General features: G+C 33.1%; 51 protein-coding genes and 2 pseudogenes (1 of these 53 running past the window's edge). 32 read left to right on the top strand and 21 right to left on the bottom strand.

What is annotated here, in order from left to right:
• From EP747_RS18315 to EP747_RS18305, 3 genes are all read left to right on the top strand, one after another.
• Nucleotides 1–856: the 3' portion of a threonine aldolase family protein gene (locus EP747_RS18315; RefSeq protein ID WP_235832933.1), read on the top strand. Its footprint begins 236 nt before the window's first position; 856 of the gene's 1,092 nt are visible here — the last part of the coding sequence; the start codon falls outside the window, past its left edge; its stop codon occupies nt 854–856.
• 58 nt (nt 857–914) lie between these two features.
• Entirely contained in the window at nt 915–1,316 is a 402-nt protein-coding gene (locus tag EP747_RS18310) for a VOC family protein (protein WP_129691524.1), read from the top strand.
• Nucleotides 1,317–1,486: 170 nt separating this feature from the next.
• Complete coding sequence (locus EP747_RS18305) at nt 1,487–3,709, top strand: glycoside hydrolase family 65 protein (protein WP_129691523.1); 2,223 nt, start codon at nt 1,487–1,489, stop codon at nt 3,707–3,709.
• Between the two features lie 75 nt (nt 3,710–3,784).
• On the opposite strand, the gene EP747_RS18300 is transcribed toward EP747_RS18305, so the two are convergent.
• On the bottom strand, nt 3,785–4,171 hold the full coding sequence (locus tag EP747_RS18300) for a VOC family protein (protein ID WP_129691522.1): 387 nt from the start codon (nt 4,169–4,171) through the stop codon (nt 3,785–3,787).
• A gap of 197 nt (nt 4,172–4,368) precedes the next feature.
• Nucleotides 4,369–4,587, bottom strand: a complete 219-nt coding sequence (locus EP747_RS18295) for a hypothetical protein (RefSeq protein WP_088014064.1) — start codon at nt 4,585–4,587, stop codon at nt 4,369–4,371.
• Nucleotides 4,588–4,809: 222 nt separating this feature from the next.
• Between EP747_RS18295 and EP747_RS18290 the strand changes: the two genes are divergently transcribed.
• Nucleotides 4,810–5,844, top strand: a complete 1,035-nt coding sequence (locus tag EP747_RS18290) for a DUF3048 domain-containing protein (protein ID WP_129691521.1) — start codon at nt 4,810–4,812, stop codon at nt 5,842–5,844.
• Between the two features lie 200 nt (nt 5,845–6,044).
• Entirely contained in the window at nt 6,045–6,905 is an 861-nt protein-coding gene (locus EP747_RS18285; RefSeq protein WP_129691520.1) for a pentapeptide repeat-containing protein, read from the top strand.
• A 30-nt stretch (nt 6,906–6,935) separates the two neighbouring features.
• Here EP747_RS18285 and EP747_RS18280 read toward each other — a convergent pair whose 3' ends face one another.
• A complete protein-coding gene (locus EP747_RS18280; protein WP_129691519.1) occupies nt 6,936–7,781 on the bottom strand; it encodes an FtsW/RodA/SpoVE family cell cycle protein in 846 nt (281 codons plus the stop codon).
• Between the two features lie 32 nt (nt 7,782–7,813).
• Nucleotides 7,814–9,247 carry a PLP-dependent aminotransferase family protein gene (locus tag EP747_RS18275; protein ID WP_129691518.1) on the bottom strand — a complete coding sequence of 478 codons (1,434 nt, stop codon included), beginning with the start codon at nt 9,245–9,247 and terminating at the stop codon, nt 7,814–7,816.
• 138 nt (nt 9,248–9,385) lie between these two features.
• Here EP747_RS18275 and EP747_RS18270 point away from each other — a divergent pair, with 138 nt between their 5' ends.
• A complete protein-coding gene (locus tag EP747_RS18270; protein ID WP_129691517.1) occupies nt 9,386–10,315 on the top strand; it encodes a DMT family transporter in 930 nt (309 codons plus the stop codon).
• A gap of 107 nt (nt 10,316–10,422) precedes the next feature.
• Here the strand turns inward: EP747_RS18270 and EP747_RS18265 are convergent, their stop codons facing one another.
• The gene (locus EP747_RS18265) at nt 10,423–10,785 is read right to left on the bottom strand and encodes a VOC family protein (RefSeq protein WP_129691516.1); all 363 of its coding nucleotides are present in this window, start codon (nt 10,783–10,785) and stop codon (nt 10,423–10,425) included.
• A 416-nt stretch (nt 10,786–11,201) separates the two neighbouring features.
• Here EP747_RS18265 and EP747_RS18260 point away from each other — a divergent pair, with 416 nt between their 5' ends.
• From EP747_RS18260 to EP747_RS18225, 8 genes are all read left to right on the top strand, one after another.
• Nucleotides 11,202–12,482 carry a helix-turn-helix domain-containing protein gene (locus tag EP747_RS18260; RefSeq protein ID WP_129691515.1) on the top strand — a complete coding sequence of 427 codons (1,281 nt, stop codon included), beginning with the start codon at nt 11,202–11,204 and terminating at the stop codon, nt 12,480–12,482.
• Between the two features lie 141 nt (nt 12,483–12,623).
• Nucleotides 12,624–16,865: a S8 family serine peptidase gene (locus EP747_RS18255; protein ID WP_129691514.1), complete on the top strand. Its 4,242-nt coding sequence runs from the start codon at nt 12,624–12,626 to the stop codon at nt 16,863–16,865.
• 308 nt (nt 16,866–17,173) lie between these two features.
• The gene (locus EP747_RS18250) at nt 17,174–18,841 is read left to right on the top strand and encodes a DEAD/DEAH box helicase (RefSeq protein ID WP_129691513.1); all 1,668 of its coding nucleotides are present in this window, start codon (nt 17,174–17,176) and stop codon (nt 18,839–18,841) included.
• A 102-nt stretch (nt 18,842–18,943) separates the two neighbouring features.
• On the top strand, nt 18,944–19,900 hold the full coding sequence (glsA, locus tag EP747_RS18245; protein WP_129691512.1) for a glutaminase A: 957 nt from the start codon (nt 18,944–18,946) through the stop codon (nt 19,898–19,900).
• 312 nt (nt 19,901–20,212) lie between these two features.
• The gene (locus EP747_RS18240; RefSeq protein ID WP_129691511.1) at nt 20,213–20,962 is read left to right on the top strand and encodes a sulfite exporter TauE/SafE family protein; all 750 of its coding nucleotides are present in this window, start codon (nt 20,213–20,215) and stop codon (nt 20,960–20,962) included.
• A 111-nt stretch (nt 20,963–21,073) separates the two neighbouring features.
• Nucleotides 21,074–21,565 (top strand): DinB family protein, encoded by a 492-nt coding sequence (locus tag EP747_RS18235; RefSeq protein WP_129691510.1) that lies wholly within the window; start codon nt 21,074–21,076, stop codon nt 21,563–21,565.
• Nucleotides 21,566–21,576: 11 nt separating this feature from the next.
• Complete coding sequence (locus EP747_RS18230; protein WP_129691509.1) at nt 21,577–22,053, top strand: GNAT family N-acetyltransferase; 477 nt, start codon at nt 21,577–21,579, stop codon at nt 22,051–22,053.
• 16 nt (nt 22,054–22,069) lie between these two features.
• Nucleotides 22,070–22,552 carry a methylated-DNA--[protein]-cysteine S-methyltransferase gene (locus EP747_RS18225; RefSeq protein ID WP_129691508.1) on the top strand — a complete coding sequence of 161 codons (483 nt, stop codon included), beginning with the start codon at nt 22,070–22,072 and terminating at the stop codon, nt 22,550–22,552.
• A 70-nt stretch (nt 22,553–22,622) separates the two neighbouring features.
• Here the strand turns inward: EP747_RS18225 and EP747_RS18220 are convergent, their stop codons facing one another.
• From EP747_RS18220 to EP747_RS18205, 4 genes are all read right to left on the bottom strand, one after another.
• Nucleotides 22,623–23,774, bottom strand: coding sequence for an AI-2E family transporter (locus EP747_RS18220; RefSeq protein WP_129691507.1), 1,152 nt, complete (start codon nt 23,772–23,774; stop codon nt 22,623–22,625).
• 144 nt (nt 23,775–23,918) lie between these two features.
• On the bottom strand, nt 23,919–25,841 hold the full coding sequence (locus EP747_RS18215) for an LTA synthase family protein (RefSeq protein WP_129691506.1): 1,923 nt from the start codon (nt 25,839–25,841) through the stop codon (nt 23,919–23,921).
• Nucleotides 25,842–26,073: 232 nt separating this feature from the next.
• The gene (locus tag EP747_RS18210; RefSeq protein ID WP_129691505.1) at nt 26,074–27,951 is read right to left on the bottom strand and encodes a vWA domain-containing protein; all 1,878 of its coding nucleotides are present in this window, start codon (nt 27,949–27,951) and stop codon (nt 26,074–26,076) included.
• 19 nt (nt 27,952–27,970) lie between these two features.
• A complete protein-coding gene (locus EP747_RS18205) occupies nt 27,971–28,864 on the bottom strand; it encodes an ATP-binding protein (protein WP_129691504.1) in 894 nt (297 codons plus the stop codon).
• 384 nt (nt 28,865–29,248) lie between these two features.
• On the opposite strand from EP747_RS18205, the gene pflB reads away from it, so the two are divergent.
• The 3 genes from pflB (at nt 29,249) to EP747_RS18190 (ending at nt 32,679) form a co-directional block, all read left to right on the top strand.
• The gene (pflB, locus tag EP747_RS18200; protein ID WP_419179324.1) at nt 29,249–31,474 is read left to right on the top strand and encodes a formate C-acetyltransferase; all 2,226 of its coding nucleotides are present in this window, start codon (nt 29,249–29,251) and stop codon (nt 31,472–31,474) included.
• Between the two features lie 95 nt (nt 31,475–31,569).
• The gene (gene pflA, locus EP747_RS18195; protein WP_129691502.1) at nt 31,570–32,322 is read left to right on the top strand and encodes a pyruvate formate-lyase-activating protein; all 753 of its coding nucleotides are present in this window, start codon (nt 31,570–31,572) and stop codon (nt 32,320–32,322) included.
• Nucleotides 32,323–32,499: 177 nt separating this feature from the next.
• Complete coding sequence (locus EP747_RS18190) at nt 32,500–32,679, top strand: hypothetical protein (protein WP_091023201.1); 180 nt, start codon at nt 32,500–32,502, stop codon at nt 32,677–32,679.
• A gap of 106 nt (nt 32,680–32,785) precedes the next feature.
• Here EP747_RS18190 and EP747_RS18185 read toward each other — a convergent pair whose 3' ends face one another.
• The 4 genes from EP747_RS18185 to EP747_RS18170 all read right to left on the bottom strand — a co-directional run bounded on the left by EP747_RS18185 (nt 32,786) and on the right by EP747_RS18170 (nt 35,903).
• Complete coding sequence (locus EP747_RS18185) at nt 32,786–32,911, bottom strand: YfhE family protein (RefSeq protein WP_069035250.1); 126 nt, start codon at nt 32,909–32,911, stop codon at nt 32,786–32,788.
• 68 nt (nt 32,912–32,979) lie between these two features.
• Nucleotides 32,980–33,540 carry a GNAT family N-acetyltransferase gene (locus tag EP747_RS18180; protein ID WP_025671591.1) on the bottom strand — a complete coding sequence of 187 codons (561 nt, stop codon included), beginning with the start codon at nt 33,538–33,540 and terminating at the stop codon, nt 32,980–32,982.
• A 317-nt stretch (nt 33,541–33,857) separates the two neighbouring features.
• A complete protein-coding gene (locus tag EP747_RS18175) occupies nt 33,858–34,988 on the bottom strand; it encodes an amidohydrolase (protein ID WP_205753848.1) in 1,131 nt (376 codons plus the stop codon).
• An 18-nt stretch (nt 34,989–35,006) separates the two neighbouring features.
• On the bottom strand, nt 35,007–35,903 hold the full coding sequence (locus EP747_RS18170; protein ID WP_129691501.1) for a TIGR01777 family oxidoreductase: 897 nt from the start codon (nt 35,901–35,903) through the stop codon (nt 35,007–35,009).
• Between the two features lie 79 nt (nt 35,904–35,982).
• Here EP747_RS18170 and recX point away from each other — a divergent pair, with 79 nt between their 5' ends.
• Both recX and EP747_RS18160 read left to right on the top strand, forming a co-directional pair.
• Nucleotides 35,983–36,798 carry a recombination regulator RecX gene (gene recX, locus EP747_RS18165; protein WP_129691500.1) on the top strand — a complete coding sequence of 272 codons (816 nt, stop codon included), beginning with the start codon at nt 35,983–35,985 and terminating at the stop codon, nt 36,796–36,798.
• Nucleotides 36,799–36,893: 95 nt separating this feature from the next.
• Nucleotides 36,894–37,217 (top strand): YfhH family protein, encoded by a 324-nt coding sequence (locus EP747_RS18160; RefSeq protein WP_069035247.1) that lies wholly within the window; start codon nt 36,894–36,896, stop codon nt 37,215–37,217.
• Nucleotides 37,218–37,234: 17 nt separating this feature from the next.
• Here the strand turns inward: EP747_RS18160 and sspK are convergent, their stop codons facing one another.
• Entirely contained in the window at nt 37,235–37,390 is a 156-nt protein-coding gene (gene sspK, locus EP747_RS18155) for a small acid-soluble spore protein K (RefSeq protein WP_082459389.1), read from the bottom strand.
• 118 nt (nt 37,391–37,508) lie between these two features.
• On the opposite strand from sspK, the gene EP747_RS18150 reads away from it, so the two are divergent.
• Nucleotides 37,509–37,787, top strand: a complete 279-nt coding sequence (locus EP747_RS18150) for a YfhJ family protein (protein WP_088014818.1) — start codon at nt 37,509–37,511, stop codon at nt 37,785–37,787.
• A gap of 60 nt (nt 37,788–37,847) precedes the next feature.
• Here the strand turns inward: EP747_RS18150 and EP747_RS18145 are convergent, their stop codons facing one another.
• A complete protein-coding gene (locus tag EP747_RS18145) occupies nt 37,848–38,819 on the bottom strand; it encodes a metal-dependent hydrolase (protein WP_129691499.1) in 972 nt (323 codons plus the stop codon).
• Nucleotides 38,820–38,904: 85 nt separating this feature from the next.
• On the opposite strand from EP747_RS18145, the gene mutY reads away from it, so the two are divergent.
• Complete coding sequence (gene mutY, locus EP747_RS18140; RefSeq protein WP_129691498.1) at nt 38,905–40,002, top strand: A/G-specific adenine glycosylase; 1,098 nt, start codon at nt 38,905–38,907, stop codon at nt 40,000–40,002.
• Between the two features lie 61 nt (nt 40,003–40,063).
• Here mutY and EP747_RS18135 read toward each other — a convergent pair whose 3' ends face one another.
• The gene (locus tag EP747_RS18135) at nt 40,064–40,288 is read right to left on the bottom strand and encodes a hypothetical protein (protein ID WP_129691497.1); all 225 of its coding nucleotides are present in this window, start codon (nt 40,286–40,288) and stop codon (nt 40,064–40,066) included.
• Between the two features lie 131 nt (nt 40,289–40,419).
• On the opposite strand from EP747_RS18135, the gene EP747_RS18130 reads away from it, so the two are divergent.
• From EP747_RS18130 to EP747_RS18115, 4 genes are all read left to right on the top strand, one after another.
• Complete coding sequence (locus EP747_RS18130; protein ID WP_129691496.1) at nt 40,420–40,614, top strand: gamma-type small acid-soluble spore protein; 195 nt, start codon at nt 40,420–40,422, stop codon at nt 40,612–40,614.
• Between the two features lie 309 nt (nt 40,615–40,923).
• A complete protein-coding gene (locus EP747_RS18125; protein WP_025671838.1) occupies nt 40,924–41,181 on the top strand; it encodes a YgaB family protein in 258 nt (85 codons plus the stop codon).
• 130 nt (nt 41,182–41,311) lie between these two features.
• Complete coding sequence (locus EP747_RS18120; RefSeq protein WP_088014823.1) at nt 41,312–41,842, top strand: DUF402 domain-containing protein; 531 nt, start codon at nt 41,312–41,314, stop codon at nt 41,840–41,842.
• A gap of 95 nt (nt 41,843–41,937) precedes the next feature.
• Nucleotides 41,938–43,698 carry an ABC transporter ATP-binding protein gene (locus tag EP747_RS18115; RefSeq protein WP_129691495.1) on the top strand — a complete coding sequence of 587 codons (1,761 nt, stop codon included), beginning with the start codon at nt 41,938–41,940 and terminating at the stop codon, nt 43,696–43,698.
• A 539-nt stretch (nt 43,699–44,237) separates the two neighbouring features.
• Here the strand turns inward: EP747_RS18115 and EP747_RS18110 are convergent.
• The 3 genes from EP747_RS18110 to EP747_RS18100 all read right to left on the bottom strand — a co-directional run bounded on the left by EP747_RS18110 (nt 44,238) and on the right by EP747_RS18100 (nt 51,470).
• The gene (locus tag EP747_RS18110; protein ID WP_097978296.1) at nt 44,238–45,335 is read right to left on the bottom strand and encodes an FUSC family protein; all 1,098 of its coding nucleotides are present in this window, start codon (nt 45,333–45,335) and stop codon (nt 44,238–44,240) included.
• Nucleotides 45,336–45,682: 347 nt separating this feature from the next.
• Nucleotides 45,683–50,074: a glutamate synthase-related protein gene (locus tag EP747_RS18105; protein ID WP_129691494.1), complete on the bottom strand. Its 4,392-nt coding sequence runs from the start codon at nt 50,072–50,074 to the stop codon at nt 45,683–45,685.
• A gap of 94 nt (nt 50,075–50,168) precedes the next feature.
• On the bottom strand, nt 50,169–51,470 hold the full coding sequence (locus EP747_RS18100; protein ID WP_129691493.1) for a glutamate-1-semialdehyde 2,1-aminomutase: 1,302 nt from the start codon (nt 51,468–51,470) through the stop codon (nt 50,169–50,171).
• A gap of 272 nt (nt 51,471–51,742) precedes the next feature.
• On the opposite strand from EP747_RS18100, the pseudogene EP747_RS18095 reads away from it, so the two are divergent.
• The 7 genes and pseudogenes from EP747_RS18095 to EP747_RS18070 all read left to right on the top strand — a co-directional run.
• Nucleotides 51,743–52,532: pseudogene (locus tag EP747_RS18095) on the top strand (ABC transporter ATP-binding protein); the annotation flags it as partial.
• A gap of 86 nt (nt 52,533–52,618) precedes the next feature.
• Nucleotides 52,619–52,756, top strand: a pseudogene (locus tag EP747_RS25430) (daunorubicin ABC transporter ATP-binding protein); the annotation flags it as partial.
• Entirely contained in the window at nt 52,749–53,540 is a 792-nt protein-coding gene (locus EP747_RS18090; RefSeq protein ID WP_056468360.1) for an ABC transporter permease, read from the top strand. The pseudogene EP747_RS25430 and the gene EP747_RS18090, both read left to right, overlap by 8 nt.
• 3 nt (nt 53,541–53,543) lie before the next feature.
• Complete coding sequence (locus tag EP747_RS18085) at nt 53,544–54,329, top strand: ABC transporter permease (RefSeq protein WP_129691491.1); 786 nt, start codon at nt 53,544–53,546, stop codon at nt 54,327–54,329.
• Between the two features lie 52 nt (nt 54,330–54,381).
• Nucleotides 54,382–54,789: a potassium channel family protein gene (locus EP747_RS18080; protein WP_129691490.1), complete on the top strand. Its 408-nt coding sequence runs from the start codon at nt 54,382–54,384 to the stop codon at nt 54,787–54,789.
• Between the two features lie 23 nt (nt 54,790–54,812).
• The gene (bcp, locus tag EP747_RS18075) at nt 54,813–55,277 is read left to right on the top strand and encodes a thioredoxin-dependent thiol peroxidase (protein WP_129691489.1); all 465 of its coding nucleotides are present in this window, start codon (nt 54,813–54,815) and stop codon (nt 55,275–55,277) included.
• Nucleotides 55,278–55,606: 329 nt separating this feature from the next.
• On the top strand, nt 55,607–56,044 hold the full coding sequence (locus EP747_RS18070; RefSeq protein WP_025672070.1) for a Fur family transcriptional regulator: 438 nt from the start codon (nt 55,607–55,609) through the stop codon (nt 56,042–56,044).
• A 41-nt stretch (nt 56,045–56,085) separates the two neighbouring features.
• Here the strand turns inward: EP747_RS18070 and EP747_RS18065 are convergent, their stop codons facing one another.
• Entirely contained in the window at nt 56,086–56,445 is a 360-nt protein-coding gene (locus EP747_RS18065; RefSeq protein WP_091023209.1) for a YgzB family protein, read from the bottom strand.
• Nucleotides 56,446–56,582: 137 nt separating this feature from the next.
• On the bottom strand, nt 56,583–57,047 hold the full coding sequence (locus EP747_RS25425; RefSeq protein ID WP_419179326.1) for a TIGR02206 family membrane protein: 465 nt from the start codon (nt 57,045–57,047) through the stop codon (nt 56,583–56,585).
• Between the last annotated feature and the right edge of the window lie 624 nt (nt 57,048–57,671).

The following is a 57,671-nucleotide window of genomic DNA, read 5'->3' as shown; positions in this document are numbered from 1 at the left end:
CGCTTTAAGAATTTGGTGTGATCAAAAAGGAATCAATAAAGTTGCTTATCATCCTTTATCACATTTAGAAATTCATGAAGAAGATGGTTTAAAAAAACTACATAATATACAGCCTATTTTACTAGCAGATAAAAGTCGTGTTATTGAGATAGAGGATGTTTTAGCAATGGATGAGGAAATCTCTTGTTTATTACTTGAATTACCACAAAGAGAAATTGGTGGGCAACTACCATCATATGAAACACTAGAATCAATTTCTTCATACTGCCGTGAAAAGGGAATTAAATTGCATTTAGATGGTGCTAGATTAATGGAAATTCTCCCATACTATAAGAAGACGGCTTCTGAATTATGTAGCTTATTTGATAGTGTTTATATGTCATTTTATAAAGGTATTGGGGGAGTAGCGGGAGCAATTCTTGCTGGTGACCGTGATTTTATCGACGAATCAAAAGTTTGGAAAAGAAGACATGGAGGAGATTTAATTAGTCTTTATCCTTACATAATAAGTGCAAATTTTTATTTTGATCAACGAGCAAATAAGATGGGGCAATACTATGACGATGCAGTTGAGTTAGCTAAATTCTTTAATAGTTGCCAAGCAATCAATACTGTACCAACTATTCCTGTTTCTAATATGTTTCATGTCCATTTTAATGCTCCGCTCGAAAAGATTAAAAACATACTTCAATCTATTCATGAAGAAACAAAAATTGGTATTACTGGTAATTTAAGGCCAGTTAATGAGGAAGTTTGTTATTGCGAGATTAGTATTGGAGACTTATATTCAACAATCTCTAAAGAGGATCTTCACAGTATTTTTAACAAATTAAACGAGGAAATGAAATCACTATAAAACCAAAATTGTTTATCAATGAATTTTCAATATTAATGAAAAAGGGAGTTGACTAAAAATGCAAAAAATTACAACATTTTTAATGTTTGAAGGACAAGCAGAAGAAGCAATGAATTTTTATATGTCACTATTTAAAGATTCAGAGGTTGTAAATATTACGCATTATGGAGCAGATATGGGGGAGTTTGAAGGGAAAGTAATACATGCTACTTTCACATTAAACGGCCAACAATTTATGTGCATTGATAGTACCGTTAAACATAAATTTACGTTTACACCAGCTGTTTCATTATATGTGACTTGTGAAACAAATGAAGAAATTGAAAATGCATACAAACAATTAAGTGAAGATGGAGAAGTATTAATGCCTTTGCAATCATATCCATTCAGTGAAAAGTTTGTATGGGTGAATGATAAATATGGTGTATCTTGGCAATTAACTCTCGTAAAAAATAAATAAAGAACCGCAAGAAAAAATCGTGTTGGAAAACAGTGACACGATTTTTTTTGTCGTCAATAAACGTGTTTTTAACAAATCAGCCAATATTTTTATAATATCAAGTTTAAAATGAGAAGATTTATTGCAAACTTTTACTATATGAATTTTTATAAAGGTGAGAGTTTAACTATATGAATGAAGTAAATATGATTACTGAAAAAGAATTTGACGAACAATTAATTAATAAATATGCCAGTTTAATGGCAATAGGTAATGGTTACTTAGGTTTGAGATCTTGTCATGAAGAAAGCTATGCAGGACAAACTAGGGGGATGTATATAGCGGGTATCTATAATCAGTTATCCCCAAGTCAAACGACAAAGATTGTGAATCTTCCAGATCTAATTGGAATGGAAATTGAAATAAATGGTGAGATTTTTTCGAATGCAACTGGTCAATTTACATTTTATGATCGAAAATTAAATATGCTGACAGGCGAATTAATAAGAGAGGTAATTTGGCAGAATAAAGATGGAAATCGATTCCACTTTTTGTTTCAGCGTTTTGTTTCAAAGGATGATTTACATTTACTTGCTTCGAAAATTACTGTCACAGCTTTAGATTGTAATGCCAAGATTAAAATAAAAACAGGTATTAATGCGGAGTGTGTCAGTCAACAAAAGAATGAACTTACAGAAGAATTAGTAAGAATAATGGATAATCGAATTATGCATGGTGTTTATCAAACTACTGAGACTAAACATAAAATTGCTATCGCAACATGCTGTGTAACTCCTGATGAGAGTGAAGTTTCATATTTTACGTTAAATAATCAGCTCCTAGCCTCCATTACACAAGAGCTCGTTGTTGAGCGAACTGTTGAGTTTTCAAAAATTAGTTCAGTTTATACTTCTAATGATATGTTACGGGAAGAACCTTCTGCAGCTTGTGTTAATACTGTACAGAAATTTTTATCAGAGGGTTATGATAATTTGAGAAATAGTACGACAATCAAATGGCAGGATTTTTGGAAGCAGAAAAGAGTAGTCATAACTTCAAAGGATCAAGCAGATCAATTAGCTCTAGATTTTTCTTTGTACCACATTGAAGCAATGACTCCTGGGCATGATGATCGATTGAGTATTGGCGCAAGGGGATTAACTGGTGAGGGCAATAATGGTTTAATATTTTGGGATACAGAGATGTTTATTGCACCGTTTCACTTATTTACTGAACCAGAGATTGCTAAAAGATTACTAAGATATCGTTATCATCATATTAAAGAAGCAAAAGTAAATGCATACCAATCAGGTTATGAAGGTACTTTATTTCCTTGGGCAAGTGCTTTTTCTGGAAAAGAAGAAACACAGAAAGGTTCGGAGAATACTACAATACCCGAGATCGTTCATAGTTCAAAATTAGCAAAATCAAGTGAACATATTGTAGCTGACATTGCATTTGCTGTCGTACAATACTATGAAAATACGCTAGATGAAAGCTTTATGGCCAATGATGGACTTGAACTACTGAAAGAAACTGCGCGATTTTGGGTAAGTAGGACAACCGATACAAATGGCGATTTAATCATTAAAAATGTCATCGGTCCAGACGAATATACAGATCAAGTAGATAATAATGCTTATACGAATTACATGGCTTTTTATAATGTGCAGAATGCGTTAAATTTTATGGGAAAATACAATGATCCTGATGCAGAATTAAAGCAAAAGTGTGATGATTTTTTAAAGCGATTATATTTACCAAACCAAAATGATGAAAATATTATTCCGCAAGATGATACATTTTTAACAAAATCCGAGATTGATTTAACAGAATATAGACAATCCATTGCAAGTCGGGAAATTCTATTAGATTATTCTCTACAAGAACTATATGAACTACAAGTATTAAAACAAGCTGATGTTGTAATGTTGCTCTATCTTTTCCCTGAATTGTTCTCAACGGAAATCGTTAAAAAGAATTTAGAATACTACGAAGAGCGTACTGTTCATGATTCGCCAATAAGTAAATCAATTCACGCAATTGTCGCTGCAAGATGTGATTATCAAGAAGAGTCTTACCAATTATTTCAAGAAGGATGTTTAATCGATTTAGGACCGAATCCAAAATCTTCAGATGATGGAATTCATGCTGCATCTATGGGAGCAAATTGGCTAGTAGCAATCTTTGGCTTTGCAAACATCTCCATGGACATAAATCGTTTAAAAATTGATCCAAAATTACCTTCAAATTGGGATAAAATGATTTTTCCTTTCCAATGGCAAGGATCAAGACTTGAAATAACAATTTCCAAAAAAACGATAACAGTTACAAAGGAGTATGGTCCACCAGTATCATTAGAAATTAATGGTGAAACATATAATTTATCAGATAAGATAAAGATTTCTCTTTAAAAAGCGAGAAGAGAAGGATAAAAGGAAAAAGCAAAACCCAATCTTTCATTAAGATTGGATTTTGTTTTTTAAAATCTATTCTTCATACAATTCTAAAGGTAAGCCATCGGGATCCTGGAAAAATGTAAATCTTTTATTTGTTAACTCATCAATGCGAATTGGTTCTACAAAGACAGCATTTTGCTTTAAGTATTGAATGCTTTCTTCTATATCAGTTACAGTAAAGGCTAAATGGCGTAACCCAACTGCTTCTGGATTTGTAAGTCGCTTCGGTGGATTAGGAAAGGAAAATAGCTCAATTTGTCCATTTTCTCCAATACTTAAGTCCAATTTATAAGAGTCTCGCTCCTCTCGATAGGTTTCCTTAATTACCTTACAACCTAATAAATTTATGTAAAAATGCTTAGACAATTCATAATTAGAACAAATAATAGCAACATGGTGGATATTCTTAATTTCCATATTAAAACTCCTTCTTACTTTGATTTACTAAAACTTTTCCTAGTTTAACATGATTAGTACATGTTTGAAAAAAGAATACTTTTCTTTTGGACAGTATAGTTCAGAGTTTTAAATGGAAAAATGAATTGTGAACTGTAAAACTGGGCAAAAACTTCAAAAAAAATAATGGGAATAATCTCCCATTAAGTTTTATAAATTTATCTTCTTCTTTTTTTATCATCTTTTGCTAAAACCTGTACTTTCTTAATAACTTCTAGTTCTACAATTACATGTACATGTTTATCATTTATTTGATTAACACTTAATACTTTACCTTTGCGACCTTTAATGAAAATGGCATCTCCTTCAGAGGGGACATTTTTGAGTAGTTGGTTTAATAGTTCAACGTTTTTCTCAATATAATGAACTACAATCATATAGCTTCAACTCCTCTAATCATTCTTATCTTTATACAATATTTAAGATTAAATAAAATAAGAACAAATTTAAGCTCATTATTTAACAATACAAGTTCATATATTAAGGAATAACTTCAATTAAAAGATGATTGTTTTATTTTTGAAAAATTCTAACAAATACTTTCTATTTTAAAAGTTATTTAATACAATTTAAGAAAATAACAGATTGTGAGGGAGCCAATGCATAAGAAAATTTTATCAATAATTGTGATAAGTATGCTTTTAGTAGGATGTAAGCATGGCGAAAAGTCTGTAAAAACAGTTAAAAATGACGATAAAAATCCTTCGAATGAACATGTAATTGATAAAGGAGAAATTGATACGATTTATTCTCCTCTAAATGGATTACCAATAAGTCAAGCTAGTGAACAAAGACCTGTTGCCGTTATGGTTAATAATTATTATTTAGCTAGACCTCAAAGTGGACTAAGTAATGCTGATGTTGTTTATGAAATGTTAGCAGAAGGAGATATTACAAGATTTCTAGCCATTTTTCAAAGCAATATACCCGAGAAAATTGGACCTGTAAGAAGTGCGAGAGATTATTACATCAATTTGGCAAATGGTTATCATGCGTTATTTATATGCCACGGAAATAGTCCTAAAGCGAAACAAATGATGGACTCAGGAATGATTGATGCATTAAACGGACTGATCTACGACGGTACATTATTTAAACGAGACAAAACGAGAAAAGCACCCCACAATTCTTATATTTTAAAAGAAGGTATTGAAAAAGGAGTTGCTCAAAGACATTACTCTTATTCAGAAAAAGTTACTCCATTAGACTTTACGCAGAAAGACTTAGTATTTGATAACTCTTGGCAAAATGCTGCAGAAGTTTTTATAAAATACTCTCATGATGCAAGAAATAATGTGACTTACAAGTACTCGAATTCAACTAAACAATTCCAGCGAGTTCAAAATGGAATTGTAGCAAAGGATGCCTTGAACGGGAAGGAGCTTCAAATTAAAAATATTATAGTCGTAGAAGCGACCCATAAAATTATTGATAGCTATGGTCGCCGTTCAATTGATATCGAACATGGTGGAAAAGGATATTATATAGTTGATGGAAAGTATATGAATATACAATGGAAGAATGTAGATGGTCGAATCATTCCGTTTACATTAGATGGAACTGAAATAAAACTTTCACCAGGTCAAACTTGGATTAACTTTGTTCCATTTTTAAAAGATGTAACAATTAAATAAAGTACATCAAAGCAGATAATTTTATATATTATCTGTTTTTTTTGCTAAAGAATGAAAACTACAAACAGTTTGTGAACACAGCTTAATTAATGTTGAAAGTCGCACTTAATAAGCTGTAATTCTATGTTTGACCAAAAAAAATTACGATGTTACGATAAAAAATATTATTCGTTTATATATGGTGGGAAGGGGGCTCAAGAGTGACTAGTAAAATTGAAAATATTGGATTAGTAAACGAGCGTTATAAAAATTTAAAAGCGGACTGTGAGAGTTGCTTTGGTCTATGCTGTGTTGCATTACCTTTTGCTGCTTCGGCTGATTTTGCTAATGATAAAATTGCGGGCAAGCCTTGTCATAATTTACAATCGGACTTTCGTTGCGGAGTTCACAAGAATTTAAGAGAGTTAGGTTTCAAAGGCTGTACTGTTTTTGATTGCTTTGGAGCCGGACAAAAAGTATCACAAGTAACCTTTAATGGAAAAGACTGGCGACAAAATCCTGAATTGGCTAATGAGATGTACGAAGTATTTCCAATTATGAAGCAACTGCATGAAATGCTTTGGTATTTAAATGAAAGTTTGATGATTAGTGCTGCAAGTGAGATTCATAATGAAATAAAAGCAATTTTAGAAGAAACAGAAAAATTAACACTTATGGACCCTAAACTAATACTAAACTTAGATATCATAGCCCACCGTGCGAAAGTTAACTCTTTACTTTTACGTGCTAGTGAGCAAGCAAGGACCGTGGCTTTGAAAAAATTTAACAACAATAAGAAGCGTCAAAAAGCTACTGATAGAGCTTTAGACTTTATTGGTGCTAAATTAAAGGATGCGAATTTAATCGGAGCTAACTTAAGAGGGGCCTATCTAATTGCTGCTGATTTAAAGGGAGCCGATTTAAGAGGTTCTGATCTAATCGGAGCAGACTTACGTGATGCAAATTTGAGTGGAGCGGACCTTACAGGAAGTATATTTCTTACTCAAGCTCAAATTAACTCAGCAAAGGGAGATTATCATACCAGAATTCCAGCAACACTTAAAAGACCATCTCATTGGTGAGGAAAATAAAAAATGAACCAATTTAGTGGTTCATTTTTTATTATATACATACCAAGAAATAGCAATTAAGTAACCGATAAAAGGAGATGTTCCATAACCCATTATCGGTACCGGGAAGTTTCCAAAAAAGCTTGAAAGAATACTAATCGAAAAATAGATCCCTAAACTAAACGATAATGGTTTTGCACTGGTTGGCGGAAATAAGAAAAATGGCATTGGTAAAATAAAAAGTGAGATTACCGCTAAGACTAGCCATCCGATTCCCATTTCCTTTACTAAACTTAAAATGTCTTCAACATAAGAAACTGGGGCAAGTTGATCTAAATGAGACCAGCTGAAGACAATTAAAAGTATAAAAACAATTAATAGGAGTATTTGAACGCTTTTACTTTTTTTCAGATTTAGTAATAAAAATGAGATAGAGATCGTAAAAGCAGTTAGTTGAGATGCATCAGGTTGAAAAAGTAACAATACTGTAAAGAATAATGCAAATCCAAAAGTAACCCAAAATGGTTTTGATTTCATTAAATTTGCTAGTTGTATTATTAATAATGGAACTAAAACTAAAGCGATATTAAATCTTAATGGGCCAATTGCTATCCAGCGATGTACACCATGTAATCCTTTGTCCAAAAAGGTAAGTAAAAATAATATGAGTATGCATGTAATGACAATGATATTTGTCTTTTTCTTGGTGGATTTCTGATCTCTAAACAGTACTAAAAAGGAGATTATTCCTCCTACAATAGCAATAAAAATATTTTGACCGTAAATGGACGGAGATACTTGGTTATCGATCATAGCAAGTACTCCGATTATCATTGCTGGCATGGTTATGACGAGTGGTAATAAGTTTATTTTTTTAAAATTAAGCATCTTGTTCTAAATGACCTTCCTATACAATAGTTTTATATTTGTTTAATTATATTGCGTAGTTTCTCTAACCCCTCGGCTAAATCATTTTCGCTAACTAGTGAGTAACTAATCCGAAATGAAGAAAGATCTGTATTGTTGTTAAAACAAGCTACGCCAGGTAAGAATGAGATATTTTCATGATTAGCTTTTCTTAATAAACTAAAAATATCTAGATTGGATTCATGAAATGTAAGCCACAAATTAAAGCCGCCATCAGGTATCCGAAAATTTAATTGATCATTAAGAGATGAAAGTATTTCAACACTTGTATCACGCCGAATTTGTAGAGCGATTCGTAGTTTTTCAACATGACTTCGCATTCGATTAGTTCGTAGAAATGGTAAAATCGCTTTTTGTGTTAGTAAAGGGCTACCCACATCCATTGAAGCTTTAACTGCAAGTAGCCATTCCAGAACCGGTCCATTTGCCAGCATTGCAGCAATTCTAACTCCGGGTGCTAAAGTTTTACTAAATCCTTTAATGTAGATGACGTGATTTGATTGATCATAATACTTAATTGGGTAATATTGAAATGCTTTTTCGAAATAAATATCACTAAATGAATCGTCTTCAAGAATAAAAAAATGATACTGTTGTGCTAGATCAATTAATTCTTTTCTACGACCATTACTCATTGAGATTCCAGTTGGATTTTGAAAGGTCGGGTTAACATAAATTAATTTTGGTGTAAATTTAATACACATATCTTCAATTAAGTCTGATCGAATTCCCTCTTCATCCATCTCGACAGGTATTATATGAATCCCCTTATTTATAAAAATATCAAGTGCACCACCATAGCATGGACTCTCGACTATAATTGAATCCCCTGGTTTTAATAGTACTTGTGCTACTAAGTCAATTCCTTGCTGAACGCCGCTTGTAATAATTAGATTTTCAGCTTTAGATCGTATTTTTTGAAATTCATATAAATGTTTAACAATTTCCGTTCTTAATTCATTATCTCCTTGAACAGGTCCGTAGGTTGTTAATATAGAAGGGTCATCTCTTAATAGTTTTTGCATTTCATCCGCTAAAAATTTATTAGGAAGCAGACGTGGATACACAACTGCCTTTGAAAAATCATATTTTAACTGTTCTCTATTTATTAAATATTGGGATCTTACAATATTGATTCCTAAAGTCTGTTGCCAGTTATTGCTTGAATCGACTTGTGATGTTTTTTTTACTTTCCTACTAATAAATACTCCTTTACCTGGCTCCACTGTGACATAGCCGTTTGTCTCTAACCATTTATAAGCCTTTCTAACAGTTAAAAGGCTTATTGAAAGTTCCTCTGCCAATTTCCGTAAAGATGGTAATTTTTCGTTAGGTAAAAGTAGACCACTTTGAATGCTACCTGCAATTTGATTGCTTACTTGGAGATAAATCGGAACTGTTGATTTTTTATGGATTTGAATTTTCATATATCACCACTAGTGTTTTAGTTATAAATTAATTAAAAAAAGATCAATCGTCAATGGAAACAGAGCTAACTGTTATATGCTCTATTATACTGTTATACTCCGACTTTAATATAATACTTTTATCAAAGGGGTGATGAGATGATTATTATTAATTATATTTTTATTTGCATTATTTTCGGTACAACTTTTCTAGCAATAAAATTCGGAATTGAGTCAGGAGTTTCGCCTTTATTTTCAGCCGGCATTCGATTTACATTAGCGGGACTGATTGTCATTTTATATTTCCTTCTTAAAGGGGTAAATATAAAGAAATTTATTTTTTCAAAACGAATTATGTATATTGGATTTTGCTTAACTTTTATGACATTTTCAACATTATATTGGGCTGAGCAATATATAACATCGGGATTAGCCGCAGTTTTGTCTGCAACTGGTCCAATGATGATATTACTTTTCCAATTAAGGAGAAATAATAAGGGGATTGAGCGTAAACAACTAATTGCGTTATTAATGGCTTTTGCAGGTGTGATTTTTGTCTGTTTACCTGGTATAAGTCAGCATGTCTCTTACCTATGGGTTGTTGCTTGTATCGCAGTATTATTAGGAGAAGCTTTTTACGGATTGGGCTCGATTTCCTCAAAAGAAATATTAACAGAATACAATACTGTATCGCCATTTTTAATTAATGCTTTTCAAATGTTATATGGTGGAATATTTCTACTATTATTTTCGTTTTTATTGGAAAAACCGAAAATTGCAAGTTTAAGTTCTTGGGAGGCCGGGTGGCCAATATTGTATCTTGTATTTATAGGTTCAATAGGGGGACACGGATTATACAGTTGGTTATTATCTAAAACGAACCCGGTCTTCCCCTCAACATGGCTTTATGTATCACCATTAATTGCAACTGTCTTAGGTTATTTCGTAATGGACGAACCGATCAAACCAATTATGGCGATTGGTGGCATACTAATCTTATCTGGAGTATTCATTGCAAATTGGTCAACGTTTTCTATGTATAGAAAGCAAGGGAGGCTTTTAAAAAAAGAAGTGAATATTTCAAAGTAGTGATCATGTGAACGTAAACTTAATAAAAAACAAAGAAAATCCACTAGGAAAATAAATTCCCTTGTGGATTTTCTTCGTTTATTGGAACTGTTTAGAAACCACTTTAATTATGATTTTTGAACAAATGCCCATATGTAACCGTCTGGATCTCTTAAGCAAAATTCCTTATAGCCCCATGGTTGAACAGTAGGTTCTGTGATGACTTTTTCTCCATTTGAGAAATCTAATGGCGTCAATTCTTTTTCCTTTACACTTTCAAATAGTGGATCGACTTCATTTACGACTAATTGAAAGACTGCATCAGTATTGGATTGGGTATCTGTAGGATGGAGCATTAGCTCGCCATTCCCTGCTTTAAACCAATACATACCATCGTGACCTCTTAAATATTCAAATCCAACTTTTTCATACCAGTTTTTAGAAGAGTTTGTGTCTTTACAAAAAATTACAATATCTAAAACTCCATTCATTTAATCAGCTCCTTTATTTACTGTATTAACTATTCTTTGCAGAGCATATGCTTACCTTTTTTATTATTTAACAAGTAGAAAAGGATCATATCTCTAGTATTTCAGTTAAAGAGTTTTTTAATGCTCAGGTTTCTTGCAATAATCTCGTATGTATCTATAACGTCTTAAAGTAGATTCATATTATTTTAACTAATTAATGGGGTTTTCTATAAGTCATTATTTGACGAATAGCCCTTTTCGATACTTAGTACTCAAATGTTATTAACGATTAAATACGAATTGACTAGATTTGTCAGAAATGAAATTATATCAAGTCTCGTTATAATGAAAATGTAATCTTACAGATTGAATAATTATGATTTTTTAATGAAAAGAAAAATCAGAAGCATTATGAAAATAATTAGTAGGTGAGAAGAATGAACGCAGCTCTATTTAAAGAAATTCAATGTATATGCCTAGAGAAAGGCTGGACAAAAACTGATTTGGCTCAGGAGTCAGGTATTCATATTAGTGAAATAAGTCGTATTTTCAATCATAAACGCTCGCTCACACTAAAATATTTGGATGCCATTTCAGAAGCTATTGGGTTGGAGGAAGGCGCACTTTATTCATATTTTTATGAAGAGTGTTTTAATGAAGAACAAATTTTGGATAAGCGTAAAAGTGTACAGTTTTTATTCAAATGCTTTACTAATGGTTACGAGGAACATTGTCAAAATCTGTTACATGTTATGACAACTGAAAAATCAGTTACGATTCAAATCAGTTATTTGAATTACATTTTTTTCGTCGCAGAGGAGCTTTTTAAAGCTGGAAAAGAAGAAAAAGCTTTGTTTTTGTACGAGATTATTATTAAATGTGATTCGAAGGACGTTTTAGAACTGTTGGCAATTAGTTATTATAGGCGCTTTTATATTTTAAGAATGACAGAAGATGGTCATCACGCATTGACATATGTGTTGGAGTATCTTTATTGCATGCCGAAAAAAGTTAGAATGGAAGCTTATCTATGGATTTCAGCTTTCTATTATAGGCGCGAGCAATGGGATGAGGTGCTTTATTACGCTGAGAGATTAAGGAAATTGGTTAAAGATGGAGAGTATTATGGAAGAGCACTTATGTATAAAAGCTTTGCACTTGCACGCCTTGGGGGCTCATTAGAAGAAATAATAGAACTTACAGAACAATATGCGGGGGTAAATGATTATTTTGCTGATTTAGCTATAGGTAATCGACTTGCTTCTTATTTGGATTACGGACAGCTTGAGTATGTAGATCAATATCTTAGTTGGCTAGAAGATAGAGAAGATGTATATGTTGGATTACCAAAGGTACTTGAAGCTTTTATTCGCTTGAATCGATTAGATGATGCTAAAAGAATGCTAGATTTATATCAACATACAATTGAAGAATTGATAATAGATGCCGAACCATGGTTAAAACAGAAGGTGCATTTGGATTTTCGTTATGCATATGCTTTTTATCAGTGTGAAAGCCTACAGCTACCAAATGGCTTAGATGAATTACTGGATGTAGCATATACAGCAAATCAAATAGGCAATATAGAAAGATTCAATAAATGTCTTCTAATTTATTGGAGGTATAAGGATCACGCGACTTCTGACCAAATAGATAAGTATATACAGCTATTAAGTATTAATGGTATTAAGGAGAGCTCCATGCGCAACTTTGCATAGTGCTATTCTATTTTATTTGAAGAAGAGAATTAAAACATAATAAATTTAAAAAAAATATAATTTGACATAATTTTCAAAAAAATAAAACATGTCAAGTTTCATTATAATGAACTTATTAAGAAAAGAAAGTAGGGAAAGTAGTTGAAAAAGAAAATGTTTAGAAATGTTTCAACATTAGCATTAACAACAGGACTTATCAGTACTACAATGACACCAGGTTCCTTTTCACAACAAGTTCATGCACAAGCAACTTCAAAGATTGAGCAAGTACTAGCACAACTTACTCCTCAGCAACGTGAGGCGATCAAGCAATTGAAGCTAAGTGACAAAGAGGGACTTCAATTGTCTCCTGATGTCGATCAAACAAGTGACAAGCTTACTTCTATCATTGTCGAGTTTAAGGACAAGCCTCAGCAGACTGCAGTTTTAGAAGCAGAATCGGATGGAGTAAATCTAACATCAGAAGCTGCAAAAGAAAAAGTGGATGCTTCACACGAAACGTTCCAAAAAGACTTAAAAACAATTTTTAGCAGTGAATTAAAAGCAAAGAAAAATCCATATTCAATTAAAAGATCATATAAAAAAGCATTTAACGGAGTATCTATGACTCTACCAGCTAACAAAGTAAAGTCGCTACTTAAATCTAGTGCAGTAAAAGCTGTTTGGAGTGATATACAGGTTCAAGTAGAGCCACCGTCGATCAGTGAATCATCAACTTCAGAAGCGAAAGCTGCAACTCATACGATGGTTACATTCCCTGGCGTTGAAAAGCTTCATCAAGAGGGCTTTACGGGAAAAGGTGTAAAAGTTGGTATTATTGATACTGGAATTGATTATAACCACCCAGATTTAAAAGGTGCATATAAAGGTGGTTATGATTTCGTCGATAATGACAGTGACCCGATGGAAACGTCATATGCAGATTGGAAGAAGTCTGGTCAACCTGAATTGGCTACAAACGGAGAGGCTTACTACACTGAGCATGGTACACACGTGGCTGGAATTATTGCTGGACAAGCGAAAAACAATGCAGATTTTTCTGTAGAAGGCGTTGCACCTGAAGCTGATATTTATTCTTATCGTGTTTTAGGTCCTTATGGTTCAGGTTCTACTTCAGCTATTTTAGCAGGTATCGATAAAGCAGTATCAGACGGAATGGACATTATTAATATGTCACTTGGAGCAAATTACAATGATCCATTATATCCAACGAGTATTGCCGTAAACAATGCTGTACTTTCAGGAGTAACAGTGATTGTTGCAGCAGGAAACTCTGGAGATAGAATGTACTCACTTGGTGCTCCTGGTAATGCTCCTTTAGCAATTACAGTAGGTGCAAGTGACACATCTGTTACAATTCCAAGTTTTTCAGGTGCATTACATCCTTCAACAGGTGATATACCGGTGGATTTAAAGCTAGCTGCCCAAGGTTTAACTGATAACGTAGCAGATTTTGAAGGACAAACTTTGCAAATGGTGAATGTATCATTTGGTGGTGAGCCTAGTTATTTTAAGCGTGATGGAAATGGAAATTCTGTACCAATCGATGTAAAGGAAAAAGTTGTTCTTGCGCAACGAGGTAGCTATGGAATTACTCAAATCATTGCCACTGCTAAGTCACATGGAGCAAAAGCAGTAGTATTATATGATGCAGATGTTCCTTTAGGTGATGTATACCTTGGAGATGCTTACGGCTTACTTCCAACATTTTTACTGAGTAACGCACAAGGGAGAGCATTAGCTGCTAAATTACCTTTAGGTGCATCAGCTGGTATACCTTTAGACTTTACTTTTAGTAATATGAAACAAACAGTGACTGTGGGCGATAAATTAGCGCCATTCAGCTCACGTGGTCCATCTCGTGTGTTATATGATATTAAACCTGAAGTAACAGCACCTGGTGTATCTGTTTTCTCTACTGTTCCTTCTTATATGCATGGAGCAGATCAAATTGGGAACTATCAATACGCATATGAGCGTTTATCTGGAACATCAATGGCAACTCCTAACGTTGTTGGGGTAGCAGCATTGTTAAAGCAAGCTCACCCAGATATGTCTCCTTCAGATATTAAAGCAACACTTATGAATACAGCAGATCCATTATCTGATAAATACAGTGTATATGAAGTTGGTGCAGGACGTGTAAACCCTTATGATGCTGTTCATGCTCAGACGGAAATTCAAGTAAAAGACAAAACTTCAACTGTAAAAGATAATGCAAGTAATAATGGGGCAACTACTTTAGCAAGTAAGGGAATTAAACAAATTAAAAACATTACTGGTGCATTAAGTTTTGGAGAACAAGCTGTTACTGGTAAGGATCTTACAGATCAACGTTCTATGACTTTATTTAATAAAAGCTCAGTAGATAAAACCTATGATGTAAAGGTTCAATTCCAAAAATTGGATGGTCGTTTCACAAATGACTCTAGAGCAGACCAAGATGCTGCTGCAAATGGAGTTACATTAGATGTTAAATCATCTGTAAAAGTGAAGCGATATGGCATTGCTAATATGGATGCTACGATCAACGTTCCTAAAAATGCGAAGCTAGGAACGTATGAAGGTTATGTAGTCTATACAAACCAAAAGGATCCTAATGAAACATATAAAATTCCATTTGCGATTCATACGGTAAAAGAAGGAATTGACCATGTTGCGGGAAATCCACCTACATTTACGACTGCGGTAGAGGCGGGGTATAACGGAATAAGATGGTCAATCGGTCTTAACTTCCAATTAAATTCTCATATGCGTACGATGGATTTATTCCTTGTCGATCCGAAAACGAACAAAGAAATTGGCTTCCTTGGCACTTTGGACGGCATGGGTGCGGATGAGAATATTGAATATTATTTAAGAGGTGCAATGAACGAAGGTTTTTATTATCCATTAACGGGAAATTCAGATCAACCAATTGCATATGATAAGGAACAAACTGCACCAGGATTATACAAAATCAAGCTCGTAGGAACAAATGATAAAGGAAAAACGTTCAGCGCAGATGCTCCTGTTTACTATAGCGTTACCCAGCCTACACTCAATCTAAGCTCGGAATCTGGTATCTATGAATATAGCCCTGATCAGCAAGTTGTATCGTTAACAGGTTCAGTCTATGATCCTGATGTGGACGAGATGAAAACCGGCGGTATCAATGCTTCTCAGGGAAATAATAAAGTTTTCTATTCAGTTCCTAGTAAACTATTAGGAGGGGGGACTGTTTCGATTCCGGTGAACAGTGACGGCAAGTTTACAGCACAAATCCCGCTGAACAAGACAATCCAACCGTTTAAAGTGGATATGTATGCGGAAAACATGGCAACAGTACAAAACTATTATGGCCATAAATCCCTATACTACGTGAAACAAGGTACACCGTACGGAACAGCTATCGCTGATAAACAAACAGTAAAAGCGGGCGAAACGGTGACAGTTACCCTTTCCATGAACAATATGGCAAATATGAAGCAAGCCGTGTATTCATTTTTCGATCGAAGCTTATCAAATGCTGAGTTGGTAAGTATTAAACCAAATGCAACATTGAAAGGAAAAGTAGATATTCAGACAGTGAATACAGATGTAGAAGTAGACGGAAAAATGGTAAAAAGAACAGATATTGCTGCAACATTAATTGGTGATGCAGCTCAAACAGGGGTTTCTGGAAAAGTTCCAATGGTAGATATAACATACAAAGTGAAAGATGACTCTGACAGTGTAAGCCTAGGTTTAGAACAGTTCAATGTATCGTACACAAATACGGATAGCGAAACGAAATCCTCTTTTGGTATTAGTCCTCCTTATCAAGTGGAACGAACTTACTCTTTTATGAAATCATGGGTTTATGGAGAAGCATTTATGATTCCTCAACTTGATGAGCCATCAACATTGGATTATGTAAAGGCAGGCGCAAAAGTCAAAGTGACAGATGAAGCAGGAAAAGAATATCCAAACACGTTTGGAAGTAATAGTGGTTTCCCTTGGCATTTTACATCTAATCTGCCGTTAACGGATAAACCATTTACACTAGAGGTAGATATGCCTGGACATTTCACTGTTAAGAAAACCTTTACGATCGGGCTGAAAGAAAATGGGAAAGTGAAACCTTACTCGAAAGCACTCTATTATGAAAATGCACCTGCAGGAGATGTGAATAAAGATAATGTCATCGATGTGAAAGATGCTTTATACATCCAAACTTATTGGGGTACAAATAAGCGTGCGGCAGATATTAATTATGATGGTGTTGTTAATGAGAAAGATATGCAATATGTCATCAATAACTATCTAATGCAAAATCCTTGGAATGACAATTCACCAAAAGCAACTACAAAATATAAGAGCCAAACATTGGATGATGTTTTACAAGCTCTTGGATTAGAGTAATAGGATAACAAAAAAATCGGTAACCAATATTTGGTTACCGATTTTTTTAGTGTTGAAACAATACGAAATTGGAAAAGTAGAAATATTTCGTTGATAAAATAGGCAGAGTATTGATTATTTCACCGATTGATTGAGAAAAATAAATTGATGGAGAAGAAATCTAACTGAATTTACTAATTCAGTTAAATAGGATTATTTATAAAAGATTAATAAACGTTGTGATACAATGGATTAGTCATTTTTGAGTAAATATATGAAACAACCATTATTATTTATAATGATAGAAAATAGAAAGTAAGGTAAATATAATGAATAAATTTTCTAGTTTAGGTTTAAGTGAGGAATTAACTGAGTATTTAACTGAATTAGGGATAACAGAGCCTACTCCGATTCAGGAGAAGGCAATTCCAATCGTATTTGAAGGTAAGGATTTAATAGGTCAAGCACAAACAGGGACTGGTAAGACATTTGCATTCTTATTTCCAATCCTTGAAAGAATTAATTTAGAATTGCCACATACTCAAGCATTAGTAGTTGCTCCAACAAGAGAGTTGGCTCTTCAAATAACTGCTGAGGCTAAAAGGATTGTTAGTGAAGATTTCGGCGTACTTGCTGTGTACGGTGGACAAGACGTTGAACAGCAAGCGCGTAAACTAAAAGTTGGTGCACATTTAATTATTGCAACACCCGGTAGACTTTTAGACCATTTAAGACGAGGGACAATAAAATTAGATAAAGTTGATTTTTTAGTGCTCGATGAAGCAGATCAAATGCTACACATTGGTTTTTTACACGAGGTAGAAGATATTATCAATCAAACTCCTGTATCAAGACAAACCTTATTATTTTCTGCTACAATGCCAGATCAAATCCAATCACTTGCAAAGCGTTACATGAAAAAGCCGGAAATTATTAAAGTAAAAGCTAAAAGAATTACACTAGATGAAATTGAACAATTAATTATTGAAACAACCGATCGCGGAAAACTTAATGCCTTATTGAATCAAATCAAAGAAGCAGAGCCGTTTCTAGCAATCATTTTTTGTAGAACAAAAAGAAGAGCAAATAAATTAAATGAACAGCTAAAAGGAAAAGGTCTTTTATCTGAAGAACTACACGGAGACTTAACCCAAGGGAAGCGCGAAAAAGTTATGAAATTGTTCCGCGAAGCTAAAATACAATATCTTGTAGCAACAGATGTAGCAGCTAGAGGAATTGATGTCGAAGGTGTTACTCACGTATTCAACTATGATATACCATTGGATACAGAAAGCTATGTACATCGAATTGGAAGAACAGGACGTGCAGGAGATACTGGTATCGCGATTACATTTGCTACTCCAAAAGATTTTCAAGAAATGAGAGTAATTGAAAAAGAGCTTAATCTTTCAATTAAGAGAATAGAAATGGAAAGAGGAGAAAGTTCAGGCAGAGCGGATAGAACAGAAAATGCAGGTAGACCAGAAAGATCGAGAAATGCAGGTAGAGCAGAAAGATCGAGAAATGCAGGCAGAGCGGAAAGAACGGGAAATGCAGGTAGAGCGGAAAGAACGGGAAATGCAGATAGAGCGGGTAGAACGAGAAATGCAGATAGAGCGGAAAGAACGGGAAATGCAGGTAGAGCGGAAAGAACGGGGAATGCAGGTAGAGCGGAAAGAACAGGAAATACAGGTAGAGCGGAAAGACCGGGGAATGCTGGTAGAGAAGAAAGAACAAGAAATGCAGGTAGAGCAGAAAGAACGGGAAATGCAGGCAGATCGGAAAGAACGGGAAATGCAGGTAGAGCGGAAAGAACAGGAAATACAGGTAGAGCGGAAAGACCGGGGAATGCAGGTAGAGAAGAAAGAACAAGAAATGCAGGTAGAGCGGAAAGAACGGGGAATGCAGGTAGAGCGGAAAGAACAGAAAGTGTTGGAAGATCAAGCAGTACAGGGAGATCAAGAAATGAGGGCAGATCTGGTAGGAGAAGTAGATAAGAAAAACGTGAAGAGTAGGTAGGGAGTTAATTGTTGTAGCATACTCTTATAAAGTGATTTTGGGAATGTCTTTCCCTTAAAAATGAATAAACAGGTGATTTTATGACGCAGAATGGATTTCGAGAGGAAAAAGAAGTTCATCATATGGAAGAATTGAAAGTCCTTATTGAAGATGCAAAAGAGTTTATTCAGTATGGAAAAGTAGCCAATTATATTCCTGCTCTTGCAAAGGCGAATAAAAAGGATTTATCGTTGGCTGTGTTTTTGCCAGATGGACGACATTTTGAAGCAGGTAATACGAGCATTCGTTTTACTTTACAAAGTATTTCAAAGGTAATTTCACTAGCTTTAGTATTAATGGATCGTGGAGAAGATTTTGTATTTGAGCGAGTAGGGATGGAGCCTACAGGTGATCCGTTTAATTCAATTGCAAAATTAGAAGTTAGATCTGCTGGAAAGCCGTTAAATCCAATGATTAATGCAGGGGCCTTGGCAGTTACAAGTATGATTAAAGGTCATAGTATAAAAGATCGCTTTAAACGACTTTTAAACTTTATGAGGGTTTTAACAGATAATAAAGATCTTTCTTATTCGAAAGAGGTTGCTACATCAGAATTTGAAACAGCGCACTTGAACAGATCGCTTTGTTACTTTATGAAAGAGCATGGAATTATTACCGAAGATGTTGAATTGTTATTAGATTTATATACTAAACAATGTTCAATCGAAGTAAACTGTTTAGAATTGGCAAGAATTGGACTTATTTTTGCACTTGATGGTTGGGATCCAATTTCTAAAACGCAGCTTATACCTGAAAAAGTAGCAAAGATTTGTAACACTTTTATGGTTACTTGTGGGATGTATAATGCATCTGGTGAGTTTGCGATTAAAGTTGGAATTCCTGCTAAAAGTGGTGTTTCTGGCGGTGTTCTGGGTGCGGTACCTCGTCGATTTGGAATTGGTGTTTATGGACCATCACTTGATGAAAAAGGAAATAGTATAGCCGGTATAAAATTATTAGAGTTACTGGCTTCACGATATAATTTGAGTATTTTTTAAACATAGAGGGCTGTCCATAAGTCAGGTTAATTGACAGATGGGCAAGCCCTTTTTATGTTGAGGTGGGGTATCTCGTCGGTATTATTCATTTGTGATGGATTTTATGCCACTCTTTATAGGAAACTAGCAAATTTTATCCGTTTTTTATCCGATTAGAGAAAACTTAGATCAATTTTGCCATTATTCCATTTGAAATTAGCTACTTCAGTATTGCTATTCCATAATCAACCACAAATAATGAGGTCTTTAGTTTCCCTTTTTTCGAATATTTTGTGTATAGTAATGATAGACGCAAAAAAGGGAGATAGGAAAATGGACTCACTATTATTACTTTTTATTTTGGGAATCGGTGCAGCAGTAGTTGGAACATTAGCTGGTGGTGGAGGATTAATTACACTCCCGATGATGATTTTTCTTGGCATTCCTATTCAAACGGGTATTGCCACAAATAAGTTTGCCTCAGGTTTGGGGTCGTTTAGTAGTATTCTTTATACAATTAAAAAGAAAGATTTTAAGGCATCAGTCATTTTTCAATTTATATTAGTTTCGATCATTGGTGGAGGAATTGGTGCATTTGTAACAAGTATGTTAGATGAACATGTGATGAATATTGTTGCATTAGTTTTATTAGCTGGTTCATTATGGCTAACATTTGCAAGTAAAAAGTGGAACTATGAAACTACGAATAAAAGTGGTGTTGAAAAGCAAACATTGCTAGATAGGGGCATCTTAACGGGGATTGGTGTTTATGACGGGGGCTTCGGTCCAGGGTCTTCAACATTTGCAATCTTGTATTTTATTAAAAAAGGGTTTACTTATGTTAATGCAGTTCAGTTGGCTAGAGTATTAAATTTTGGGAGTTGTTTATCAGCATTTATCATATTTTATATGACAGGTCACTTCCAATGGAAAATTGCTGTGACGATGGCTGCTGCTTCAATTGTTGGTAATCAAGTAGGGTTAAGGTTTGCAGAATTTGTTCCAATGAAGCTAGCCAGAATACTATTAATTTCAGTTTCTGTTTTATTAATTGTTCAAGTAAGTTTGAAGTTATTTGTATAATGAAATCAAGGTCTGTGGGTATATCCGCAGACCTTTTATTATTTTACTTAAAGGTAATTTTTCCCACTCAGTAGAATAGATAATTAATCAATATATTAAGAGGTGACTGTAGTGAATCAGAAGGAATATCAATGGGTAAAAGAAAATCGTGAAGCATTATTAGATTTTTGTGGTGAATTAAAACTAGAGGATTTTACTCGTAAATTAGAGGGGTTCGGAGTCCAAAGTGTAAGAGAAACGCTACTACATATGGCTGAATGTTATATTGCATGGATTGGATCTTTTATATTATTGAAAACGAAAAAGCCAATTACGCCAAAGGAAAACATTGTAAATCTTAGTCTTGATGATATTAAATCAAGATTTGAACAAGCTGATTTATTCGTGAGTGAATTATTGGATATGACAGTTGATCGTTTAAATAAACCAATTGTTAGAAAGATTCCATGGAGAAATCATAATGAAGAATTATCTTTCACACCGATGAAATTGCTAGTACATACGATCACGCATGAATATCATCATAAAGGTCAAATTGTCGCGATGGCACGACAGATGGGTTATATCCCACCGAATACTGATGTTTTAGGTACAGAGGATTAAGGGGGGATAAAATGAATTTGAGATTGGCAGAAATAAAAGATATAGAGCAATTAATTAAGATGAGATGGGACTTTACTTTGGAAGATTACCAGACGGGAAGAATTAAAGAGAGCGAATACAATGACTTTTACAGTGAATGTCGTGATTTTTTACTAAATGCAATGAACAGTAAACAGTGGTATATATGGGTTGCTGAAATAGAAGGTACAATTGTTTCACATATTTATATTGAACTTATTCAAAAAGTACCTCGACCTGGTAGAGTGACTAATCCTTTTGCCTTCATGACAAATGTATATACATTAAAGGATTATCGAGGGAAGGGGATTGGAGGAAAATTAATCTCCAAAGTAAATAAATGGGTAAGCGAAATGAACTTCGAATTTGTTATTGTTTGGCCGAGCGAGCAAGGAGTTAATTTTTATAAGCGAAACGGTTATAATCAATGTATTGAAGCAATGGAGTATTTTCCAAATTTAGATAAATAATCTAGGAGAATGATTTATGAATCAATTAGATACAGCTTATATAGACACTCCGTTAGGTACATTAAGGATCGTTGGAAATGAAAAAGGAGTAGCATATATTGATTTTGTCAAAGAAGAGAATGACGAAATTCAAAAAACAGTACCACCTTCTTTGAAGGATGCAGGAAATGAATTGATTGAATATTTCAATGGAACTAGGAAGGAATTTAGTATTCAATCAATTGCAAAAGGAACTCCTTTTCAAGAAAGTGTGTGGAGGGAACTAGTTAAAATTAAATATGGAGAAACTGCTTCATATGCTGATATTGCTAACCGAATAGGGAACCCAAAGGCAGTAAGAGCAGTAGCGAATGCAAATGCAAGAAATCCATTAAGTATCATCGTTCCATGCCATCGGATTATTGGGTCAAATGGTAAGTTAACAGGCTATGCTGGTGGCCTGTGGAGGAAAGAATGGCTCTTAAATAGAGAGCAGGGAAGAGAGACGTTTAAATTGTAAAAAGAAAGAGCAGGAATAACGGAAGTGTTAAGAGTGAATATCACTCCAACTTCATTATTCTTGCTCTTATTTATTCTTTTTGGTCGTTATCGTTGTTAATGTTTATTTCGATATTTGTTTCAATGTCGTCATCAATAATCTTATCTGCGAATTTCGCTTTTTGCCTTAAATTGATAATCCTAGAGATATTAACAATCACTACTTTACAAATTGCATAGGTTGGCACAGCTAAAACCATACCAAGTACACCAGCAAAGTTACCAGCGAATAATAATAATAGGATAATCGTTAAAGGATGAATATTTAACTTTTTCCCCATGATATATGGTGAGATTAAGTTTGAATCAATTTGTTGAACAATTACAATGATTAGTACAACGAATAAAGCTAATTTTGGAGAAATTAGAGCCGCAACGATCACTGCTGGAGCTCCACCAATAAACGGGCCAAAGTAAGGGATAATATTTGTAATAGCAGCTACTAACGCTAAAATTAAGGCATTAGGTATTCCGATAATACTATATCCAATAAACGTTCCAATTCCAACAAAAATACAAACAATCGTTTGACCTTGAATGTAAGAAGCCAATGTTTCGCTTGTTTCGTTTGCAATATGAATTGCTTCATTCCTTAAGCTTTGCGGTAAAAAACGAGACATCGCAGCTGGAAATTTATGACCATCTTTAAACATATAAAACAGTATAAATGGAACTGTTAATATGATTAACGTTACATTACTTAAAATATTGAAAAACGCACCAATTCCACCTGTTATGCCACCGATAAATACTAGGGCATAGTCTGCAACTTTCTTTTCTAAATCTTTAATTTCAACGTAATTTTGACTTCCTAACCACTTCTCTAATAGGCCAATCTTATTTGTTGCTTCATTTACAATTGTTGGCATATTATTTACTAAATCTTTAAATTGTTCAGTTAAGGTTGGGAATACATTAATGATAGATACCACAGCAATTAGGATTAATCCGAGATAAAGAAGAAGAATGCCTATTGAACGAGGCACTTTTTTTCGCTCTAAAAAATCAACTATTGGTGCGAATAAGAAATATAGAAAGACTGAGACAAGTATTGGCGCGAATAAAGTACTAATTAAAATAGCAATTGGTTGAAATAAGAATGATATCTTTGTTCCAACGAATAAGACTAAGAATAATAATAGTAGTTCGATCGTCCAAAATAATAACTTAGAGTTTTTATACAATTAATATCCTCCCACTATATTTTGATTAAAAAACTTATGTATAAATACCATATTATAACAAAAAGAGATGCTTGTAAAAGCATCTCTCGGTGTATAAAACTAAAAATTTAATTACCGGACTATGAGGTTCTTTAGAAGTTCCTTTTATTGATTTGGTTCAGTTATTGTTTGCATTGTACCTGTTTTATGCTTGTTGCCACTGTAGAAACGGAATAAATCACCGTAAACAATATTATCTGAAAGTGTTAGCTCTTTTTTTGCTTTATCAATTAATAGTTTCGCTTCTTGATCAGGAACTTCTACTTTTTCAGCAGTTAATCGATTATAAAATTCATTAGAGCCAGCTACATAATAATATTTACTTGTTACGAAGCTTCCATCACGGAAAACAATGAATTCCGAATAATCTGGGCTAAATAAATCTTTACCAAATTCAATATCTGTTTTTGTATCAACACCTAACAGATGAAGAATCGTAGGTTTTACATCAATTTGACCAGCAACCTTTGAGATTGTTTGACCTTGTTTTTGCTTAGGTAAATGAATAATAAATGGTGTGCGTTGTAAATCCATATGGTCATACGGAGTAATTTCGTCTTTACCTAAGAACTGAGCCATTGCACGATTGTGGTTTTCAGAAATACCATAATGATCTCCATACATAACAAGAATTGTATTATCATATAGACCTGATTTTTTCAGACCTTCAATAAAGTGTTTAATTGATTCATCCATATATCGTACTGTCGTTACATAACGATCAAGTGTCTCGTCGCCAGAATTATATTGATCAATGTATTGATCTTGAGGATCAAGTACGAAAGGATAGTGGTTTGATAAAGTTAAGAATCTAGTATAAAACGGTTGTTTCACTTGTGATAAAAGAGGAAGTGATTGTTCAAAAAAATCTTCATCCTTTAATCCCCAGTTTACCGAGTTTTCATCGGTAATATTATAATCTACTTCATTAAAGTAGCGATCGTAACCTAAAGAAGGGTACATTACATTTCGATTCCAAAAGCTTTTATTATTTGCATGGAAAACAGCCGAATAATATCCTTGATCTTTTAAAATTTCAGGTGTAGCCATATATTCGTTATTTGCATGTGTAAAATAGACAGCACCACGATCTAATGGATATAAAGAGTTATCAATAATGAACTCAGCATCGGACGTTTTTCCTTGACCAGTTTGGTGATAGAAGTGGTCAAAATAATAACTTTCTTTAATGTATTTATTTAAAAATGGAGTTATTTCTTTACCATTAACCTTTGCACCAATTGTGAAATTTTGCATTGATTCTAAAGAAATAACAATAACATTTTTACCTTTATATTTACCGAAAAGCTTTGCATTTGCTTTTACGCCGTTACTATTTACATAGTTTTCAATTTCAGTTAATTTACTGCTATCCGCAAAGGCCTTTTGTGTTGAAGTTTTTGTTTGAAGTGATAAATCGTAGCCTTGGTAAACATAAAGTCCAAGATTTTTTACTAACATTTCACGATCAAACGAACGAGTAAGCAATTCAGGTCTTTCCATTTCAGCTAAACCTAAATTTAAAACTGCAATTGCAATCGTAATTAAATAATAGGTTGATTTCATAAATGAAGGTACTCGACCAGTGTTTGAAAATTTAGGAAATTTTTTTGAGATTAAATATAGGATAAGGATATCAATAAACATCAAAATAATTTTAAAGCTTGCTAGTTCTTTTACACTTGATCCTAAATCACCCATATTACTAGTTTGGAACAGCACTGGTAAAGTTATGAAGTCATTAAAGAATCCGTAAAATAAAACGTTTCCACATAATAGCAAGGTTAAAATGAAATTAATCAAAAGCGCGATTGTATTACGCTTATTCCCTTTGAAAAAAAGAGCGATCCCTACAAGGAATAATGAGGATGCCAAAGGGCTAATAAATAATATTACATTTTGAAAGACTGTATCAATTTTTAAATCGAATCCAAACAGAGTAACAATATACGTTTTTAGCCAAACTACTAACGCAACCAGTAATACGAATCGTACACGTGAAAATGTTGCTTTAAATGAAGTAGGCATAGTCCTAATCCCCCTTAAATACAAACAAACTAGCGGTCATACACTAGCTTTTCTTTAAATATGCATCTCTCTAAGTCGTCAAAATTTATCGTACTCCGTTTAATTTTAAAAATCAATAGGAAATACGATTTCGTTATGTAAATCTGTTCGACAAAATATTCAAACTACTTATAAAATAAAAAGAAATAGGCTACTAGTAAGCCTATTTCTTTTCATTTTATGGACAACTATCTTATTCTATGCTTCTTAATAATAATTTTTTTAGCATTGGTTTTAATTGAAGTCTTAAATCTTCTGCATTTGAGGCGATTAAGTAATGGTGCTGATAAATATTTTTCATTAATTGTGAAGTTTCTTCTTGATGTTCTTCTTCCTCGATGAAAGTACCGATTACTTCAATTCCAAGTTTTCTAGCTTGTTTAACTGCTTCATGCGTATCGATAATCCCATCCTGGAAATAATCTAATGCTGAAGGTTCGCCATCAGTAAACACGAGCAAAAATTTATGCTTTTCCGAACGTTTAGCGAGCTCTTCTGAAACAATTCGAATCATTAAGCCGTCACGATTGTCCTCTTCTTCTTGAAGCTGCATAATATTAGGACCTACTGAAGGAGATAAAGAGCTTGAAAACGGAATGACTTGATGTAAAATATTTGGTTTATTTTCTTTTGTAGCATTTGAAGCATCCTCCCAAAAGCCACTAATGCTATGAGAGATTTTTAATTGTTTTAATGTTTCATGGAATAAAATGACGCTTTTTTTCACTTCATCCATTTTATTAAACATCGATCCAGAGCAATCAACTAATAAGTAAAAAACAGCATCTAATTCTTTTGATTCAGTTTGTTTTTTATAGAACATTTTAGGATTTTCTTCTGTGAAAAGTCGAACCCATTTTTTATTTAACCTACCATAGTATTTATCAGTAGGTGCATTTTGTTTATTTTCTAATGATTTTTCTATCGTTTTTCTTAGTTCTTTAACATCTTTAGATACCATTGAAGACAATGTATAATACTGTTTCTTTTCGGTAACTGTTTGCCCAATTGCTTCTTTATATTTAATGGAAACATTACTATTGTATTTACCAAAAGGATTTTGCTGTGAAGAGGATGAATTCGTAGCCTCATATGAATCAGTTTGTTTTGACTTTTTATTCTCTCCTTGTTTGGAGGATCCAAATGCATTTGCAATTGCCTGATCGCCGGCCTCTTCTTCTCGTGCAAAATTTGCTTTAATAGAAGTTTTTGTACCACTTTCAACTTCAAATCGTAAAAAATTATCATCTGTTTCATTATTTTTACTTTCTCTATGCCAGGTGGATAATCTTTCATCTTCGCTGTTTCTTTCATCAAGACCCTCTTGCTGGTCCTCATTTTGAAGCTCTTTTACTTTACTATTACATGAAGCTAATTCGTTAATTTTATTTAACGGTAAATAGCCAAAATATGTGTGAATCATATCTTCCTTATACAGTGAGAGTAACCTCTGCTGTACTCTATATACAATAGAAGAAATATCACTTGTTTTCTTAGCTTCAAACGCCTGAAAGAGGATGGGTAAAATATCCTCGAGATGTTCATTCGTTTGATATGTTAATTGGGTAGAAGTAAGTGAAAGATAAATTAAACAAAACAATTGATCTAATTGGAAATTACGTATTTCATTTGCTTTGAATTGTGATTGAAAATAATGTCTATATATTTTTTTTCTCGTAGAAAATAATTGTCTTGTACCTGGTCTTTGATGAATAATTAACTCTTCAAGTCGAATATCCTCAAGAAGGACAAACAATTGTGTGAAAAAACTTTTTAAATGAGTTTCTTGTAATTCCTTTAGTGTATCTTTGAATTCACTAAAATCTGAGTAATGTTTATTACCTAAAGCTTTTAAGTACACATCTGATTTCAAACCTTGTAACTGTGTACTATGCTCTTGTGTATCCCAAAAGTGACTTACAGTAAATTTTTGTTCTTCATCGTCGTAATACGCCTGAAAATCAAATTCTAAAAATGAATTACGATCTTTCGAAAGAGAAATCGATAAATTTTCCATTTGAAGAAAAGTGGAAGCGTCGATTTTTTTATTGTTAAAAATGATTTGTTTCATATATTAATCATCACTCATTTCAAGAAAGAAAATAACTTTCAGCTAGTTCTCTAACAGTCTCACGTTCAATGTCATCACTTAATTTAGCGATAATTGTGCGTTCAATTGCTCGAAGTACAGGTATATGAACAGATAAATCACATGCGTCAAGAACACCACGAATACTTGCTGCATCTTCACTAATTCTGCCTTCACTTGCTAATGGAATTAAATCACTTGAAAAGCTTGTGAATTTCTTCAGTAGTTCTTCATCTTTTAGCTCAGATTCATCTTTTAATAACTTAAGTAATGAATCCCCATTAATATATGGAACATCTATAATAATGAAGCGATTTTTTAAAGCTTCATTTAATTCACTTGTTCCTACATATCCTTCATTTATTGCTGCGATTACTCTGAAGTTTTCGTCACCTTTTACTACTTCTTGAGTAAATGGATTTGTAATCATTTTTCGATAATCAAGTGCACCATGTAATAATGGTAATGTTTCTGGTTTAGCCATGTTAATTTCATCGATATATAAAATATGACCTTTCTTCATTGCTTTCATTAAAGGTCCATCGATGAATACTACTTCAGATCCGTTCGTATTAGAAGCAATGGTGTTGTATCCAACAATTCCTTCTAAATCTAAATCGACTGAACAGTTTATGCTATGCATCGGTTGATAAAGCAATTTTGAAAGCGTCTCAGCTAAAACCGTTTTACCACTTCCTGTTGGACCTTTTAACAATATATTTTTACCAAGAAGAAGGGCAGTAATAGCATCTTCTAAAATCGTTGTGTCTTGAGAAACATATTGTTTTGTTCCGATTAATAATTGCTCTTCTTTTAGTACTTTTTGAATTTGTTCATTATATATTAAATTTAATTTTTCATTAATCGAACTAGAAAGATTTAGTTTTGTATTCATAAATTACTCCTTTATATAAACATTGTTCAATTGAATTATTCATTTGTGTATTAACCATAGTATTATCGCATATTTGGTTTGTGAATGTCTTGTCCACAAATTTTCATGAATCTGCTAATACAGTTACTATCTTTTGAGTATAACAGTTAGTTGTTTAACAGGAAAGTTTTCAGAGTGAATTACTATATATATGAAGCAACTGTAATTTAGTGGAAGGAATTAAGTGTTATATGAGTTAACTTTTTAACTACTTTGTTCAATATTTCACAATATGTTCATAATATAATCGATTGTTTCAGTTCAGCGTATGATAAATTATATACGTAATCTGTTATATACTTAATTAACTTTCTGTATTATATGCAGAAGAGGAGGAGTAATACGATGGAACAATGGAGACAATTTGAAACTGGACGATGGGAAAAAACGATTGATGTAAGGGACTTTATTCAAAAAAATGTTAAATCTTATGTTGGAGATGACTCTTTTCTTTTAGGACCAACGGAAGCAACTAACAAACTATGGGATATAGTACTTAAACTATCTAAAGAAGAACGCCAAAATGGCGGAGTTTTAGATATGGATACAAAAATTGTATCTACGATTACTTCACATGAACCAGGATATTTAGAGAAAGAATTAGAACAAATTGTTGGATTCCAAACAGATAAACCTTTTAAGAGATCATTACAACCATTTGGTGGGATTCGAATGGCTGAAGCATCTTGTGAGTCTTATGGATATAAAGTTGATGATGAAATAAGCAAAATATTTACAGAATATCGAAAAACACATAATCAAGGCGTATTTGATGCCTATACATCAGAAATGAAAGCAGCAAGACGATCTGGTGTTATTACAGGTCTACCGGATGCATACGGTCGTGGAAGAATTATAGGCGACTATAGAAGGGTAGCGTTATACGGGGTAGATCGACTTATTAAAGATAAAATTGATACATTAAATAAAACAACAAGTGTTATGTCAGAAGAAGTAATAAGAGATCGTGAAGAACTAAATGAACAAATCCGTGCATTAAATGAATTAAAACAAATGGCAACAAAACATGGGTTTGATATTTCTAGACCTGCAACAAACGCAAAAGAAGCTTTCCAATGGTTGTATTTTGGCTATTTAGCAGCAATAAAAGAGCAAAATGGAGCAGCTATGAGCTTAGGGCGAGTTTCAACATTTTTAGATATTTATATTGAACGAGATCTGGAAGAAAGTACTTTAACAGAACAAGACGCACAAGAATTAGTCGATCATTTTGTAATGAAACTGAGATTAGTCAAGTTTGCTCGTACTCCTGATTATAATGAATTATTTTCTGGCGATCCTACTTGGGTAACAGAGTCAATCGGTGGAATAGGAATAGATGGTCGTCCACTTGTAACGAAGAACTCATTTCGCTTTTTAAATACTTTAGATAACCTAGGGCCAGCTCCAGAACCTAACTTAACTGTCCTTTGGTCAGCAAAACTACCAGATGGATTTAAACAATATTGCGCTAAAATGTCAATTAAAACTAGCTCAATTCAATATGAAAATGATGATATCATGCGTCCGGAATATGGTGATGATTATGGTATTGCATGTTGCGTTTCCGCTATGACAATCGGAAAACAAATGCAATTCTTTGGTGCACGTGCAAATCTTGCCAAAGCATTATTATACGCAATTAACGGTGGTAAAGACGAAAAGTCTAAAGCTCAAGTAGCACCTATGTATGCTCCGATTACATCTGAATATCTTGACTATGAGGAAGTAAAAGTTAAGTTCGACGTTTTATTAGATTGGTTAGCAGGCTTATATGTTAATACATTAAATTGTATCCACTTTATGCATGATAAATATAGCTATGAACGAATTGAAATGGCGTTACATGATCCAAATATAAAACGTACAATGGCAACAGGTATTGCAGGATTGTCAGTATGTGCTGATTCATTATCGGCTATTAAGCATGCAAATGTTAAAACAATTCGCGATGAGAATGGAATCGTTGTTGATTTTGATATTGAAGGAGAGTATCCAAAATACGGGAACAACGATGATCTTGTAGATGATATTGCAGTAGAACTTGTTGAAAGCTTTATGGCAAAAGTAAGAAAGCATAAAACATATCGCAATTCAATTCATACAACATCAGTGCTAACGATTACGTCTAATGTTGTTTATGGTAAAAAGACAGGTAATACACCAGACGGAAGAAAAGCAGGTGAACCATTTGCTCCTGGTGCCAATCCTTTACATGGACGCGATACAAATGGAGCTCTAGCATCATTAAGTTCAGTAGCGAAATTACCTTACGAAGATGCACAAGATGGAATTTCAAATACTTTCTCAATCGTTCCAAAAGCTTTAGGTAAAGACGAGGGTACACAAGTATTAAACTTAGTAGCAATGTTAGATGGATATACAGAAAAAGGTGGTCATCACTTAAACGTAAATGTATTCAATCGAGAAACATTAATGGATGCGATGGAACATCCTGAAGAATATCCGCAATTAACAATCAGAGTCTCGGGATATGCAGTTAACTTCATAAAACTAACTAGGGAACAACAAATTGACGTAATAAATAGAACTTTCCACGGTTCTATGTAAAAATCTCTGTAATTCATGCCTAGTGGGGGACATACTTCACTAGGCTTTAATGTTTTTACTAAATCAGGAAAAAATTAATTAAGAGGTGAATGACAATGATTTCAGGAAATATACATTCAATTGAAACTTGTGGAACTGTCGATGGACCGGGTCTTAGATATGTAATCTTTACACAAGGATGTTTATTAAGATGTCAATATTGTCATAATGCAGATACGTGGAAAATTGGAGCAGGTAAAGAAATGTCAGTTGATCAATTAATGAAGGATATCAAGACATATATTCCGTTCATGAGGTCATCTGGAGGTGGCGTTACGGTTAGTGGTGGAGAACCATTATTACAATTAGACTTTCTATTAGAACTGTTTAAATCTTGTAGAAAAAATGGGATTCATACAACGATTGATACATCTGGTGGATGTTTCAGCAGTACTGACCCAAATTTTCTTTTAAAATTAGACGAAGTATTAGAATACACTGATTTAGTATTATTAGATTTAAAGCATTTTGACGAAAAAAGACATATAAAACTTACGGGTAAATCAAATAAGCAGATTAAAAGTTTTGCTAAATACTTGGACAAGAAAAAGATCCCGGTTTGGATTAGACATGTCTTAATTCCTGGAATCACTGACTCAGAAGATGATTTAATAAAACTAGGTGGTTTTATAAACACTTTATGTAACGTGGAAAAAGTAGAAATTTTACCATATCATCAATTAGGAGTTTATAAATGGGAAGCATTGGGATTAAAATACCCTTTAAAAGATATTCAACCACCATCAAATGAAAGTGTTAATCATGCTTATCAACTATTAACCCAAAAGAAAGAATTACAAACTTGTTAATAAAACTAATTACTTTGAATTGTCCTTTAAATGTTAGTAGGCGTCTAACATTTAAAGGACAGTTTATTTTATAAGCTTTTTATTATTATTTAGACGATTGACTAAAATAAATTTGAGGTTCGTGAATATAATGAAAAATAGTTATTTATAGTTTCTTATTTTAAAGGGTGAATTTTTATGAAGGAGTTTCGATTTTCGTGGTATGTTTTACTAGATGATCAGAATGGAATCGAAGGGGGATCTTTTGTTCGAGGAGAAAAAATTGAAGATGAAATGCATCGAATAAAAGAAAAACTTAGTAAGGAATATTATGTTAGACCGTCTTCGGTTTATATTATTGAATCAAGTGAAATTTAATTAAGATATTGTAAATTTTGAAAGATGTTTATACGGAGTATTACTGGTTGTAAAGTTATTCTAGAAAAACAAAAAAAGGCTTCCTAAGAAAGCCTTTTTGAAAAAATTATTTGCCTATTCCATTAAAATTAGTATAACCTGCAGCACGATCAGCTCTCTTAAATTCCTTTGCATATAATACTTCTTGAGTAGAACTTAAATTTCGTCTCGTTTTATCTTTTCGTTTATCCACAAAAAACACCTCGCTAAGTTATAAAATCCTTAGTAAGTCTCTCCATTTTTTGTGGCTGGTATACTAAATTAAGCTTCTTTTAAATGTGTAACTTCATGTTGTTGGTAATCTTCACGCATTGTATGCAATAAATAATTGTCTTTAGTGATTTCAAATAAATCGTAAATTTCTTCATTTTGATTAATTTCATCATATAAACATTTACGTGATTCATTTGCTAATGATGCGTATGGTAGTTTACTTGCAGCATAAAAAGAGCGCTTATTAACTTTACGAATACGCATAAAAATAGAGTTTATTCCTAAATCGTGAAATAACTCATGGAAGAAAGCGTCTTTTGCTGGTTTGTTATAACCCATTCCGTGAAAAGGTTTGCCTAACCAAGTTCCTAAAAAGCCATATCCATCTTCAATATCATGTAAAGAAATGTTACCAATAGGGTTACCCCACTCATCTAAGATTGTTCTTGATATCATTTTTCCTTGTTCTTCTAGTTCGATTGCTTGCTTTGTGATAAATAGAAATTCTTCGTACGAATTTGCTTTATGGCGCACAAAGGGAAAGACATCAGGATGTACCATAAGTTCAAAAAGTACAGAACAATCTTGTAAATCTCGCTGTTTCAGCATCTCTACTCCTCCTCATAATAAGGGTAGCGAAAGAAGGTTACGCCACCCGCGAAATTTTTGTGAGGACTAAACAATAAAATTTAAAGTCCTGTGAAGCGCATTAACTATGAATAAATTATGAATAATTTTTTAATGCACCCTAAAATTTCGGGGTGGGAATCGAACCCACTAGGACCAGCGATTTACTGGTGGCTCACCATTTGCCTTTCCCGTTAAAATACTATATAAGAAAAGTGTTTTCACACTTTCTATTTAATTTACCGCAAACGTTCTTACTATACTATAATAAACGATTTTGTTCAAATTGCAAACTAAAATTATTCGATATTTTTATACACAATTCTACCATCTATGACAGTGAGTAATGGTTTAGCCATATAATGAAACGGATGATGGGACCATAATACTACATCACCATCTTTACCAATCTCTAAGCTACCAATTCTATGAGATAAATTAAGGTTTTTTGCTGGATTGATTGTAATTGCTTTTAAAGCTTCGAGCTCAGGTAAACCTTCTCGAACTGCTATAGCTGCACATACATTTAAATACTGAATTGGCGTATAAGGATGGTCAGTTGTAATTGAAACACTTACCCCAATATCAGCAAGAGCTTTGTATGTAGTCCAGGATTTATTTTTTAATTCGATTTTTGAACGTCTAGTTAATGTAGGACCAACAGATACTTGAAGGTTTCGATCCTTTAGATGGTCAATAATTAAATGACCTTCTGTACAATGTTCAATTCGTATATCTAAGTTAAATTCTTCGCCAAAACGTATAGCTGATAAAATATCATCTGCACGATGAGCATGAATTCGCACTGGAATTTCTCTATTTAAAGCTTTAATAATTGGTAAAATTCGAAAGTCATCTGGGTTATGCGAGTTTTTAGCTTCATAGAATGCTTCACGAAGCATTCCCATAATACCCATTCTAGTAATTGATTCTTTATTCCCGTTACTGTGAGTTCTTTTTGGATTTTCACCAAAAGCGATTTTCAATCCAGACGGCTCTTGAATAATCATTTTATCGATACTTTTACCATATGTTTTAATTGTACAAGTTGTTCCACCAATTACATTTCCACTACCAGGCATGATATGAGCTGTTGTAATTCCATGTTGGATCGCATCAGTAAAAGCAACATCAAGTGGCAATATTCCATCCATTGATCGAATATGTGGAGTCAATACCTCAATTGTTTCATTCGCATCATTTCCAGCCCAACCAGTTCCTTCGTCATATAGTCCTAAGTGAGTGTGTACATCAATAAAACCAGGAAAAAGTGGTTTTCCTGCACATTCTACGACAATCGTTTGATCTTCAATCGAAAAAATCTCAGGTGCAATTTCTTTAATTTTCCCATTTTCAATTAACAAATCATGATTATATAAAACTTGAGATGTAATGGGGAAAATGGTTGCATTTTTAAATAATAGATTCATGATAAATCCTTTCAAATACTAATTTAAAGTTAACAGTAAAGCTTCTTTTAAAGATGGGAATTGAAAGTTATAATTAGTTTGAATGGCTTTAGAAGGCATAACTTTTTGACCTTCTAAAACTAGCATACTCATTTCACCTAGTAATAGTTGAAGGGCAAAATTTGGAACTTTTAATTTATTTGGTCGATGTAAAGCTACTGAAAGGGATGTGCTAAACTCGTTCATTGTTACTGGATTAGGTGACACTAAATTGAATGGCCCCCTAATTTCCGTATTTTTTATCATATGAAGTATTAAGCCAACAACATCCTTCTCATGAATCCAAGATATCCACTGGTTACCTTTTCCGATTGGACCTCCAATAAACAATTTATAAGGCAAAATCATTTTTGGAAGTGCTCCACCGTTTAATCCTAAAACTAGACCAAATCTAGCGAGAATAGTCCGAATTCCCAGTTCTTCAGCTTTTTTGGCAACAGTTTCCCATTCTCTCACAGTTGATGCTAAAAAATCATTTGAAATAGGCTTGTCATGTTCATTAAAAGTTATAGATTGAGAGGTTCCATAAAACCCTATTGCGCTAGCATTAATAAAAAGGTTTGGACGATGGGCTTGTCTTTCAAACCATGTAATTAGAATATTTGTTGATTTTATACGACTTTGTAGAATTTTGTCTTTTAATTGCTTAGTCCACCTACCGCTGTTTATTGATTCACCAGCTAAGTTAATGACTATGTCAATGGACTCCCGAAAAGAATTCGAGGTTAATTGATCCCAATTAATATAAGTAATAAATGGATTAGATGATGTTCTTATATTTCTGGTGACAATATAACATTTAAATTCATGTCGAATAAATTCATTTATTAATTGAGATCCAATAAACCCTGTACCGCCTGTAAGAAGAATCTTCATCCACGCATCTCCTTAATACATAATATGATATTATTATTTTTATGTGTACATAAAAACAAAATTTCTTTTGAGGTAAATTATGTCTATTATTACGAAAATTCAAGTTCAAAAATTAAATAAAGAACGATTTAATATTTACACAGATAGTGGTAATGGTGAAGAGTATTCGTTTAGTGTAGACGCTGATACTCTTGTTAAATTTAATATAAAAAAAGGTCAATCATTTGAGCCATTTGAACTAGAAGAGATATTAAATGCCGATCAACTTAGAAAGGCATATCTTTCTAGTATTGTTTATTTATCTAGAATGATGAGAACAAAAAAAGAAATAGAACAATATTTAACAAAGCAAGAATTCTTAATTGATACAATACAAACTACAATTATCCGACTTGTAGAAGAAGGGTATATTAATGAAGAAAAATATGCTGAAAGTTATGTCCGTACGTCTATTAATACGACGTTGAAAGGACCATCAATCATTAAGAATGAGCTATTAGCAAAAGGTATTCACAATTCTGTAATAGAGAAAAGCTTAATTTTATTTTCAATAGATAAACAAATTCAACATGCTATTTCACTTTGCCAAAAAAAAGTTTCTGCACTTTCAAAGTACTCAACAAATCAAAAAAAAGCAAAACTTGAAGAACTGCTGAGAAGAAAAGGATATTCTGCTAACATCGCTTCGATTGCAATTGAAGAAACACAGTATGAAAGTGAAGAAGATGATGAATTACAAGCTTTATTAATACATGCTAGAAAAGCGAAAAAAAAATATGAAAAATTAAGTGGTTGGGAATATAACCAAAAAATGAAAACAGTATTATTTCGAAAAGGTTTTCCAATTGATCTAATTGAAAAAGCGATTTTAATTTTAGAAGAGGAAGAAAACTAATTAATTGTAGTATGTAGACAAAGTTCAAAACAATTGGTTGTCTGTTATTAGCTTGATATAATAAATATATCTAAATGATTTAGAGGAGACTTAAAATGGAAATTCCAAAACGATATAGTGACTTAACGAAAGATGAATTAGTTCAAGAAATTAGCAATTTGAATCATCAAGCTAGAAAAGCTGAACAAATGGATATGATCAATGAACTTGAAGTTATCCTTCGTAAAAAAACGATGGCTCAATCATATTTATTAGACGCAAGTCAATTTATTCCTGGCGAGCAATATGAATTAATTGAGGAACCTGGAGTATTATTTATGATCACATACATGAATGGTATTTTTGCTTGGGGTCATAAAAGCACTAGTGAAGAAGAAATAGGAATCCCAATCGCATTATTAAAGAAACCAGGGATGTAAAAACCCTGGTTAAATTTCTATTCATCACGATTACTTTTTGCCATACGATCTTGTGGATTTGTATTAATGCTCCCATTTGGACGGATAGAAGCATTTTGTGATTTGTAATCTATATTACCATCAATAGCCATATCATGCTTTTGTTTTGAAAAACGTTCACTTTTTGTTGTCATCTTAAAAATCCCTCCTAGTGATAAAACTAATTGATGAAATGAACCATCATCGTTATGATGACCATTTTGAATTTAGATATGATTATAATAAATGTTTAAAAATTGGAAGGTGTAATTTATGGAGAAATATTTAGAGCAATTAACTGAGCTATTACTTAAAGAAAATAGCCATTTAACATACTCACAAGCAAAAATTTGGGTTGAATGGCTGTGGGAAGATTTTGAAGCAACTTATGCTAAAGCTGGAGAATATCATGGAGAACAAATGTCTAAAAAGGTTGTTCAACAGTTTATTTTCCAATATGGAAAATACTTGCATGAAACAGATATAAAAATTGCAAAGCCACCTGGTTTAGAAATTATCGAAACGAAAGAGAAGGATAATCTTCTTCATTAATTAAATAACCCTTAGCAAAAAAATTGCTAAGGGTTATTTTTTATTAGAAGATAAAACGAATTAAGCTTTTAGTTTTTTCTGCAATTTTTTCTCACTAAAGATCCAGCCAGTGAATGAACTGATAATATTATGTTCGTAGTCGAATTTGACTACTGCAACAAATGGGTAGTATGTTTCGGTTCGATACCTTAGATCGATTAGTCTTAATTCTTTATGGTCGTCATGTCCAATCAATTCCCAAATGTAAACTGGTGAAAATGCTAGAAAGGATTTAACGTTTTCGTCTTTAAAGGCTGCTTTTACGTCTTCAATTACTGGTAAAGGGATTCTTTTAAATACGTCGTGGATTTTAAAGATTCTTTTCTTTATTTTTCCAACGTAATGATGTGAATCTGTACTTGCTACAATATGATAATGAGTGTATTTTATAGAAGGTGAAACATAGACGCGTTTTACATCTGGTAATTTTTTTGTGACTGTTTGAATCACGATTTGTTTTTGTCGATATCTAAACGCATAGTAAAAAATCATAATGAAATAGAGCATGACACAGATTGGACCAGCTCTAAAATGAAAAATAACAAATGGAACTCCAACTAAATGGATTGCAAAAATAATTGGATCGAAAGTGTTTATGATGCCAAAAGCAATCCAGCGTTTTGAAAAAGGCCTTAGTGCTTGGGTTCCGTAGGCATTAAATAAATCAACGAATACGTGCACACTTACTGCAAGAAAAGACCAGAATAAATAGAGTCCAAAGTGTTCTCTGTTGTTAAATAATGTCATAAGCGCAGAAAGTGATAATGTCCATAAAATGACTGCTGGAATTGAATGCGTAATTCCACGATGATGTTTTAAATATTTTGCGTTATTTCTTAATTTTAATATCGTGTCACTGTCTGGTAATTGTGATCCGATGATTGTTGTTAATAAGAGTGAGTTTGTCAAATGTGGGTCATGTAGGACAATAGGACTCAGGGTTGCTAATCCGCCAAGTGTAAATCCCATTACAAGATGAGTACCAGTATCCATTTAGTTCCTCCCTTTACTTACCCTTTTAATTTTTATAGTATTGACTATTAACAAAACATATAGATGTTAGAGAAAGGTATAAGTTATGAATAATGATTTAAATAAGACATTAGAAGTTTTCCCCAAAAATGACTTTAAAAATAATTTAGTTAATTGGTTTTTAGCAGAACAGAGAGATTTACCTTGGAGAAAGAATAAAGACCCATATCGAGTATGGGTTTCAGAAATAATGCTTCAGCAAACACGTGTAGATACAGTAATCCCTTTTTATAATAAGTTTATGCAAAATTTCCCTACTATTGCTGACTTGGCGAATGCCGAGGAAGAAAAAGTACTAAAGGCATGGGAAGGACTTGGTTATTATTCTAGAGCTAGAAATTTGCAATCGGCTGTACGAGAAGTCCATGAAGAGTATTCAGGGAAAGTACCAGATACGCCAGAATTAATAAGCAAATTAAAAGGCGTAGGACCATATACTGCTGGAGCTATCCTTAGTATTGCATATGGAAAACCAGAGCCAGCAGTTGATGGGAATGTAATGAGGGTATTATCTAGAATATTAACAATTTGGGAGGACATTGGTGTACCTAAAAACCGAAAAATTTTTGAACAAGCTGTAAGAGCTTTAATTAGCCATGAAGATCCATCTGCTTTTAATCAAGGTTTAATGGAGCTGGGTGCATTAATTTGTACACCAACAAATCCTGCATGTTTACTATGTCCTGTGAGAGAACAATGTTTAGCTTTCGAAACTGGAGTTGTTACTGAGTTACCTATAAAAAGTAAAAAGAAGGCACCAAAACCAATTGATTTAGCAGTTGGTGTCATTAAGAATAGAAATAATCAATATTTAATTCAACAAAGACCTTCTAGTGGATTACTTGCTAATATGTGGGAGTTTCCAACTGCTGAATTACAATCAACGATGCTATCTAAAAGTGATACGCTTAGCTTCTTCTTAAATCAAGAATCTCAATTAGAAGTTGAAGGTTTATCTTATCAATTTAATATTGAGCATGTTTTTTCACATCTTGTATGGAAAATGGAAGTTTATGTTGGAGAAGCAGTAAATGAGGGGAGTTTATCAAGTAATCAGAAATGGGTTACATTAGATGAGTGTAAAGAGCTGCCGTTTCCGGTAGTGCATCAAAAAATTTATCAGCAAATCGAAAAACTACTTTAAATATTGACCACAAAAAAATCCCAACAACGTGTTGGGATTTTTTGTGGTTATCTTAAATTTGTTAGTCTATAGTAGGGCGTGTACCACTAGTCCAGTCTGCTTCATTTCTATGAAGACCACCACGAGATTCAATTTCTTTTATAATTTCTTTTTGCATTGTGCTACCTTCAATATTTAAATAACCAGTAATTTGCTGAAGTGAATGATGATAGTATTCTAATTCACTGTCTCTCCATTGCGTTTTTGGAGTCATTGATAATTCTGAAAGATCTCTCCCAATGTACATATAAAACCTCCTCATAATTTCTTCAAATAGTTTTCCACTCGAGCAGTTCATTAAACAAAAAAAATAAGTAAAATTTTTTTACATATTAACCCGATTAATGGACATCATATTATTCGTGGAGGTGATAAATCATGAACAACAACAACAATCAATTCAATGCTGGAAAAACAGCAGCTGGAACTAACATTGGAAAAGTTAAACAACAAAACCAAAGTTTTGGACAAGAGTTTTCAAGTGAAACTGATGTTCAAGCAGTAAGAGAAGCAAATCAACAATCTGCTCAAAAAGCTGCTTCTAAAAACTTTGGACAACAAAACCAACAATAATAACCTAAAAAGAGTATTACTAGAAGTGCGCTGTTGATGAAAGGGTAGTAAGGCAAAGAAACTTACTTTCTATATTCATCTTCCTGTCTGATGAGAGATCATGCAGTCTAGTTGTTATAAAGAACGTTCAAAAAGAGCACCCTTATAAATAGGGTGCTCTTTTACCTTCGTATAATTAAAGTCCAACATTTTAAATCCACATAGAATTATTAATTTCTTCTCAATAGTCAAATATCGTCAAATGTAGTCAAAGGGATTATGTTAGTTTTCAAGAAATAGTGTAATAATGAAATAAGGATGGTGAATGGTATGCAAGTATTCGATGAATTGGTAAGTCGTCAGCTTGAAACAATGGATCAGTTAATAAAGATTCAAGAAGAAATTGAACGATGTCAAGAAATTGAAAACCAACTATTTGAATTAGAGGATTTGTCAAAATTGTCTTCTATCCAAGATGAAATACATATAATGAGATCTGAATTAAAAGCTATCCAAGACACCTTTTTAATACAAACACAGCAAATTATTAAATCTTTCTCAGATGAGAGAAAAATTGCATTAAAATAAAAAAACAATGGGGCATTTTACCAAATTAACCTCCCTTTTGTTTAAAAATGGATAAGAACTAGTTATAATAGAAGTGTAAAGTATAAATAAAGTGTTGAAATGCGTCCACACTAGAAAGAAGGGAGAAATAATGAACGTTCCCAAACCAGGAGAAAAAATACAGATACATAGTTACAAACATAATGGACATATTCATCGTATATGGGAAGAGACAACCATTTTAAAAGGGACGCAGCAGTTAGTAATTGGCGCAAATGATCGCACGCTTGTAACTGAATCGGACGGTAGAACATGGGTTACACGAGAGCCAGCAATTTGTTACTTTGATATGGATTATTGGTTTAATGTCATAGGAATGATTAGAGAAGATGGAGTTTATTATTACTGTAATATTAGCTCACCATTCGTCTTTGAAGATGGTGCCATTAAGTATATTGACTATGATCTAGATATTAAAGTTTTTCCAGATATGACTTACGTGCTGTTAGATGAAGATGAATATGAGAATCATCGACAAATAATGAATTATCCTCCTATTATTGACCCAATCTTAAAAAAGAACTTAGGTTATTTAAAGGAATTAATTCATCAACGAAAAGGGCCGTTTGCTACTGATTTTATTGATAATTGGTATGAACGATTCTTAATGTATCGTGATTAATCGAAACTGTTGAGCGGACTTAGTCTTTTGAGAATCAATCATCTCAAAAAGATTGCTCAACAGTTTCTTTTTGAATGATATGAAAGGATGAAAATATGGGAAGTATTAAACGTTATTTAAGATTTGTTAAACCATATCGATTTCATATTTTTTTAACGATTGCTGTCGGTATCGTTAAATTTGGAATCCCATTAATATTACCGTTTTTATTAAAATATGTAGTTGATAACATCATTAATTCATCATTACCAATTGCAACCAAAAGCTCACATCTTATCTACATTATGCTAATTGCATTTGGAATTTTTGTTATTGTAAGACCACCTATTGAGTATTTCAGACAGTATTATGCTCAATATATAGGTAGTCGAATTTTATTTGACATTAGAGATCATTTATTTAAACATTTACAAAAACTAAGCTTAAGATATTATGCTAATGCAAAGACGGGTGAAGTCATTTCACGAGTAATAAATGATGTTGAATCTACTAAAGACTTTGTTATTACTGGGTTGATGAATGTTTGGTTAGATTTAATTACAATCTTAATTACAGTTACAATCATGTTAACAATGGATGTAAAGTTAACGCTTGTATCATTAATCGTATTGCCGTTTTATACATTAGCAGTAAAGTACTTTTTCGGTCGACTTCGATTTTTGACTCGCCAAAGATCTCAAGCTTTAGCTGTTTTACAGGGGTTCTTAACAGAAAGAATTCAAGGGATGCAAGTAACACGAAGTTTTGCATTGGAAGATTATGAAAGCGGACTATTTAAAGAAAAAAATGGTGAGTTTTTAGATCGTGCTCTTAAACATACAGGTTGGAATGCGAGTACGTTTACAATTATTAATACATTAACTGATATTGGACCATTATTAATTATCGGTTTTTCTGCATATCAAGTCATACATGGTCACTTAACACTTGGTGAGATGGTAGCATTCGTCGGATATATTGATCGTTTATATGATCCACTTAGAAGATTAGCTAATTCGTCAACAGCATTAACACAATCGTTTGCATCGATGGATCGTGTCTTTGAATTAATGGATGAAAAGTATGATATCGTTAATCGTGATAATCCAATTTATGCAAAGAAGTTAGATGGTCAAATTCACTTTAATCACGTATCTTTTCAATACAATGCCGTTGATGATGAGGTCATTCAAGATGTAACTTTTCAAATTGAACCTGGTCAAAAGATTGCATTGGTTGGATCGAGCGGTGGTGGAAAGTCTTCGTTAGTTAGTTTAATACCACGTTTTTATGACGTAACAAAAGGGTCTATTAAAATTGATGGTGTCGACATAAGGGACTTTGATTTAAAAAGTATGCGTGAAAAAATCGGTATAGTTTTACAAGACAATTTTCTATTTAGTGATACTGTAAAATCGAACATTCATTATGGGAATCCGAGTGCTAGTGAAGAAGAAATTATTGCAGCTGCCAAAGCAGCCAATGCACATGATTTTATCATGAGTTTACCAGATGGATATGACACGCTTGTTGGGGAAAGAGGAGTAAAGCTTTCTGGTGGTCAAAAACAACGTGTAGCTATTGCCCGTGTATTTTTAAGAAATCCTTCTATTCTAATATTTGATGAGGCTACTTCAGCTCTTGATTTAGAAAATGAAAGGTATATCCAAGACGCGATTCATGAATTAGCAAAGAACCGTACAACAATATTTATTGCACATAGATTATCTACCATTACACATGTAGATAAAATCGTTTATATTGATCATGGTCAAGTTGTCGAAATTGGTTCTCATGAGGAATTAATGGCTAAAAAAGAAGCTTACTACCATTTGTTTGAAATTCAAAATTTAGAGATAAGTTCGAGTTCGGTATAGAAGGTTAGCACAAAGAAATTTTAGTTTTCTTTGTGCTTTTTTTATTTGAAGAAGTGTAAATACGGTTTGTCAGAAGAAGAGTAGTGGCGGATTAAATCCGCGCTGTAAATAAGTGTGAGAAGAACGCAAATAAGGGAAGTAAGTGTGCAAATAAATAAGGATAAGTTGCAAATAAACAGCCAACTGCAATTAAAATTCAGAAATCGCAAATAAAATTGGCAGAACTGCAATTAAAATTCAAGAATCGCAAATAAAACCAGAAAAACTGCAATTAAAATTTCAAGAATCGCAAATAAGATAAAAAATTACCCATACCGAATGATTGTACAAGAAGATACTCTTAATAGGAAAAACCAGCAATATTGCTCTAATTTCTTTGCAATCGATCTGAAAATGGATAAAAATAGGCTAATTTCTATGGCATGGATTGAAAAAATCAGCCTCAAATAAAGAACGCCATCGAGATACCCCACTTTTTCAATAAACGAAGTACAATTGATTCAAATACAAAATAAAAAGCCTCCACAATTAGGAGGCTTTTACATTGTTTCAACCTGTTCAACTTGAACTTGGTATTCTTTGTGATAAGTTTGATGGCTATCAACGAGTGTATTTAAATGCTCAACATTTTCGCTATATTCTAAAATGGCAGATACGACTTGGAATAAATGTAACCATGTTTTTTGTTTTTCTTCGTCATTAATATCATGATGGTCCAAGAATGCCTTTGTTAATTTATCTTTTAATATATTTTCTTCTCTATGAAGTGGAGCAGTTTGATCAAAGTTTACTTTGCCGATTAATTTCATTAAAGCATGTTCGTGAAATTGCATTAAGCATGTTAGTTCATTTTTTACTAAATCTTGGAACTCTTTTGGAGATGCGTTAATTTCATATTCTAATCGGTTTAAAGCTTTTAACGTATCAAATGCGTTATCGGCTGTGACAAGCATTTGTCTAAACAATACGATTTTACGAGATTTTTCATGCTCTTTTTTCTTACGACCAACAAGAATGATTCGGTCTTCTTTGTATAAGCGATATATTTTCGTAACATTTCTCATGATTTCTTTTAATTGATAAATTTCATCTTTTAAACCATTATGGCTAACAGTTTTGTGTAGAGCCATCATCATTAATTTATTTGTTTGTTCAGTAATCGAAATCATGCCACGAGATAATTTTTTTTCATAATTTGGAGGCATTAAGAAAATATTTACAAATGATGCAGCTAAGACACCAATTGTTACTGCCAAAATACGATCGAAAGTAAAAATGGCAAAGTGTTCGGTACTTGTACTTACCTCCATAATAACGACTACAGTAACTAATGTTGTAGCAATTGTATTTTCGAGTTTTAGTTTTAATGTAATGATAATCACGAGAATACATGTAAATCCTATAATTACCGGATTATTCCCTAGAGTAATCACTGCAATAATTGCCAGTATCGCACCAATCAAGTTAGCCTGAAGTTGTTCAATTAACGATTTATATGATTGGTTTACTGATGATTTTAATGCCGAAATAGCAGAGATACCTGCAATTGAAGCTGTTGATAAATCAAAAAACATCGCGCTATAAATGGCGAGCGTAATAGCTATACCAGTTTTTAGAACACGCGCTCCTAATCTCATTGTATTACTCCTTTTTGTTTGTCTAGCTTAATGCTTGTAATGAAATATGAACGTTAAACTATATTACTACTAAACTACTATTTATTACATCGAGTGTTCTTCAAAATTGTTTCAATTAAAAGTAACTTTTATTTTTTTCTCATGTAACATCCTGTAACTATACAATGAACTACACGCATTATCAATACAATTTTTTAAGAAATTTTGTTAATTATATGAATGAGTAAAAAGATTAAATTATTAGTTAAATTAAAAGATTTCGAACTTAAAAATGAAAGGGCTTTACCTTTAAATAAGGGGGTGGAACAGAAAAAAGAAGCGAAAGATTTCGCTTCTTTTTTATAAAATCATTCAGTTGAAACAGACGGATCCGCTTGTTCTTTTTTAGGTTTAATTTGTAAGAAGTTTTGTTCAATATCGTCTAATAAACTTTGAACAAATACAGCTTCGTCATGCTGATTATGTTGAGTTAAAAGAGATATATATTTCTCTAACAATTCATTTAGATCGTTTTTACCTGTTTCATCGACTGGTACAATACTCACACTTGCACCTTTTGCAATTCGGTTTTGGTAAGCATCCTTAGTAAGACCTAATTCAGATGAGTTTCGAACGTAAATTACTCCGCCAGTCATACCCGCACACATCCATGGACCTGGATCTCCTAGAACAACTGCACGACCACCAGTCATATATTCAAAAGCAAAACCGTTTATATTGGCTTTTGCACCAAGGCGAGTTTTCTGTGAAATAGGTTGACTAGAGTGATTATGGCCACCAATTACTACATCGGCTCCTGATAAACGAATGCCTGCTCGCGAGTCAGCGTTACCTTGGATAAAGAATTGTCCTTTTTGCGCTCCATATGCAAAGCATTTTCCGACCGAACCGCCAAAGTTTTGTCCGTTAGCACCTAAAGCTTTACTAATAAAAATCGTTCCACCAAAAGCAGTTTTCGCTACACCATCTTGAGCTCCGCCTTGAACGAATACAGAATAATCTTCTACTGTATAGGTTCCTAAGCCATTTCCAGGAATGGATTGATCCTCGAAGCAAATCTCGACAGGGGAAGCTACACCTTGCGTTTGTTTTTTTACTACTAGATCATGGATTAATAAGCTGCCGGCATGTCGATATTCATTGTCAACCTTTGCATAAACTCCAACGTCATTACTTTGAAGTACTTTAGCAGATTCTCCTTTTGAAAGTACATATTCTTTAGCTTCAATTTTATTAGTAGATAATAAATTAGTTAAACTTAGCGTATCTAAAAATCTTGTTTGTTTTAGGAATTCAGTTTTACCAACAAGCTCTTGAGCATTTTTTACTCCTAATGAACCAACAATCACTTGCAATTCATCTTTGAATGCAGTGAAGAATTGTACTAAATTTGTTACTGCTGTTTCAAGTTGTCTAGGTGTGAATTTTCGTAAACCGTGACGCATTGCTTCTATTTCTGATTCGATTTGTGTTGCAATACCAACGTGGCATGTATCTAAATGACAACCACGACATGTCGTACAACCGATCGCAATCATTGATAAAGTTCCAAATCCGATTCGGTTTGCACCTAAAATCATCATTTTTACTACATCATTTACGCTTTTCATTCCGCCATCTGCCCAAATCTCGACAGAATTACGTAAACCAGATTCTAGTAGTGCATTGTGGGCTGCGCGAACACCTATTTCAACTGGTAAACCTACATTTTGAATTGCATGAACACGGGCAGCACCAGTTCCTCCATCAAAACCACTAATATTGATAAAGTTTGCACCAGCTTTTGCAATACCAACAGCAATTGTGCCGATATTCGGAACAACAGGGACTTTTACAGCAACTTTTGCTTTAGGATTAACAGCTTTAATTTCACTAATCATTTGAGCTAAGTCTTCAATTGAATAGATATCATGATTATTTGAAGGTGAAATTAAATCAGAACCAAGTGTTGCATTTCTCGTTTCCGCAATTTTTTGTGTAACCTTTGAAGCTGGTAAATGACCACCTTCACCAGGTTTTGCACCTTGACCGATTTTAATTTCAATTAAGTTGGAAGAGTGAAGTAAGTTAGCATTAACTCCGAATCGGCCCGAAGCAATTTGCTGTCCACGAGTGTTTGGATATTTTCCAATCATATCTTGGATTTCTCCACCTTCACCATTTAAGCTAATCATGTTTAGTCGATTAGCGCCTTCAGCGTATGCTCTGAAAGCAACTTCATTTTGAGATCCAAAAGACATAGAACTGATAATAAATGGTAGTGAGTGAGTACCTATTTCTAATGAGACCTGACTAGAATCAACTGGTTTACTACTCTCAACTAAAGAAAGCGCATGACGTACTGTAGTTGGTCGCTCTTCTTCAATTTGATTTAATTTTTGACGGTATGTTTCATAACTACCTGTTTGTGCTGTTTCTCCAATAGCTTTCCAAATTCGAGGGAATACATGGAAAGATTTTGGCATAGTTGCGTTATTTGCGTTGTAATCTTCAGATCGTTTTTTCGAATCAGCCTCTAATAATTTGAATCCAGAAACTGTTTGATCACCGAAGAAATTTATTACGCCTAAAGACGAAGCGATATCTTCTTGTAATCCAATGCTACTGAACATTTTTGCATAACCTCGTAACTCATGCATACCTATTGTTGAAATAACTTTTTCGATTCCTTTATTTAAAACATCATAAAGTTTTACTATTTTTTCAGGAGCTTCCAATTCTGAAATTGTTCCAAAAAGGAAATGAGGATTAATTGCATCTGCTCCTAAACCTTTCATTACCATTACATCGTGAAGATTACGGACTGCAGCTGTCTTTAAGACAATCGAACAGTTTCTTCTTAGCCTAGCATTCACAAGTCCATTATGAATTATTGCTGTAATAAGAGCCGGATCAATCCAGTATTGATTATTTTTATGAGCCTCATCATCGGTAATAACAATACATTCTGCACCATTTTTTACAGCTTCTACTGCTTCGTATTTATATTGGGACAATGTTTCTTCTAAAGGCAAATTAGAAAATGTACTTTGAATTGTATAAAGTTTATTTTCTAATTGATATAAATTTATAATTTCTTCATATGAAATTTGTTGACGACTAGCTTTTAGCGTATTTCCTACAAAACCATCACCTAATATCGGAGAAGGGAGTTGTAGAACAATTCCCGAATCTTTCTTTGTAATGGATGGCCTTTTTCCTAATATGACAGAAATAGAGAAATGCTCTGTTTCACGATCACGATCGATAGCAGGGTTCGTTACTACTGCCACTGTTTCTTTCATAAAGTCAGAAATGTTTTTTCTAGCTTCATCTAAACATGCTAGTGGTGCGTCATGCCCTAATGAACGAATAGGTTCTGCACCTTTTTCTGCCATTTGTTCAACTAATTGGATTTGTTCCTTTTGCCATCCAAAAGCTCCATATTCATACGGATGAATTGAAGGAGGTGAGTGTTCTACATAATCAGCTGAATTTGCTTCTTTATTTGCTAGATTCATTGTTAATTTTTCGTTTAGTTTCGCTGTAACGAAATGTGTTAATTCACGGTGTGTTAATAGTTGAGCACTGTCTTTTAGTAAATTAATACCGACTTTTTCTCCAGGCGAAAGAGCATGTGGCTCAGATATAAATAATTCTGGAGAAAGGATACCTTGCTCAGATGAAAATACATAATAATCATTTGTTTCAAGTAACCAAACTGGGCGTAAACCTAAAGCGTCCACACTAGCAACAAATTCATTTCCTTCTCTTGTAAGTACACCTGCGGGACCTTGACAATATGGACCGAATGTACTTCGAATTGTATTGTAAATGGAGTTTACTTCATGATCTGATTCATATTCTGCAGGTACAGGCGGGAATAATAATTCCATTGCTTCTTTCAAAGTGTAATTATATTTATGAATAAGCGTCTCAAGTGTTATATTTACGTCTTGTGAATCACTGTTTCCATGCTTAATATTTGCGCCAATTTGTTTTGCTTCAATTCTTAATTGTTCGATTGTATTAATTTCTCCGTTATGTGCAAGCATGCTAAATGGTTGAACTCTTGAAAACGAAGAAGATGTGTTTGTTGAGTATCGATTATGACCTACCACAACAGATGATTGAAAATTAGGATGTTGTAAATCTGAATAGTATGACAATAAAGTATCGATTGTTCCCATTACTTTATAAACGCAAGTTGATTGACTGAGAGAGACAACAGTTACATTTGTTTTTTTGCTAATAATATTTGTTAAATCAAATAGAGTTGTGCTTTGGTGATTTTTAATTGGGAGTAATGCTACTTGTAAGAACTCAGGTTCTACTGCTTGAGCGATCGGACCAAGTGCTGAAGTAAAGGTTTGATTACAACTATGATATAAAGTTTCATAACCATTTTCTTCAAAAATTTGGAGCAAAGTTTGTATTTCTGATTTTTCATCTAAAAAGAAATGTCCAACTGTAAATGAAGGGTGTGAAACGACTTCCGGACTAATTCCTACAGACGTAAGTTTTTCTTGCCAGAGTAGTGTAGGGATGTCAGTCTGAATTCCTACACCATCACCTTCACCGTTCGTAAATCCCGCTCGATGATTCATCTTTCGTAAACTTTCGGCAGCAATATCGATTGTATCTCTTGTTTGAGTTATAGAACGATTAATAAAGGCAACGATCCCACATGCATCATGTTCGTTATTGTAATAATCTCTAAATAAACCTGGTGACCATTCTGTTTTCGTTTGAAATTTCATTTAACTACCTCCTATTTATAATAAAAAAATTGATTATTCAGAATTAACTATGTATGAATAGAGGTCACTTCAACTTGTAGTGACCTCAGATATATCATAGTTTAATCGTAGATAATTTTAAGAACGCGTTCCCAACAGCGTTAATTGTTTGGTGAACATCTTGTTCAGTGTGAGCTGTAGTTAAGAACCAAGCTTCATATTTTGATGGTGCTAGATTAATACCTTCTTCTAAAAGAAGTTTAAAAAATCTACCGAAAACTTCTCCATCTGATTCTTTTGCTTCTTCATAATTCGTTACTTCGTCAACGTTGAAATAAACAGTTAAGGCACCTTTTAAGCGGTTGATTTTTATATGGATGTTGTGCTCATCTGCTTTTTCCTGAATACCTTTTTCAAGAATAGTACCTAGACGATCTAATTCTTCATAGACACCTTCTTGTTTTAATACTTCAAGACATGCAATTCCAGCTGCAATTGATGCTGGATTACCTGCCATAGTACCAGCTTGATAAGCAGGACCAAGTGGGGCAACTGTTTCCATAATTTCTTTTTTACCACCATAAGCTCCAATCGGTAATCCACCGCCTATAATCTTTCCAAGAGCTGTTAAGTCTGGTTCAATTCCTAGTAAATTTTGTGCTCCTCCATACATAAATCTGAAGGCAGTAATCACTTCATCATAAATAACTAATGCACCATGATTGTGCGTAATTTCATTTACAGCTTCTAGGAATCCTTCTTTCGGTTCAACGATTCCGAAGTTACCGACGATTGGCTCAACAAGTACTCCAGCTACTTCATGACCCCATTTTTCCATTGTTTCTGCATATGCCGTAACGTCATTAAATGGAACTGTAATGACTTCATTAGCAATACTTTGCGGTACACCAGCGGAGTCAGGAGTACCAAGAGTAGATGGTCCAGAACCTGCAGCAACAAGTACTAAATCTGAATGTCCGTGATAGCATCCAGCAAATTTAACGATTTTAGTACGACCAGTGTATGCTCTCGCTACACGAATAGTTGTCATTACGGACTCAGTACCTGAATTTGTAAATCTGACTTTATCCATACTAGGAATCGCTTCTTTTAGCATTTTGGCAAATTGTACTTCAAGTTCATGAGGAGTACCGTAAAGGACACCATTTTCTGCTGTTTTTGTAATTGCAGCTGTAATATGTGGGTGAGCGTGGCCAGTGATAATAGGACCGTATGCTGCTAAATAATCTATATATTGATTGCCATCTACATCCCAAAAATATGCGCCTTTTGCACGCTTCATTGTGACAGGAGCTCCGCCACCAACTGCTTTAAACGATCTTGAAGGACTGTTTACGCCTCCAACGATGTGTTCTAAAGCTTCATTATGTATTTCAATTGACTTTTGATTATTCATGGAGTACCTCCCATTATTAATAAAAAAATGAAAGAATTTAACCGGCATCTTTACATTATTTATGTGGTTAAATTACATTCTAGCACGAAATTTTAGCTCGTGGTAAATGTAAGCCTTTACAAGTTGAAAAGAAATTTGAACATTTTGTAGAATCTATATTTTTCATAAAAATAGTACGAAAAAAATTGGAAACTACTTTTTAGTACTTTTTTATTGTACTTAGTTCGTATTTCAAATACACTAAGCGACGGAATAAAAAATGGAGGCAGTCTATGGAAAATATAATAGAAGTTCAAAACTTACACAAAGAATTTAAAACTTTCTTGAGTCGCTCTGGTGTAAAAGGTGCATTTAGAGATTTGTTTACAAGAAACTATAGAACAAAAACAGCCGTTAATAATATAAGCTTTTCTGTAAAGAAAGGTGAAATGATGGCTTATATAGGGGAAAATGGTGCAGGGAAGTCGACCACAATTAAAATGTTGACGGGAATACTAACTCCTACTTCTGGTGATGTAACAGTTAATGGTTTCCACCCTCAAAAAGATCGAGAGCGTTTTGTTAAATCAATAGGTGTTGTATTTGGGCAAAGATCTCAATTATGGTGGGATATTGCTGTACAAGAATCATTTCGATTACTAAAAAAAGTTTATCAAATTCCAGATAAACAATATGAAGAGCATATGGGGTATATCATTAAGACTTTGGATATTGAGCCATTATTAGATCAACCTGTAAGAAAGTTATCTTTAGGTCAAAGAATGAGATGTGAATTAGCTGCTGCTTTAATTCATAATCCACCTTTATTATTTTTAGATGAGCCAACAATCGGATTAGATGTATTAGTAAAATTAAAAATTCGCGAGTTTTTAAAAGAGTTAAACCAAAAATATGGCACAACAATTCTTTTAACAACCCATGATATTTCTGATATTGAGGCACTATGTGATCGAGTAGTTATGTTAGATGAAGGGAAAATCATTTATGATGGAAGACTTGAACAGTTAAAAGGTCAATGGGGCGAAGAGAAAGAAATTCAATTCCAGTTTATTAAGCCTGTAAATCATACTACATTAAATGAGTTAATCGGACGAACTGATGTAAAATGGAAGGAAGAAGAAGGCGAAAATATTTGGAGTGTTACATTACCGAATGATGAAACACTTATTTCTATGATTATTGCAAAAGTAGTACAATCAAATCCTGTTAAAGATATGAAGATGTTAGAGATTTCTACAGAAGAAATTATACGAAACATTTACCAAGAAGGTATTAGTAATGAGTAAGTATATTGAAATCATTCGTATCCGTTTTTTAATGATGTTAGCGTATCGTACTAATTATTACACCGGAATTGTTATTTATACGATTAATATAGGTGCTTATTTCTTTTTATGGAAAGCGATCTACGGTCACCAAGGATCAATTCAAGGTGTTTCAGTAAACCAGATGACTACTTATGTAGCAATTGCCTGGATGGCAAGGGCGTTTTATTTTAATAATCTTGACCGTGAAATTGCTGAAGAAATTGTAGAAGGTAAAGTAGCAATAGAACTTATTAGACCTTATAACTATTTACTTACTAAAGTGATGCAAGGGTTAGGTGAGGGGATTTTTAGATTCTTTTTCTTTTCAATTCCAGGCTTTATTATAGTTGCTTTAATTTTTCGTTTAGATGTTTCATTTAATTTGAAAACTTTAGGTTTATTTTTAATTGCTTCGATTTTCAGTTTTGCAATTAATACACAATTGAATTTATTAACAGGATTAATGGCATTCTTCCTTCAAAATAATATGGGATTTATTCAAGCTAAACGTGTCATCATTGATTTATTTTCAGGTTTAACGATTCCAATTACGTTCTTTCCGGTTTGGGCACAAGATGTAATGAAGTATTTACCATTTCAAGGGATCAGCTATATTCCTAGTATGATTTTTGCTCAAGGCATAAAAGGTGAATTGATTTTAAGAGGCCTTTTATTTCAAGTAATTTGGATTATTATTTTATGTATCCCTATTACTCTTATATGGTATAAAGCTAAAAAGCATCTTGTTATACAAGGAGGTTAAAGAATGTTTTATTTAAATATATTTCTACAATATTCGGGTCAATACTTAAAAACGAAATTACAATATAGAGCAAATTTCTTTTTATCATTTTTATCTGATTTGATGGCTCAGGCTGTAAATTTAATTTTTATATTATTAGTTTTCAATCATACTTCACTTATTGAAGGATGGAACCGAGACGAAATTGTATTCATTTATGGTTTCTTTTTAGTTCCATTTGCTCTCTTTGCTTCATTTTTTAATATATGGGATTTTAATGATCGTTACATTGTAAAGGGAGAGTTTGATCGTATTTTAACTCGACCAATTCATAGTCTTTTTCAAGTTGTATTAGAGAAAATGGAGTTAGAATCGTTACTAGGTGCTATTACTGGATTGATTATTATGATTTATGCAGGTTTTAAATTAGGACTTTCAATCACTTGGTATGATCCATTTTTATTTCTACTAATGGCTTTTGGTGGAATGTTTGTGTATGCCGGTATCTTTATTGCCTTAGCAAGTATCGGATTTTGGTCAGATGCAAGAACGTCTATTATGCCATTAATGTATAATATAGGAAACTATGGTCGTTATCCGATTAATATTTATCATCCAATAATTCGCTTTGTCTTAACATGGATTTTACCATTTGCATTTGTTGGTGTTTATCCAGCTGCGTATTTTCTTCGTAGAAGTGAATGGTATGTCTATTCATTTTTAACACCGGTTATGGGATTAGTTGTTTTTGTTATATCTGTTTTAATTTGGAACCAAGGTGTAAAAAAATATAAAGGTGCTGGTAACTAAGCAGTATTCTATTTCAATAGCTTGTTTCATAAATTGAAATGAGGTGATTGGAATGGGAACTGCTTTTTTCTTTTTTATTGCTATATTTGCGATTTTGTATAGTCTAGTGTATTTATGGAATACTTCAACTACAAAAGTCAATAAAAGTCTTATTTCAATTAATAATTACATACTTTTATTTTTAATATATGGAACGGTACTTATAGGCTTTAGCGCAGTGTATTTTATACTAGAGCGAGGGCCACATCCAATTTTAATTGAGCATTCTATTCCTATTGAAGGGACTAATTACCATATAATGGGGTTATGCTTATATTTTAGCGCAATCACCCTTTTGTCTGTAGGCTATGGGGATATTGTACCAGTGGGGATCGGTAGATGGGTTGCTATGATTGAAGCGCTCATCGGTTATACGATGCCAGCGGCTTTTGTTTTACAAGTATTTAAAGAAGAACGTTAATATTTATGATTAAGGAGATTGTTATGACTGTTGAAATTGGAATGAAAGCACCGGAATTTACTTTACCAGCAAGTAATGGAGAAGATGTAACTTTATCAGACTTTAGAGGTAAGAAAGTAGTTCTCTATTTTTACCCAAAGGATATGACACCAGGTTGTACTACGGAAGCTTGTGACTTTAGAGATTCATATGAAAGGTTTATGAATAGTGGAACAGTAATTTTAGGAATAAGTCCTGATCCTGTAAAAAGACATGAAAAATTTATTGAAAAACATCAATTACCATTTTTATTACTTTCAGACGAAACAACTGAAGTTGCAAAGTTATATGATGTATGGAAGTTAAAGAATAATTTTGGTAAGGAGTATATGGGAATAGAACGTACAACATTTTTAATTGATGAAGAAGGTTGTATCGAAAATGTATGGCAAAAGGTTAGAGTCAAGAATCATGTTGAAGATGTTTTTAGTGTAATTTATCGTTCTTAAAATTTGTACAAACTATTTTAGGTTAATAACTTGATTTATGTTAAGTTTTTTTGAGAAAGAATCGTTTTATCTAAAATAATCGAGCTTTTCGTCTATACCTATATTGCTTTAAGGAATATATTGAAGTATAGGGCATACCTCCTCAGATGATAGCATATTGAAGTGCGAGAGAATTCTCGCACATTTTTTTTGTTTTGGTATATGGGATACAAGCATTGGCTAATTTTTTTAAGAAATTCTCAAAAAGTTGACAAATATTCTTGCAGTTGAATAAACTAATAATAAGTAATTAATTTTGGAACTATTTTATAGAAACGGGGAGAGCGGCGTTGCATAAGGAAAATATTCAAGATGCAATTTTACATTTAAAGAATAGCGGCGTACGTATTACACCTCAGAGGCATGCAATTATAGAATATTTAATAGGAAGTGGAACACATCCAACTGCTGATGAAATCTATAAAGCACTTGAGGGAAAATTTCCAAATATGAGTGTGGCAACAGTTTACAATAATCTCAGAGTATTACGTGAAGTAGGAATGGTTAAAGAATTAAACTTCGGTGATTCTTCTAGTCGTTTTGATTATATAACAACTGATCATTATCATATTATTTGTGAAAAATGTGGTGAAATGAATGACTTTCATTACGACGGATTAGAAGGAATCAATCTTTATGTTGAAAAGGAAACGGGATTTGAAGTAACCAATCATAGAATGGAAGTATACGGTATTTGTCCTAAATGTAAAGAAAAAACATTATCATAATAAAGCACATTACATAATTGTAATGTGCTTTATTTATTATGCTATTGTTTAGCATCTCGTTTGCTATTATATTTTTCATTAAATTCTTTTCCTTCTAATGAAGGATCTAATGTAAGTGGCTCATTACAATACATACAGATGTCAACTTTACCAAGCATTTTAGTCGTTTTGTTACAATTCGGACAGATGACTTGAATCGTTTTTGTAGACAGCATTCCGATCCAAAAATAAACAACTGTACTACCAATAATCGCTAAAAATCCCACAAGCATAAATATCGTCATGACAATCTTATGCTCTCTGAAAAATACACCACCATACATAATGATGAAGCCAATAAATAATAATGAAAGTGCAAACGTTCTTATATTATTAATTTTACTACTTTTCTTTTTTGCCACTTTGTCCACCCCATTCATTGTAAATATAGCATAAATGAGATAGGAAATGTTAGTGCTAACATGGAAAACAATTCGAACTTATTTAATGAAATTGATGAATTTTGGATTTAAGCTAAATACAGGACATTCTCACATTATTAATTGATAGTATAATTGGATGGTACTTGGTTTATCTGCTTCTTTTGGTTTAAAAAATGAATTGGGAGAAATAAAATCAAAAAATAGGGGATAAGAATTAAGCCTAATACTATTAAGTAATATGGCCATGGCCCAAAAAATTCTAGCAAGTTTGCTCCAGCAGGTTTAGCTCTTAAAAATAAGTAGTTTCCGTTTATGACATAATCCAGTAAGTAAATAGGTATAGCTAATAAAATTATATAAAGGAAGGACTTTAATAATGAATGGAGAGTTGGAGTATATCCAAAGATAAATGTCATATAACAAATAGAAATAATAATTCCTCCGTGAGTAGTGAAAAATTGTATATATTTAAAATGAGGAAAGCTATATTTGATATCTGGAGTAAGTACAACTTGGATAGCCCCAGCTATCCCAAAAATAGATAATCTCATATACTTTATAATTTTTTGTAATAAGTGTATAACAGCATAGATACATACTTATACCGCATAGTTGGAGAGGTAATGAATCACCCCAATCCCACTGGTTTGTTTTAATAAGCCATCCATATAATAGAAATTCAACTGTAAACATTGAGACGATGTGCGGATGAATAAATCTACTTTTTTCTTATTGTTTATTAAATTTCTGAAGTAAAATAAACAGATAAGAAGTAAGAGAATGATTAATAATGTAAAAATATGTTACTTTGAAAACAATACGAAACCATTCATTATTTACACCTCTCTCAAATCGGATAGATGATATTGAACAATTCACTACTGTTAGGATCCTTTTGTTGTACTTTTTTAAGTGTATTCAGCTTGTTTGTATTAAAGTATTAAGAGTTAATATTTGTATGTCCAAATACATGTGTATTCTTTATTAGAAAAGAGTTTTCATTTTTTTTGAAAAAACTTTTAAAAAGTGTTGACGGTGTGATTTATCGATGTTATATTATTCTATGTCGCCAAGAGATGACGGCGTCGAAAGAAAAAAGATTTTAAAAAAATGTTGACAGGCTCTTCTGAGGATGTTAATATGAAAAAGTCGCTAATGACGCGATGAAGTGAACTTTGAAAACTAAACAAAACATGAAGTAAACG

The organism is Gottfriedia acidiceleris, from assembly GCF_004138285.1.
Lineage (GTDB): Bacteria > Bacillota > Bacilli > Bacillales > Bacillaceae_G > Gottfriedia > Gottfriedia acidiceleris_A.
Note: the sequence above shows the minus strand (reverse complement) of the source record. Positions and strands in the feature narration are given on the sequence as shown.

What these genes read in the sequence shown, in the direction of transcription:
- EP747_RS18310 (WP_129691524.1), top strand. Translation starts at nt 915, where the DNA reads ATGCAAAAAATTACAACATTTTTAATGTTTGAAGGACAAGCAGAAGAA.
- EP747_RS18305 (WP_129691523.1), top strand. Translation starts at nt 1,487, where the DNA reads ATGAATGAAGTAAATATGATTACTGAAAAAGAATTTGACGAACAATTA.
- EP747_RS18300 (WP_129691522.1), bottom strand. Translation starts at nt 4,171, where the DNA reads ATGGAAATTAAGAATATCCACCATGTTGCTATTATTTGTTCTAATTAT.
- EP747_RS18295 (WP_088014064.1), bottom strand. Translation starts at nt 4,587, where the DNA reads ATGATTGTAGTTCATTATATTGAGAAAAACGTTGAACTATTAAACCAA.
- EP747_RS18290 (WP_129691521.1), top strand. Translation starts at nt 4,810, where the DNA reads ATGCATAAGAAAATTTTATCAATAATTGTGATAAGTATGCTTTTAGTA.
- EP747_RS18280 (WP_129691519.1), bottom strand. Translation starts at nt 7,781, where the DNA reads ATGCTTAATTTTAAAAAAATAAACTTATTACCACTCGTCATAACCATG.
- EP747_RS18275 (WP_129691518.1), bottom strand. Translation starts at nt 9,247, where the DNA reads ATGAAAATTCAAATCCATAAAAAATCAACAGTTCCGATTTATCTCCAA.
- EP747_RS18270 (WP_129691517.1), top strand. Translation starts at nt 9,386, where the DNA reads ATGATTATTATTAATTATATTTTTATTTGCATTATTTTCGGTACAACT.
- EP747_RS18265 (WP_129691516.1), bottom strand. Translation starts at nt 10,785, where the DNA reads ATGAATGGAGTTTTAGATATTGTAATTTTTTGTAAAGACACAAACTCT.
- EP747_RS18260 (WP_129691515.1), top strand. Translation starts at nt 11,202, where the DNA reads ATGAACGCAGCTCTATTTAAAGAAATTCAATGTATATGCCTAGAGAAA.
- EP747_RS18250 (WP_129691513.1), top strand. Translation starts at nt 17,174, where the DNA reads ATGAATAAATTTTCTAGTTTAGGTTTAAGTGAGGAATTAACTGAGTAT.
- glsA (WP_129691512.1), top strand. Translation starts at nt 18,944, where the DNA reads ATGACGCAGAATGGATTTCGAGAGGAAAAAGAAGTTCATCATATGGAA.
- EP747_RS18240 (WP_129691511.1), top strand. Translation starts at nt 20,213, where the DNA reads ATGGACTCACTATTATTACTTTTTATTTTGGGAATCGGTGCAGCAGTA.
- EP747_RS18230 (WP_129691509.1), top strand. Translation starts at nt 21,577, where the DNA reads ATGAATTTGAGATTGGCAGAAATAAAAGATATAGAGCAATTAATTAAG.
- EP747_RS18225 (WP_129691508.1), top strand. Translation starts at nt 22,070, where the DNA reads ATGAATCAATTAGATACAGCTTATATAGACACTCCGTTAGGTACATTA.
- EP747_RS18215 (WP_129691506.1), bottom strand. Translation starts at nt 25,841, where the DNA reads ATGCCTACTTCATTTAAAGCAACATTTTCACGTGTACGATTCGTATTA.
- EP747_RS18210 (WP_129691505.1), bottom strand. Translation starts at nt 27,951, where the DNA reads ATGAAACAAATCATTTTTAACAATAAAAAAATCGACGCTTCCACTTTT.
- EP747_RS18205 (WP_129691504.1), bottom strand. Translation starts at nt 28,864, where the DNA reads ATGAATACAAAACTAAATCTTTCTAGTTCGATTAATGAAAAATTAAAT.
- pflB (WP_419179324.1), top strand. Translation starts at nt 29,249, where the DNA reads ATGGAACAATGGAGACAATTTGAAACTGGACGATGGGAAAAAACGATT.
- pflA (WP_129691502.1), top strand. Translation starts at nt 31,570, where the DNA reads ATGATTTCAGGAAATATACATTCAATTGAAACTTGTGGAACTGTCGAT.
- EP747_RS18190 (WP_091023201.1), top strand. Translation starts at nt 32,500, where the DNA reads ATGAAGGAGTTTCGATTTTCGTGGTATGTTTTACTAGATGATCAGAAT.
- EP747_RS18180 (WP_025671591.1), bottom strand. Translation starts at nt 33,540, where the DNA reads ATGCTGAAACAGCGAGATTTACAAGATTGTTCTGTACTTTTTGAACTT.
- EP747_RS18175 (WP_205753848.1), bottom strand. Translation starts at nt 34,988, where the DNA reads ATGAATCTATTATTTAAAAATGCAACCATTTTCCCCATTACATCTCAA.
- EP747_RS18170 (WP_129691501.1), bottom strand. Translation starts at nt 35,903, where the DNA reads ATGAAGATTCTTCTTACAGGCGGTACAGGGTTTATTGGATCTCAATTA.
- recX (WP_129691500.1), top strand. Translation starts at nt 35,983, where the DNA reads ATGTCTATTATTACGAAAATTCAAGTTCAAAAATTAAATAAAGAACGA.
- EP747_RS18160 (WP_069035247.1), top strand. Translation starts at nt 36,894, where the DNA reads ATGGAAATTCCAAAACGATATAGTGACTTAACGAAAGATGAATTAGTT.
- sspK (WP_082459389.1), bottom strand. Translation starts at nt 37,390, where the DNA reads ATGACAACAAAAAGTGAACGTTTTTCAAAACAAAAGCATGATATGGCT.
- EP747_RS18150 (WP_088014818.1), top strand. Translation starts at nt 37,509, where the DNA reads ATGGAGAAATATTTAGAGCAATTAACTGAGCTATTACTTAAAGAAAAT.
- EP747_RS18145 (WP_129691499.1), bottom strand. Translation starts at nt 38,819, where the DNA reads ATGGATACTGGTACTCATCTTGTAATGGGATTTACACTTGGCGGATTA.
- mutY (WP_129691498.1), top strand. Translation starts at nt 38,905, where the DNA reads ATGAATAATGATTTAAATAAGACATTAGAAGTTTTCCCCAAAAATGAC.
- EP747_RS18135 (WP_129691497.1), bottom strand. Translation starts at nt 40,288, where the DNA reads ATGTACATTGGGAGAGATCTTTCAGAATTATCAATGACTCCAAAAACG.
- EP747_RS18130 (WP_129691496.1), top strand. Translation starts at nt 40,420, where the DNA reads ATGAACAACAACAACAATCAATTCAATGCTGGAAAAACAGCAGCTGGA.
- EP747_RS18125 (WP_025671838.1), top strand. Translation starts at nt 40,924, where the DNA reads ATGCAAGTATTCGATGAATTGGTAAGTCGTCAGCTTGAAACAATGGAT.
- EP747_RS18120 (WP_088014823.1), top strand. Translation starts at nt 41,312, where the DNA reads ATGAACGTTCCCAAACCAGGAGAAAAAATACAGATACATAGTTACAAA.
- EP747_RS18115 (WP_129691495.1), top strand. Translation starts at nt 41,938, where the DNA reads ATGGGAAGTATTAAACGTTATTTAAGATTTGTTAAACCATATCGATTT.
- EP747_RS18110 (WP_097978296.1), bottom strand. Translation starts at nt 45,335, where the DNA reads ATGAGATTAGGAGCGCGTGTTCTAAAAACTGGTATAGCTATTACGCTC.
- EP747_RS18105 (WP_129691494.1), bottom strand. Translation starts at nt 50,074, where the DNA reads ATGAAATTTCAAACGAAAACAGAATGGTCACCAGGTTTATTTAGAGAT.
- EP747_RS18100 (WP_129691493.1), bottom strand. Translation starts at nt 51,470, where the DNA reads ATGAATAATCAAAAGTCAATTGAAATACATAATGAAGCTTTAGAACAC.
- EP747_RS18090 (WP_056468360.1), top strand. Translation starts at nt 52,749, where the DNA reads ATGAGTAAGTATATTGAAATCATTCGTATCCGTTTTTTAATGATGTTA.
- EP747_RS18085 (WP_129691491.1), top strand. Translation starts at nt 53,544, where the DNA reads ATGTTTTATTTAAATATATTTCTACAATATTCGGGTCAATACTTAAAA.
- EP747_RS18080 (WP_129691490.1), top strand. Translation starts at nt 54,382, where the DNA reads ATGGGAACTGCTTTTTTCTTTTTTATTGCTATATTTGCGATTTTGTAT.
- bcp (WP_129691489.1), top strand. Translation starts at nt 54,813, where the DNA reads ATGACTGTTGAAATTGGAATGAAAGCACCGGAATTTACTTTACCAGCA.